This is a genomic window from Pseudoalteromonas sp. A757, from assembly GCF_004103285.1.
GTDB classification, from domain to species: Bacteria; Pseudomonadota; Gammaproteobacteria; order Enterobacterales; family Alteromonadaceae; genus Pseudoalteromonas; species Pseudoalteromonas galatheae.
The window spans coordinates 519044-576714 of record NZ_QNQN01000074.1; the positions used below are offsets into that span (position 1 = coordinate 519044).

The window sequence follows — 57671 nt, forward strand, 5'->3', positions numbered from 1 at the left end:
CGGGGTAACGATGGCTTAGGCATTTACCGTTTAGAGCTGCGTGATTATACAGGAACCCGTGAAACTTATGGCTTAAATGGCTCGCTGGAATATCAACTTGAAAGCGGCACGCTAAGCGCCAGCGCGCTATATGGCACACTGATTGACGATGAAATTCACTATAAGCACAGGCTGCGTTTTGATAAAGACCGTGCTGAGCTACAGCATATTCGCAACGAACTCATCACCGAAATGCAAGGCTTTGAAATTGCAGGTGAACATGACTTTGGCTTTGATAAAACGCTCTCTTGGCAACTAGCGACCTACGAAAATGAGTTCCGCTATGGCGACAAACCCAACAGTGAAGACAACAGCTACTTTGTCGCCCGTTTTGATCAAAAAAATGTGGGATATGTTGGACTTGAAGACCGCGATACCGGTAAAAATTATGCCTACAACCAAGTAGACGGCGGCAGCGATCCTTGGAACGCCATAAGTAATCACTTCCCCTCGGGCTTTACACTCGATCCAAGCAAAATGGGCTTGTCTTGGGTTGAGCTATACAAGGTCTACGTCAACGAAAAAGACAGACTGGTAGCCAATGCCGACTTTGACTGGCAATACAATAACCAGCTAGCCGTTAAATTTGGGGCAAAATACCGCGATAAAGTCCGTAAAGCTGACTTTGCCGATGAATTTTACGCGTGGGACAGCGAACAATATGGCGCAGCGCCAACGCTTGCAGACTTTGCCTTAAGCGATCAACCCGGTCGCAGCGATTACTTAAGCGAAGCCAAGTTTGATTATCGCACGCAGTTGTCGCAGGTGGCTTCCACCGATGCTCTTGCTCAGTTTTGGACGCTAAATCGCAATAAGTTCAAGCTAGATGCGGGTGAATCAGCACTCATCAGCAACGGTGGAGCACTGGGCAGAAACTTTGATGTTGAAGAAACCCACACTTCGCTCTACGGTATGGCAACTTACCAAGCTAACGACAACTGGGAAGTATTAGGCGGCTTACGCGTTACCCGCACCGATACCGAAGTGTCTGGTTACACTTATTTAGCCGACGAAGACAAAGTTGTTGATACCACCAACAGCAATGATTATTGGTCAATATTACCCGCACTACATGTTACCTATCGCGCCAATGACGATACCAATTATCGCCTTGCACTAACTCGCACCTTTGCCCGCCCTGACTTTGGCTCATTAACACCAGGGGCAACTTACCTTGAGCAAGACAATCAGCTTAACTCAGGAAATCCAGCGCTCGACCCTACGTACTCAAATAATCTCGACTTGATGGTGGAACATTATTTTGACCGCGTTGGTTTGGTCTCTGCGGGGGTATTCTACAAAGATATCCAAGACCCAATCTTCCAAGCCACCAGCGTTGGCAATTACAACAACAAGCAAGGCGTGACCATCATCCGTCCTGAAAACGGCAATAGCGCTTGGCTTGCGGGCATTGAGCTGGCATTTAACCGCGACCTTGGTTTTATTTCTGACAGTTTGAGCAACTTTGGGGTAATGACCAATGCAACCTTTATGGATTCTGAAATGCAAATTCCAGAGCGCACAGAAAAAGTGGCGATTCCACGTCAGGCCAATGAGCTTTACAACTTTACGCTGTATTACGACGACACCCGTTTTGCAGCTCGAATAGCGCTGAATCATAAAGGTGCTTATATCGAAGAGCACGGCGGCGATAGCCAATCGGATAGCTACTATGGCGCCAATACCAGCGTCGACTTTACAACGTCATACCAGCTTAACGAACAAACGTTAGTTTACCTAGAGCTAAGTAACCTCACCAATGAAGCATTGCAGTACTACCAAGGTGAGCAAGGTCGTCCATTACAGGTGGAATACTATGGTATCCGCGGCATGGTCGGCATTAACTACCAATTTTAGTACCAATTTACTTGATTAAGCCGATTGGTATACACCGGTTGACGGGCAATCCACAAAGGATTGCCCTCGAATTACCGAGGATCCTATGATGTTGCAGATCTCGCTATTTAACACCCGCCCGCGCTGGCTAAAAGACGCCCAAGGTATCGGCTTTGTGCTATTTGCCGCGACCAGTGCGTTTATGACTTACTTTTGTATGTACGCCTTTCGTAAGCCATTTTCGGTCAATACCTATGAAGCCTTTGATGACCCGAGCTGGGTTGTTAGCTTTAAAATTGCCCTGATCCTTTCGCAAGTGTTTGGCTACCTATGCGCGAAATTTATCGGCGTTAAAGTGATTGCTGAAATGCAGCATCATTATCGCGGCCGTGCGATTTTGGCCATGATTTTAGCCGCCGAGCTCGCACTGGTGCTATTTGCCATCACTCCTACGGGCTGGAATCTGGTTTGGCTGTTTGCCAATGGCCTCTCCCTTGGCATGATCTGGGGTTTGGTTTTTAGCTTTTTAGAAGGTCGCAAAACCACCGAAATCTTAGGTGCGGTACTCAGCGTTACTTTTATTTTAGCCTCAGGATTGGTCAGAACTGTGGGCAAATGGCTGGTGAGTGAACTCAATGTGCCTGAACTATGGATGCCAGCGGCAACTGGAGCGATTTTTCTGCCGCTGCTTGTACTTAGCGTTGCTTGTCTCAATAGCATTCCTGAACCGACACAAGAAGATGAACAATTACGACAAAAGCGCGCACCAATGGATGGCAAAGCACGGCTGGCGTTTTTTAAACAGTATTGGTTTGGAATAACCGTGCTGGTGCTTAGCTTTTTACTCTTTACCGGCTTTCGTGACTTTAGAGATAACTTCTCAGCCGAGATCTGGCAGGCCTTAGGGTATGGGCAAGAACCCGCGATTTTTGCTTATGCCGGGATCCGCATCGCCTTTATCGTACTCATTGCGCTTGCCGCATTGGTGTTAATTAAAAATAACCGTATCGCATTTTTTGCCAACCATGGCTTTGTCTTACTCGGGGCTTTACTGCTGGCTGGTAGTACGTATTTATACCAAGCCCAAAGTCTCGATCCTAAAACGTGGATGGTACTGCTGGGAGCTGGTCTTTATATCAGTTATATCCCCTATAACTGCTTTTTGTTTGACCGCATGATCTCAGCAGTTGGCTCGACTGCGAACGCCGGGTTTTTGATTTATCTGGCGGATTCGGCGGGCTACATCGGCTCAGTGGGCATTTTGCTCTATAAAACTTTTGCCACACCTGAGCTCAGTTGGCTGCACTTTTTTACCATGGCTTGCTATTGGGTGGCGTTTATCGCAAGCGCCCTCGTAGTGAGTTCAATTATTTATTTTGCCGTGAAATTAAAGCGACCACGTAAGGCGTCAACGCAACTACGCGCCACGGCACTTTCATCACATATTTCCTAGCTAGGAGTCTTAGCAACATGAAACACATTGAAGCATTAATTTTGGATTGGGCTGGTACTGTGGTCGACTATGGTTCGATTGCCCCCACCAGCATTTTTGTTGAAGCATTTAAGCAAGCATATCAATTTGATATTTCCTTGGCTGAAGCGCGCGGCCCGATGGGAATGGGCAAATGGGATCACATTAATACCTTGCTACAAATGGACAGCGTCCGCACCCGCTGGATAACGCAATTTGGTCAGCCACCGAGTACGGCAGATGTTGACCATATTTATCAAACCTTTATGCCACTTCAACAAGCAAAAGTCGCCGACCGAGCTGCCCCCATTCCGGGCGTGCTTGCGGTGATCAAACGTTTGCAACAACAAGGCGTTAAGATTGGTAGCTGTTCTGGGTATCCCAAGCCCGTGATGGACGTACTAGTGCCTGCCGCTGCCGACTATGGTTATCAGCCAGATTGTGTGGTTGCCAGTGATGAATGTGCAGCTGGCTCTCGCCCAGGCCCTTGGATGGCGTTAGAAAACGTACAACGACTTGGCATTAATCGCGTGTCTGGGTGCGTAAAAGTCGATGACTCCGCGCCGGGAATAAGCGAGGGATTAAATGCCGGCATGTGGACCGTTGGACTTGCTTTAACGGGTAATGCGGTGGGGCTTAGCGAAGAAGAATGGACTGCGCTCGGTCACGAAGAGCAAAGTGCATGCTCACTGAGCGCTTATCAGCAGCTTGGCGAAGCCGGTGCGCACTATGTGATTGATTCACTAGTCGACATCGAAATGGTTTTGGTGGATATTTCTGCTCGAATTGCACGTGGAGAGCGCCCGTAATGCTTTTTCAGCCTTTTTGGTTTGATGAAGCAATCACTCAAGCCGATATTGAAGCCGCAGCAAGCGCGCCACCCCACGGCGCGTTGGATACCCAAGTTTGTATCATAGGTGGCGGCTTTACTGGCCTTTGGACAGCCATAACACTGAAAAAGCAAAAACCTGAGCTGAATATCGCCATTATTGAAAAGGATCTCTGTGGACAAGGTGCTTCGGGTCGTAATGGCGGAGCTATGCTGACATGGTCGACTAAATTTGCCAGCTTAATTAAAGAGTTTGGTTTAGAACAAGCCTGCTTTTTAGTGCGTCAGTCTGAGCAGGCCGTTCATGACATTAAAGCCTTTACCAATAAACACGGGATTGAATGTGACTGCCGCGTTGATGGTACTTACTATACGGCTTCAAATCTCAGCCAACGTGATGCCTTTGGTCCCATTACCACCCTACTCGAGCAACACCAGCTTAATGCGTGGCAAACACTAACTAAAGCGCAGTTACAAGCAACCGGCTCTAATGCCAACCTTGCTGGAATTTACTCCCCCCATGCCGGTAGTGTTCAACCCGCCAAGCTTGTGCGTGGACTGATGAAGGTGGCAAAAATCCTTGGGGTCAAAGTATTTGAACACACCCGCTACCTAAAGCACCAAGGCCAAGACACGCTAACCATCACCACAGACAAAGGCGAGATCAGAGCCAATCAGCTAGTATTTGCCGTTAACGCTTGGCTGCCAAGCTTATTGCCGCAGTTTTCTCGGAGCGTAGTGTTGGTTTCGAGCGATATGGCGATCACCACACCAGCACCTGAAAAGCTTGCGGCAATGGGGCTGAACCACGGTGCTCCGGTGATTGATGCACGCATTTTTGTGAATTACTACCGCACCACCTCAAGCGGTCGATTAATGCTTGGCAAAGGCGGAAATTATTTTAGTTTCAATAACCAAGTGAGAGATACCTTTCACCGTGCTAGCCGTTATCAAACGATTCTTGAACGCTCATTTAGCCATTTCTTTGCACATCACCAACTCGAGATTGAAAGAACTTGGACCGGCCCCTCAGACCGAAGTGTCTCTGGCATGCCTTTCTTTGGTCATTTAAATGGTCAAGCTAATGTGTTTTATGGCAGCGGTTACTCAGGCAATGGCGTGGTGCAATCCTATTTAGGTGGACAAATCTTAGCGAGTCTACTGCTTAATCAACATAACGACTGGCGTCACTGCGCTTTGGTCAACCAAACGCTTAAACAGTTTCCCGTCGAGCCATTTCGCACCGCGGGGGCCTTAATGGTGAGAAATGCCATTCGCCGTAAAGAAAGCGCTGAGGATAACAACACGCCACCGCATAAACTCGATGTTTGGCTAAGCAAGCTTAGTGGCAGCGCAGCAAAATTAGATCCGAACGTAAAGCAGGAGTATATAAAGTGAATGCCATTACACAAATAAAACAGCTATTCGAGCAATATGGTCACGCGACCTATGACGAGGCATGTAGCCAAATTTACCATGCCGAGCAATGCGCCACCCTCGCGAAAGAAAATGGTTATGATCAAGCGACCCAAATCGCTGCATTTTTACATGATATTGGCCATTTTGTTGCCCAGTCTCAGCATAACCCAGACTTTACCCCACAAGGGTATAGCAATCATGGCGATTTAGGGGCGGATCACTTAACTCAGCTTGGCTTTGACCAAGCAGTGACAATGCTAGTGCGCAAACACGTAGATGCGAAACGCTATCTGGTCAGTATTGATGAGGAGTATTACCAAACGCTCTCTCCAGCCAGCCAATTAACACTAACAAGACAAGGCGGAAAGATGAGCAGCGAAGAACTTGCGGCATTCTCCAAGCTGCCTGAATTGGACGCCATTATCGCGCTGCGTCGTTTTGATGATTTAGGAAAAGATCCGAGTTTAGCCGTTTTGCCTAGTCGTTATTGGTTTAGCCAAATAGAAGCCTATTTGGCGAGTTAGACTAATCTGAGTTTACAAGTCTCAAATTATAAATATTTATCCTGTCATAAAACGATAGTAAGCTTGTCACAAAAGGTTTTATCGACTCAATTATGCTGCTTTATCAACGTATTCGAAACCATATCCAAGCGCTGCTAGCCGCTGGCAGCATGACGCCCGGTGCCAAGTTGCCTTCAGAGCGTGCGCTGCAAGAAACATTTAGCTCAACACGGATCACTGTCCGTGAAGCCCTAGCACGACTAGAAGCCGAAGGACTTATCTTTAGCCAAAAGCGTCGCGGCTGGTTTGTCACACCGGAAAAACTCAAATGGCATCCAGCTAAAAAAGTGAACTTTAACCACCTTGCCATTGAACAAGGCTTTACACCAACAACTCAAGTAGTGGCAATTAATGCCCCTTCCACAGAGCCTGAGTTTAGCCACTCTCATTTTAACGGCCAACCGGTGTATGAATTAACTCGAGTACGTGCGTTAGATGGTCGCGCAATGATGATGGAACAGATCTATTGTGCAGCCGAACGTTTTGCCGACTTACACAACCAACCGCTGGATGGCTCAATCACAGAAGTGATGTCGACTCACTACCAAGTTGACGTCAGCTTTGAACATTGTGTAATAAGCGTTACCGTACTACCCGATGATGTTGCCGACAAACTAGAAAAGAACAACGGCGCTCCTTGCTTAAAGGTACTGCGCGCCCGCTATGACGCCGAGCAAGCATTGGTGGATTACAATATTGAATATTGGCTCCATGACGCCATAGAAATGATTGTTGAAGGCGTGTAACCCCCGTCCCCGTAGATCGTGCTCTAGCACGACAACTTTTCCATTACCTGCGACTGTCCTATTTTAGAAATAGCGCTAAGTTTAAATTTGGTACTCCGACATTTGACAACTGCAAGGAACATCAAGATGGCTAATTTTAATGAGCGACTTAAAGGCCTAGATCTAAGTCGAATAACACAGTTACACTTTCGCCGCAATGATGTTTAAATGTGGGGGTTTGATTGATAAAGTCAGTTGCGAATAACCCTCAATAGAAGACAAAATTGGAAATACGGAATTAGCTAATGAAAAAAGTGCATGAATGGATCATGGCTCCTCACATGATAGAAACGTCCTATGCATACCTCTTATCGTCCAAATTGATGTGGCAACACAATATAACTGTTTCAATTGTTCACGCAGCACTATCGTTAGAAATATTGTTTAAAAGCTTTCATGCTGAAGTATCCGGTAATGAAGGGCAAATAAACGAAAAATATAAATTAAAAACTGATGGCATCCTAAAAGGTAAAGACAAACATGATTTATTGAGCCTCTATGATTCACTACCAACAGATATCAAGCTCTTGTTTGAAAGTGACTTTACTAGAGATGTGCTTACAAAATACCGCAAAGTTTTTGTGGATAGTAGATATGTTTATGAGAGGGATGCTATTTCTGGGGGGTCAGATGCACTGGCATCAATTGCTGATATGTTGATCAGGAAAACTGTTGAAATATATAGACAGCGTGGGTGCGATGATATATGGATAACTCAATACCCTAATGTTTAATTTATATTGGAATACGTATCATTGCTTACGCAGTGTTTATTACATACACCAGAGACTTTCCAGCTTCTGTTAGTACAGCGATGATCTGTGATTTGGTATAACGTGATTTTTCTTAGTTAGCCTCCGGCTTTAATGAGTGCTGAAGACGCCAATTATGCATGCCTTATTTTATGGAAAGGTGACACTAAAGGGGTGTAACCCCCTTAACCCATCGCCGCGTAAAGCGTCTCCTACCCTAACGGTTTACCAGTATATTGCTTCAGTAATAGCAATCGCCGCGTAAAGCGGCTCCCACCATAACGGTTTACCAGTATATTGCTTCAGTAATAGCAATCGCCGCGTAAAGCGCCTCCCACTCTAACGGTTTATCAATACTTTGCTTCAGCAATACCCATCGCCGCGTAAAGCGGCTCCTACTCTGACGGTTTACCAGTATTTTGCTTGTGCGATAGCTTCGAGTAGTCCGCTAATATCTGCGGCATACACTTCGCCAATATTACCAATTCGAAAGCAATCTGCATTTGATACTTTGCCGGGGTAAATCACATACCCTTTTTGCTTCAATGCTTCATAAAAGCGCTTAAACTCATAGCTTTCGTCACTTGGTGAATAAAAAGAAGTGATAATAGGTGAGTGCATGGCTTCTGGTAACAAGGCTTCAAAACCAAGAGCTTTCATGCCGCTAACGAGTTGTTTTTGATTTTCGCTGTAACGCTTAAATCGCGCAGAAACGCCTCCCTCTTGCGCCAATTCTTCCAGTGCCTTGGCAAAAGCTCTGACAACATGCGTTGGCGAGGTAAAACGCCATTTACCATGATGACTTTCCATGGTTTTCCACTGGGCGTGAAGATCCAGCGAGAGTGAACGTGCTTGTCCTTCAGAGGCAACCAGCAGCGCCGTTTTTGCGATCACAAAGCCAAAACCAGGAACACCTTGAATACACTTATTTGCTGAGCTAATGAGGATATCAATTTGCCACTCATGCATATCCATCTCAATGCCGCCAAAACTGCTCATGGCATCAAGGATCATTACTTTATTGTGATGTTTCGCAAGCTCCGCTACGCGCTTAGCCGGGTTCAGCATCCCCGTTGTAGTTTCGCAGTGTACCATTGCTACGTGGGTGATCTCAGGGTGTTGCTCAAGCGCTTGTGAGATCTGCTCAAGTTGCGGCAATTCGGTTTCAACAAAGTTGAGCGCTATCACATTAATATTTAGATAATTGGCTATCTCAATAATACGCGCACCATAAGCACCGTTATTGATAACCAGTAAAGTGCCAGACTTAGGAGTAAAAGTCCCAATAGCCGCCTCTACACTTGCTGTACCACTGCCCTGCATTAAGGTTGCGCTGTAGTCACTGCGATACTGCGGATCTGCAACCGCAATTTCACAAAGCTGCTTGCGAATAACTTGCACCACACCTTGGTTATATTCATCATCCCAAGTGCACCAGTCTTTCAACATGGCTTCTTTCACGGTGTGAGAGGTACTAAGTGGGCCTGGCGTCAGGAGTAAATAATCGTTGTTCATAACTTGCCTCTAAACTGGTCTATACCAGATTATTTAACCGAGTTTAGGTGACAACGGCATGACAGTTTTATGAAACTAAAATTGATGTAGTAATGAAGTTCAGTGAAACCTCGCCTTTACCCTAAATGGCAAAGGCGAAGAGAAGCAACAGAGGCTCTGGTTGTTATCCCGAGTTTAGGTTATTTAACCTGAACTCAGGATAAGAAGTTAGTTAATATTTATAACCGTTTGGATTATTGCTTTGCCAGCGCCATGTATCTTGCATCATGGCATCCAATCCACGCTCTGCATGCCAGCCTAATTCGGATTTGGCTTTTTCAGGCGCAGCATAACAGGCGGCAATATCACCATCGCGACGCGGCTTAATATCATAGGGTATAGCTTTGCCTGCAGCCTTTTCAAACGCGGTAACCATCTCAAGTACCGAGTAGCCATTGCCGGTACCTAAGTTATAGATATGTGTGCCTGCTGCTACTGCGATTTTCTCAAGCGCTTTTAAATGGCCAATAGCTAGATCAACCACATGAATGTAATCTCTCACGCCCGTACCGTCTTTGGTGTCATAGTCGTTACCAAATACGCCTAAACTCGCCAGCTTACCAACAGCAACCTGTGAGATGTAGGGCAATAAGTTATTGGGAATACCATTGGGGTCTTCACCAATTAGTCCCGACTCGTGTGCGCCCACTGGATTAAAGTAACGCAAAATAGCAAAGGCCCAGCGCGGGTCTGATTTAGCGACATCCTGTAATACCATTTCAACCATCAACTTTGACGTACCATAAGGATTGGTTGTGCCACCAACTGGGAAATCTTCACGAATAGGAAGGCTGGCAGGATCTCCATATACCGTCGCTGACGAGCTAAAAACAAGCTTAAATACATTAGCGTCACGCATTGCATCAAGGAGCGTTAACGTACCTTGGACGTTGTTTTGATAATACTCGATTGGCTTTTGAACCGACTCTCCTACGGCTTTTAAACCTGCAAAGTGGATCACTTCATCAATATCATATTGCGCAAATACACTATCAAGAAATGCCTTATCAAGAATATCACCTTGATGGAATGCAGCTTCCTTTCCTACTATCTCAGCGACTCTATTTAATGAAGTCTGCTGAGAATTGCTTAGATTATCTACGACCACTACCTTTTTGCCTTGCTGTAGCAGCTCTAATACAGTGTGAGAGCCAATATAGCCTGCGCCACCTGTTACGAGAATCGTCATATCTATTCCTACGGTTGTTATCTATGTATTGCGTTTAACATGCAATTTAATGTATCGCTATCAGTCTTCGCTGTGGCATACAAATGCCAGCTTGTTATCAAAAAAGCTCAAGCGAGAAATTGAAGTCTGACAGTAACTTCTTAAGTTTCTTAATAAGTGGACTTTTTTAGGCGCATTTAAATCTCGGTAATAAATTTTATTATCTAGTGCATACGCCACTTTATTATCATCCAACCAGGTATAATCTTGCACTTGACTGGGAAGAGCAAAAAATCGCTGAATATGATCGCTCTCTCTGTGGTAGGTTGCGAACCACATCAAGCCATTGACTTGATAAGTAAAAGCAAATACGTCACGCGCACGGTTGTAAGACAAAGTTCGACCAATATCTTCGGCAAGTATTTGTGGTAAATGACCGTTAATATCTGTGTATTGTAAGGTATGCGGAGCACTTTCAGTCGCACCTAAAATAAACATAATCAGATCTTGGTTGCTCCCCCAAGCATGATATCCAACAGGTTCAATATGCTCAAAAACACGACTTGGTTTTGTAGCCTGATCAAACGGATAAAACCACAGTTTTTGCTTACCGGATCCCTCAACCACAATCGTCGTTAACCCTTTCCCATTCGGGTGTAATGTGGGCGAATATTCGGAGACAGGGGATTGCGTGAGGTTGGTTGTGTTTTGGCTTTGAAAATCGTAAAAAAACAGATCCGTTTGACTATTGCCATCAGCGCTAACTTCCGCGGTGTAGTAAACCCCAGAATCAGTCACTAGCGGCTGATTAAAATACGCGGTGTTTTCGGTAATTGGTTTAGCACTAAAATGTTCACCTAATTCAGCTAGCCAAATTTGGCTTTTGGGCATGGCTGAATAAGCCGGTAAACAGGACGCGAAAGCGAATAGACAAACTGCGAGCTTCACACGCATTGAAATGGGCATGGACGTTCCTTTGATTTTTCATTGTAGTTATATCACCCCGCTATGATACCCAACACTCGCCCTCAAGCAAAGCTTGCCAAAAACTTTGCTTCGCGTAACATCGAATTAACGGATGATGAAAGCTAAGGCAGATTTATGTCAGACAAACACCCTATTATCGCCATTACTGGTAGTTCAGGCGCAGGCACTACAACAACGACAAGCGCGATAAAACACATATTCCGCAGTCTTAATACCAAAGCCGCCTATGTCGAAGGCGATAGCTTTCATCGCTACACTCGCCCTGAAATGGATAAATTGCGTCGCGAAGCGCTGCAAGAAGGTAAGCACATTAGCTACTTTGGTGAAGAAGCCAATGACTTCGGCGCATTAGAAAGTCTGTTCAAAAGCTATGGCGAAACCGGCAATGGCAAAGTCCGTCGCTACCTTCATACGTTTGACGATGCCGTACCATTTAATCAGCTACCGGGCACTTTTACTCCTTATCAAGAGCTAGAACAAAACACCGATATGCTGTTTTATGAGGGGCTGCACGGCGGTGTCGTGACCCCCGAATATGATGTGGCCAGCAATGTTGATTTATTGATTGGCATGGTGCCTATCATCAACCTTGAATGGATCCAAAAGCTCATTCGCGATACCAATGAGCGCGGCCACTCCAAAGAAGCGGTCATGACGTCAATTGTGCGCTCAATGGATGACTACATTAATCACATCACCCCGCAGTTTTCTCGCACGCACATTAACTTTCAACGCGTGCCCACCGTAGATACTTCTAACCCATTCAGTGCTAAAGACATACCATCATTAGACGAAAGCTTTGTGGTTATTCGCTTTCGTGGCATCGAAGATGTTAACTTCCCTTACTACTTACAAATGATTGAGGGCAGCTTTATGTCTCGTGTAAACACGTTAGTTGTGCCGGGCGGAAAAATGGGATTGGCAATGGAGTTGGTGCTGACTCCACTTATCAAAGAATTATTAATAAAGAAACGCGCCCTTGAGAATATGGCACCAGTCGATTTACCGATTTAACCCAGCTTATGTTTTGATAAGGAATAATAGCTTCCTTGCATCGCTCCATATCACACTTTACACTGACGCCTTTTAGGGCATCACGAGTAGTTGTTATATGGACGTGCTTACCATTTTAGTGGGGTCTAAAAACCCAGTAAAAATCAATGCTGCAAAAACCATCTTTGCGCAGTACTTTCCCAATGCAAAAATTGACTGTCAGGGTATCTCAGCGCCGAGTCTCGTTGCGGATCAGCCTTTAGGTGAACAAGCCACCCGCGAAGGCGCAGAGAATCGTGTTACTTACTTACAGCAACATCATCAAGCGGATTTTTATTGTGCCATGGAAGGAGGCGCTGCCAAATTTGAATATGGTGCAGCTACTTTTGCTTATGTCGTCATTGCGGATAACCGTCGTAGGAGTGTCGGCCGTAGTTGTAATTTGCCTCTTCCGGCGTCGGTGTACACACGTCTTGAACAAGGTGAAGAGCTAGGACATGTAATGGACGACCTGTTCAACACCACCAATATCAAGCAGCAAGGCGGTGCGATCGGTTTATTAACCAACCATCTTGCCACCAGAGAAAGTAGCTACACGCAAGCCTTATTACTCGCGATGGCACCCTTTAATCACCCAGAGATGTATTTATAATGCCGAACTATACACATATTTTATTTGATGCGGATGAAACCTTATTTAGCTTTAATGCCAAACTTGGATTACAAACGCTGTTTACTCAATATGACGTTGTGTTCACTGACGAGGACTACGAAGAATATAACAGCTTGAATGCGCCACTTTGGGTGCAGTATCAAAATGGTGAAATTGACGCAAAAACACTTCAGGTAACGCGTTTTAGCCGCTGGGCTGAAAAACTTAATGTTGCGCCTGAATCGCTCAATGCGGGATTCTTGGCAGCGATGGCAGAAATTTGCCAACCGCTACCGGGTGCAAAAGCATTACTCGACAGCCTGAAAGGCCAATGTACTTTGGCTATTATTACCAACGGATTTGCCGCGCTTCAGCAAAAAAGATTGGAACATACCGGCCTTGTGGATCGTTTTTCTGAAGTGGTGATCTCTGAGTTGGTGGGTAAAGCCAAGCCAGATCCGAGTATTTTTGCGCATACGTTAGCGCTGTTGGGGAATCCCGATAAATCCAAAGTATTAATGGTTGGCGACACGCCAGCGAGTGACATTTTAGGCGCAAACCGCTTTGGGATTGATAGCTGTTGGTTAAAGCATGATGGCAAAGTCTGCCCCGAGCATATCAAGCCAACCTATACCGTAGAGTCTCTTAGAGAGTTGCAAGCGATTTTAATGGGGTAATGCCCTGTACAATTGTGTGGGGGTAAGGCGACCTTTCGGGGTTTAAAAAGCTCGCCGTGAAAATCGGCTCCTACCAAAGAAAGCTCGCCGAGACAATCGACTCCTACCAAAGGTAAACCTGAGTAGGAGCAAGTTTACCTTGCGAGCTCTTAAAGCTGCTGAAGATGCGCCGCGAAAATCAGCTCCTACCAAAGGTAGACCTGAGTAAGAGCAAGTTTACCTTACGGACTTAAAAGCTCGCCGAATAAATCGGCTCCTACCAAACGTAGAGCTGAGTAGGAGCAAGTTTACCTTGCGGATTATTAAAAGCTCGCCGAGTAAATCGACTCCTACCAAAGAAAGCTCGCCGATTAAATTGGCTCCTGCCAAAAGTAGAGCTGAGTAGGAGCAAGTTTACCTTGCGATCTCTTAAAGCTTTTGAAGATGCGCCGTGAAAGCCGGCGCTTATTAAGTGATTAAAGTGCTGAGCGCTGTCTTAACACTTCAAATAGACATACACCGGTCGCAACCGATACATTTAAGCTAGACACGCTACCTACCATCGGGATCTTAACCAGTTCATCGCAATGCTCTCGAGTTAAACGGCGCATGCCATCACCTTCAGCGCCCATTACAATGGCCATAGGCCCAGTCAGGTTTGCATCAAAAACAGCTGTATCGGTTTCACCTGCCGTACCCACAACCCACACGCCGGCTTCTTTAATATCACGCAATGTGCGAGCAAGGTTGGTTACTTGGATAAGCGGAACCGTTTCTGCAGCGCCACACGCTACTTTTCTTGCAGTGCCATTCAGCTTTGCAGACTTATCCTTTGGTACGATCACACCATGTACACCTGCTGCATCAGCACTGCGCAGACATGCACCTAAGTTATGAGGATCCGTTACCCCATCAAGTACCAAGAAAAATGGTGTGGTTTCTCTTTGAATGATCTCATCAAGATCTTTTTCATTGTATGCGCGCGCCGCTTTAACATTGGCAATAATGCCCTGATGTTGCTCACCATTCGCTTTGTTATCAAGCGCTTTACGCTGCATAAACTGCACTGAAATACCAAACTTTCGGGCATCGTTTACGACTTGATTCAAACGCTTATCTTCACGTCCCTTTAGTGCATAAATTTCTAAAAAGCGCTCCGGCGCGTTATTCAAAATGGCTTCGATTGAATGAAAGCCAAAAATTAATTCGTTACTCACGTTAAAGCTCCCGCTTTATAATCTATTGCGCTTTTTTGCTGCGATTTCTTTCATTTTTACCTGGGCGTTTTGCTTTGCCCTTTGCCGCTTTGGCTTTTTTACTCGCCGATTTCTTCTTCGACTTCAGCGTGCCTGCCTTTTTCGCCTGTTTGAGCTCCCCTTTAGGGGTCGTTCTTTTGCGCTTTTTGGCTTTGTCATCGCCTTTATTATCTTTATCGCGACCAGACGTTTCACCGTCACGGCGCTTAGCTCCTGGGATTTTACCCGTTTTTAGCTGCTCACGAACACTACTTGCTGTGCTTTTCGGCGATTTTCGACGCCTTGAATAGCGATCTGAAAGACCTTCTTCAGCCAAAGCTAAGTTGATGCGGCGATCGTCCAAGCTAACTGAAGCAACCACAACGGTAAGTTTATCGCCGAGTCTAAACACCGTACGACTATGCTCGCCAATCAAACATTGCTTTGCACCATCAAAGTGGAAGTACTCATGCCCTAAATTGCTAACATGGATCATCCCGTCAATCTGCAGGTCGTCCAACCTCACAAATAATCCAAAGTTGGTGACCGATGAGATCACACCGGTAAATTCATCGCCAACATGATCTTGCATAAATTCACATTTAAGCCAATCAGCAACTTCACGAGTGGCGTCATCAGCGCGGCGCTCTGTCATTGAGCACTGCTCACCCAGTTGTTTCACTTCATCTTCATTGTAGATGTAAGCGCCATTCACTGGCTGTTGCTGTTGTTGCAAAATACCTTTGACAGCACGGTGTACCACCAGATCCGGATAGCGGCGAATTGGTGAGGTAAAGTGTGCATACGCTTTTAAGGCCAAACCAAAGTGGCCAATATTTTCTGGCTGATATACCGCTTGCTTCATTGAGCGCAGTAGCATGGTTTGGATCAATTCTTTTTCAGGGCGGTCACCCAGTGACTCGATCGCTTGCGTCAACTCCTCAGGCGAAGGGTCATTGGGCAGTTGGCTTTCGATACCCAAGTCTTGCAAGAATTGTCTAAATTGGCTCAACCTTTCAGGATCTGGCTCATCATGAACACGGTACAAGCTATGGGCTTCGTGTTTTTCCAATAATTTTGCTGCTGACACGTTCGCCAAGATCATACACTCTTCAATCAGCTTGTGAGCGTCGTTACGAACCACAGGCACAATAGAGTCAATCTTCCGATGGGCATTAAATACAAAGCGCGTTTCTAAAGTTTCAAACTCAATCGCGCCACGCTCCTGCCTTGCAGCCTTCAGCGCCATATACATGTTATGGAGCTCACTAAGATGAGGCACAAGAGGCTGATAATCGGCTCTGAGCTTTTCGTCACCTTGTAAAATCGCATGGACTTTGGTGTAAGTAAGACGAGCGTGAGAGTTCATCACGGCTTCGTAAAAACGGTAGCCAGACAAACGACCCGCTTCGGACACGGTCATTTCCGCAACCATACACAAGCGATCTACCTTAGGATTCAATGAGCATAAACCGTTCGATAGCACTTTAGGCAGCATTGGCACAACTTGCTCAGGGAAGTACACCGAGTTACCACGTTCAATCGCTTCTTTGTCAAGCGCAGTGCCTTTGCCTACATAATGAGACACATCCGCAATAGCAACCCATAAACGCCAACCACCTGACTTTTTACGCTCACAATACACGGCGTCATCAAAGTCACGGGCGTCTTCACCATCTATGGTCACTAACGGTAAATCACGCAGGTCAACGCGGCCTTGTTTGGCAGACTCTTCAACAAACTCACCAAGGTTTGCAACTTGTGCTTCTACCTCACTTGGCCACTCATGAGGAATGTCATGATTGCGAAGTGCCACCTCAATTTCCATACCCGGTGCCATATGATCGCCAAGCACCTCAAGTACTTTACCCATTGCATTCATTTGTTTGCTAGGGCTTTGAGTGATCTCTACCTGCACCATTTGATTATGACGAGCACCATTTTCTTGGCCAGGTACGATGATGATATCTTGAGTAATGCGAGGATCTTCTGGCACCACAACTGCCATGCCAAACTCAACAAAATAACGACCGACGACTGGCGCACGCTCTTTTTCAAGTACCCGTACAATGCGCGCTTCCACCTTACCACCTGAGCCTCGACTGCCAGCCTTCGCTAACACCCAATCGCCATGCAGCACACGCTCCATTTGATACTTAGTGATAAACCAATCTTTGGGTTCGCCTTCGACTTCTAAAAAGCCAAAGCCGTCACGATGTCCAACAACGCGGCCTTTGACTAGACCATCATCACTTGGAATGGTGTAACACTTAAATTTATTGAAGTGCAGTTGACCGTCTCGCTCCATTGCGCGCAAACGGCGTTTAAGCGCAATTTGACGTTCTTCGTCTTGCACTTTTAAATCGTTACACAATTGAGAGAAAGAAGGTGGTTTGGCCGCGCTTTTAATGTGTTCTAAGATAAATTCGCGACTAGGTACTGGATTGTCGTATTTTTGCTGTTCTCTATCGAGATAGGGATCCTGTTTTGGCATTACTGTCTTGTTAAATAAGCTATGCTGTTATTTTAACCCAAAATAGCCTAATGACCTAGGCCAAGATCGATGAATCTTTTTATGCAGATAGATTAACCACTGGATTTGATACTGACTCCAATGTTGAAATTTGAGCGTGAAGCTCTAATAAACGCTCAACCGAGCGTCTAGCAAGCAGCGCAAGTGCGTCCCAATCGACTTGCTCTTCAGAGTAACTCAGCTGTACTGTTGCTGCTTGAACAAGCTCTGCAAAATTCACCATGCCAAGCTCCAGCGCTTCGTTTTCAATGTAGGCTAGTTTATCAACGGCTAAATCAGTTACATTTAACTCTGTGAGTCCTTTAATTTGCGCAATCTCATATTCAAACCTGTCTGCTAAATACATTAACTTCGTTGCCAACACACCTGAGCTTTCCCGGTTCGCAAGGTCCATAAATCTTGACTGATCAATTAACGTTTTACATTCTAAACGCGATGTTGTTTTTACAGTCGCACATTCAAGTGATGCATATAAACGGCTCGGCAAGACCGGCTTAGTTAAGCAGTCCTGCATGCCAGCCCGGAGGCATCGTCTTTTCAATTCAGGATCGCCATCACCCGTTAACGCTACAACCTTTACGCTTGAGGTAAAACCAATTTCGTTGAATCCCTCTTTAAACCACTCAAGGCCATTACCATCAGGTAAGCGCATATCCAGCAGAACAATATCGAAATTATGTTCTAATAGCGCAACTTCGGCTTCTGCTAAGCACTTAGCAATAGAGAACTCACTCACCATATCGTTTAAATAGGTACTGATCACATCAATATTCATGGCGTTATCTTCAACAACAAGCACATTGAGCGCCAGCTTCTCTGTATTAAACTCTGTGCTCTGTAACGGTGAATCACTACACTGACAATCTAGCTCAAAGCTAAACACAGTGCCGGTACCAAGCTTGCTGTCGACGTTAAGTTCAGAATCTAGCCCTTGCAATAGCTGCTTGCATAATGCCAACCCAAACCCAGCACTTTGCGAGATGGATTGCTCATTGTTTAACGTCACAAAAGGTTCGAAGATCTTTTCCATTTGTCCTTCAGTCAGCCCTTTACCTGTATCTTTGATAGCAAAGCGAATTGTTTGCTTATCCTCATCACGACTTGTTCCTTCTAGGATCAGTGTAATGACACCTTTATCTGTATACTTAATCGCGTTCGAAAGCAGATTTCTGAGTACTAAAGACAGTGTATCTTGCTCAATAACATGTACATCTTGCGGATACAGACCTTTAACCTCCACCCTTAAGTTCAATCCTTTAGCCAACGCCAGCGGCTGTAAGAGGCGGATTAACTCTTGCGAGAGACTATAAAGCGAAACAGGTACGCGATTTTGCGCAGCATACTCCCCTTTTGCTTGCAGCAATACCTGATTAGCTAAATCTGACATCGACATCGCAGCATGGACGATAACATCGCATAATTCAGCATGACGATTTGGCTCTCGCGGTACTTTTTTCAGCGATTCAGCATGACCCACAATGGCATTTAGTGGTGTTCTTAATTCGTGACTTAATAACGTTAAAAATTGTCCCTTGACTTGTGCTGAGTGCTCAGCAGCAGTTTTTAATAGGTATAGTTCTTTTTCACGTCGACCACTACATAGTAAGCATAAAGAGAAACACAGCAGCAGTGGCATCGTACTAACAGTAACAGCAAAGAACTGGTTAACCCAATTTGCTGAAACAAGACTATCTGTCACTGAATAGCCACCAAGCATGACCACTCTAAAAGTAAATACCGCCAGTAAGCTCAAGCACGATAGGCCAAACGCCCAATGTGCCACATTAAATTCCTTCGATAATAATTTTTGGCCTTTATTTAATGCCCGTAGACAGTAAATCATCGCCATCGCCCAAACTAAATAGTTAATCGCAACGCGAGCTATAAAATTAAAATCTACGTACAAAAAGTAAGTAAAACTTGGAATGCCTAGTGTGGCTAGTATATACCAGGGCATATAACTGCTTTTCACACTAAAAAACGCGTCAACACCACGAGCCAGATAAAAAAGCCCAAATGCAATGGTAAGGTTTGGAATAAAAATAGAGACCGTAATGGGAAGTGAATATGCAGCTAATAAACCACAGCCAATTGCAGTGAGCACAATGAAAATAAGCCAATCTCGCGTACCGGGAAGAGCTTTATTAATACACCAATTCACTGCCATAAAGACTGAGCAAATCACAGTCGTTATTGCGGTAACTTGAATAAGCACTTTTGGATCCATCATCACACTCAAAATAATACATTATCATTACTTTTGGAATAGCGCAGTATATTACTGCGTCCGATCATTTTGAAGTACTAAGTAAATATAAGCTATTACAGTTGGTTACAGCCATCCTTTTTGCTTAGCAATCCTAGCTGCATCTACTCGATTTGTCGCATGTAATTTCGCGATGGCGTCGGATAAATAGTTCCTTACCGTACCCTCACTCAAAAATAGCCGCCCTGCAATTTCGGCTGTTTTCAACCCTTCGCTCGCCAAACGTAGCGCCTTACGCTCTTTATCAGTAAGTGGGTCTGCGTCTTCAAGCGCATATAAAGCAAGCTCAGGGTCGATGACCTTTTGTCCTTTCATTACCTTTTTCAGCGTTGATAGCAAGTACTCACTTGGGGCTTCTTTTAATACAAAGCCATTTACTCCTAAGGCGATCGCACGACGAATATAGCCCGCCTTAGAAAAGGTCGTCATGATAACCACTTTTGTGTCTGGCATTTTTTGTTGTAAGTGCTGAGCAAGCTCAAGACCAGTAACTTGTGGCATTTCAATATCCGTTAGCACGATATCAGGCGTTAACTTAGCTAATTCTGCTTTTGCAATTTCACCATTCTCAGCTTCACCTACCACTTCAATGTCTCTATCTAGATTTAGTAATGCTGCTATTGCTCCCCTAACTAATGCTTGATCTTCAACAATAAACACTCTGATCATACGTTATCCCCTATTACCGCCTTAAAATATCCGCCTTGTTCCGTGCTATACAATAACTGACCACCGCATTCTTTCAATCGGGTACGAATACCCACTAAGCCATTCCCTTCTTTTATGGACTTTATAGAGCCATTATCTTTAATTTCCACAAAGACATTACTATCAGTTTGCCTTAGTGTGAAACTAACCTTATCGGCGTCGCTGTGGCGAATAATATTAGTGCATACTTCTTTAGCAAAAAAGCACAAGCAGGCTTCGCTTACTTTATCTAAAGTGACCGCCTGCAATTCAAGCGTTACTGCAATGCCCTTATCTTTTAGCCTCGATGCCAAAATGTGCAGCTGAGCATCAAGCGCTAGCTGATGGTAGCCGGTGACCGCTTGGCGCACTTCGCTTAGTGCTTCTCTCGCTAAGTCTGCAACCTGCTGCGCTTCTGATTGCGCTTGCTCTAGTGCATTTGCAGCGGCAAATTTGCTCGCCAACTCTGCTTTCAACGCTATTGAGCTAAGCGAATGGCCGAGTAAATCATGTAGGTCGCGCGCAATACGCTCTCGCTCAGCGACGGCCCCCAAACGTTTAATTTCCTCTTCGCTTTGACGCTGTAACTCACGGTGAACCCGTTCTCGGTGAGACATCCAACCAAAAATAAAGAGTCCGCATGCCACACATAAGGCAGGCATCAAAAAGTAAACCGTTTGCTGTGTGGCAACATATTTGGCAGTCAGTAACACCAGAACGACAATGATAAACATCGCAATGACTTTATAGCGAGGGAGCAAATTAAAACCGCAAAAAAAAGCAATAAAGCCAAATAATGAACTCGTCCCGGTCGTCACCCAACTACCTGCAACACAAAGCCCTGCCATCAGCACTAAATTCATCACCAACGCATTGCCCGTTTTTGTAATACTCTGCCAATAGAGCAGGACAAAACTAAGGTACACAACAACTTGCAACGCAATATTAACTGCGCTCAATTGCGCCCAATTAAATATCAATGGGAAAAAATAAAAGGTTGAAAATATAAGGGGTCCGGCATTCCAAAATGAGCGCCGTTTCTCAACTAGGGTAAATTCTGTGGTTATGGACACAAGCTTCTCTGATTCACTCTTTTTATTATTATTTACGTTTAAGCGCAGAATGTTGAGTGACAAGTGTCAACAATCTTGTCATCTCAAAGCGATTAAATGATAGACTGCTAAAAAACAGTTCTAATATTCAATATGCGCCCACAACAATCCGCTTTGCTCTCGCTCCATAGTGCCGTTTTATTATTTGGTGGAACAGCATTATTTTCAAAATTAATTTCACTCTCAGCACTGGATATCACCGTTTACCGTACCGCCGTAGCCTTTGTTGTGCTGCTACTGTTACTCAAAATACAACGGCAACCGATAAAATTAATACACAAAAAAGATTATCTAACGGCTTTAGTTCTTGGTGTCATCGTTGGGCTCCATTGGGTGACTTACTTTGCAGGCATGCAAATGGCGGGTATTGCGGTTGGGATCATTGCCTTTTTCACCTACCCAGTGATCACCGTTTTTTTAGAGCCGCTCTTCACTCGCAGCCGCGTGCAAATAAAGGACTTTATCAGTGCGAGTGCAGTGTTATTTGGTATCTATCTGTTAGTACCAGAAGCGAACCTTGGCAACCAAGTTACCTTGGGGATTATTACGGGCGTATTCTCGGGCGCACTCTTTGCGCTGCGAAACTTGCTCCAAAAGCGCTTCTTTTCTCACTATAGCGGCCCACACACAATGCTTTACCAAACGCTTGTTGCATGCCTCATGCTGTTAGCATTTGTGGAAGTGCCAATTCAGCAAGTTTCCACAGAAAACCTCTGGTTAATCTTACTTGCAGGAGCAATATTTACGGCAATTCCACACGCCTTGTTTGCCTCCAGTCTACGTTATTTATCTGCCACCACTGCAGGATTAATTTCTTGTTTACAGCCATTGTATGGAACACTATTAGCTTATATTCTGTTACACGAGACGTTGACACTTACAACATTACTAGGCGGGTTGTTGGTAGTTAGTGCAGCCTGTTTTGAAACTTGGTCTATTACAAGGAAAAAAGCATGATTCAAGTCTTAGCGCATCGTGGAGCCAGTGGCAGCTATCCAGAAAATACACTTGCTGCAATAGAAGCAGCTCTGCATATTGGCGTTGATGGTATTGAGTTGGATGTGCAAAGTTGCGCGGATGATTACGCCATTATCCATGACACTTGGCTGGACAGAACGACCAATGGCGTGGGCAGAGTCAATGAGCAAACTCAAGCCTACTTGGCCACACTTGATGCCGGTAAAGGGCAGTCAATTCCAACGCTACAACAGGTGTTTGCCACCATAGGTAAGCAGACAGATATCAATTTAGAGCTAAAACACACTTTTGGCTTAGATAAGTTTGTGACCTATATAGAAGACCATATTCAACAGGGGATGATCACAAGAGAGCAGTTACTCATCTCTTCTTTTGACCATCACCAACTATTGTGGCTGAAGCAAAAGTTACCTTGGGTGAGAATTGGCGCGTTAACGGCTTCTATTCCAGTTCATTATGCTCAATTTGCCGAATCGCTCCATGCCTACAGCATCCATATGGACAAAAACTTTATTAATCATGAATATGTACTAGACGCAAAATCTCGCGGACTAAAGGTATTTGCTTATACGGTCGATAAACAACAAGACATAGATATGATGCTAGATTTCGGGGTGGATGGTATTTTCACCAACTTTCCATGCCAAACCAAAATGTATTTACAGGGCATTGGTGCTTACGCCACCCCAACTGAGTAACTGCTTGATCGCTTTAGCATTGTTATTCCATTTAGCTCATCTATACTGAGACAAATAAAGTGGCACAATGATGAGCCCAATATGAGTTTATATATGCGCATTTATAATTTTTTAGAAGAGACATTTTTCTTTACCTTAACTCGAAAGATTGTTGGTAACTTAGGTTTTTTATTTCTCTTTCAAGCAATTAGTTTATTTTGGCTGTATTCAGAGCTATCTCAGTCTGGCGCGAATATGGGAGCATTTTGGTTGATCACTATTGTGATCCTTGCCGCTTTTGCGTTTACCGTCTTTTATATGCGCTTTTTAATTGTGCGGCCAGTGCAGGCAATGAAAGACTCATTGGAACGTGTTAACCGCCAAGATGGTAACTTAGATGCAAAACTACCGCAGTTCACTTATGACGAGTTTAGAGACTTAAGCGAGCAGTATAACGCTTTTACTACCCACCTTAGTGCTCTGTTGGAAAAAACATACGAAAGCGCCGCTGCAGCAACACAAAGCAACCGCGATATCACCAGCTCAATGCAAAGTACAGCCAAATATGGACAACAACAGCTGAGCCAAGGTGACACAATTATTGCCGCTTCCGATCAGGTCAGCCACAGTTTACAAAGTATTGTGCACAATACCGATCAGGTTTATCAGGCCAATACCGAAAGCTTGCACTTTGTTCGCGGCTCATCTCAGTCGTTAACTAAGCTCGTTGCTGAAGTAAAACAAATTACCACACTACTTGGTAATTTCTCATCGACGGTTTCAGGCCTGAAAGAAAATAGCGAGAACATTCGCAACATTCTAAAAATGGTTGAAGAGTTTTCCGACCAAACCAATTTGCTGGCGCTCAATGCAGCAATTGAAGCAGCTCGAGCAGGTGAAGCGGGGCGTGGCTTTGCAGTGGTTGCCGATGAAGTTCGTGCGCTGTCGGTCAAGGTCAATGCTGCTACTCGCCAGATCAGCGATTTTATCAACCAAATGAACGTGCTGGTCGGTGAAACCAATCAAGAATCAGAACAGTTGATTTCTCACTCAAGTTCAGCTGAGAAAGCTATTAGCGATACCTCTAAAGGTTTTATTTCGATGAGTGATGACTTTGAGCGCAATCAAGCACAATTAGAAGAGATTGTTAGTGCGGTGCACCAACTGGAAGAAACACAAAAACATACTCACCAAGCAGTGCAACAAATTGTCGAACTGGGTCAGCAATCTAAATCACAAATTGATGGCGCGTTAGCTGAATGCCAAAGTGCTCAAAAGCTCACAGAAACTACTCAAAAAGAACTTACTCGCTTTGTTTCGCGGCGTTAAGCCCGCGAAACATCAAATGTGAGTACTTCGCTGATGCTAGCTTTATTTAACGCCAGCATGACTAGCCTATCTATTCCAAGTGCAACACCAGCACAGTCGGGGACGCCTGCGTCGAGTGCAGCCAGTAAACGCTCATCAGCTGGCACCGGATGCAATCCCATCTCAGCTCTGAGCCGATTATCTTGCTCAAAACGCGCCCTTTGCTCTACCGCATCCGTCAGTTCATTAAATCCGTTAGCCAACTCCATATTGCGATAATAGAGCTCAAAACGCCCAGCAACACGATTGTCTTTCGGGTTAAGTTTTGCCAGTGCAGCTTGCGATGCAGGAAAATGATAAACAAAACAAGGCTTTTGCTGACCTATTTTAGGCTCAATTTCCATGCAAAATAGCAACTGCAGTAAAGTATCTGGATTACTCTCGATGGCTGCAATATCACCATAACCGTATTTGTTGGCATGCGCTTTTAATTCCGCTAGCGACACGCTCAAAGGGTCAAACCCAAGGTATGTCTCAAAGGCTTGCTGGTAAGTCATCGAGTCACTAGCTGGACAATCCAATAACATCCGCATCAGCTCATCGATTTCCGCCATTAAGTCAAACTCGTCAAAGCCCGGACGATACCACTCTAACATCGTAAATTCTGGATTGTGATGACGCCCTGACTCTTCGTTACGAAAAGCTTTACATAATTGGAAAATCGCACCACTGCCGGCGGCAAGTAGTCTTTTCATCGCATACTCGGGTGACGTTTGTAAAAATAAAGGCAAGCCTTGGCTGTGGTTTGGGCCAACAAATCGAGTATGGAAAGTATCTAAGTGAGGATCAGTCACCGAGGTTTGAGAAAGACTTGGCGTATCGACTTCCATCACATCACGAGCAGCAAAAAAATGCCGTATCTTCGCTAAAATCGCAGCCCTTTGCCTAAGCGTCTCTATTGTTGCACTTGGCTGCCAATTGTTCACCGTCATTGTTTACTCCAAAAAAATCCCAGCAACATGCTGGGATTTATTAAACATCGTAAATTGCTTTACGCTATTATTTTACGCGGCTTACGTATTCGCCACTACGCGTATCAACTTTGATCACTTCACCAATTTGAACAAACAAAGGAACACGAACAACAGCACCTGTGCTTAGCGTTGCAGGCTTACCACCAGTACCCGCGGTGTCGCCTTTCAGGCCTGGATCGGTTTCTGTGATCTCAAGTTCAACAAAGTTAGGTGGTGTTACTGCGATTGGATTACCATTCCACAGTGTGATAGTACAAACGTCATTTTCAACCAACCATTTTACGCTATCGCCTACTGCTTTTTCATCAGCTGCGATCTGCTCAAATGTTTCGTTGTTCATGAAATGCCAGAACTCACCGTCAGTGTATAAATACGCTAGATCAGTATCCATTACGTCTGCGCCTTCCACTGAGTCACCAGACTTAAATGTTTTCTCTAGTACTTTACCTGAGATAAGTTTACGGATTTTAACGCGGTTAAACGCTTGTCCTTTACCAGGCTTGACCATTTCATTTTCTAAGATAGAACAAGGCTCGCCATCCATCATAATTTTTAGGCCGCCCTTGAACTCGTTGGTGCTATAATTCGCCATCGTATCCTCTAATCTACGTATATTCGAGTAATTAACCTGCTAATGATACAAATAAATGAAGTAAATTTGCAGACTAACTGGCAAAAAGAATTAGCAAATGTTGTCACTGACCCACAAGAGCTGCTCAACATCTTGGGGTTGCATGACCAATTTGATGCACGAGACTTTGCAGCTAAGCGCTTGTTTCCTATGCGAGTACCTCGCCCATTTATCGCTAAAATGCGCCACGGAGATCGTCATGATCCCTTGCTATTACAAGTGTTACCTGTACATCAGGAATATTTAACTGAAGCGGGATTTAGTAAAGATCCACTAGAAGAACAAGACGCACCTGTACCTGGTTTGTTACATAAGTACCGATCTAGGGTATTACTCATGCTCAAAACTGGTTGTGCGGTCAACTGCCGCTACTGTTTTCGACGCCACTTCCCCTATCAGGATAATCAGGTCAACAAACGGACCTTAGAGCCAGTATTTGAGTATTTGCGCGCTCATCCTGAAATCAATGAGGTGATCTTAAGCGGCGGTGATCCGCTGATGGCCAAAGATAACATGATAGCTTGGGTGCTAGAACAATTAGAGGCTATACCACAAATCAAACGTTTACGTATTCACAGCCGCTTACCGGTAGTGATCCCAGCGAGAGTAACCGAGGAATTGTGCCAACGTTTAGCACAGAGTCATTTAAAGGTGATTTTGGTAAACCACATTAATCATGCAAATGAAATCGATGATACTTTTAAAGCCGCAATGCAAAGGCTTAAACAAGCCAATGTGACCTTGCTAAACCAAGCTGTGTTACTTAAAGGAATTAATAACGATGTTGCAACCCAAGCCCAATTGAGTGAAGCACTATTCGATGCAGATATACTGCCTTATTATTTGCATTTACTCGATAAGGTAGAAGGCGCTAGTCATTTTGATGTAGAAGAACGTGAAGCCAAGGCGATAATGGCTGAACTTTTGGAAGTACTACCGGGATTCTTGGTGCCCAAATTAGTGCGAGAGATTGGCGGTCAGCCAAGTAAAACGCCGATTGACCTAGGTTTACTCGGTTAAGAGCGCAAAAAATCGGTGCTAATGACCCTAGCACCGATTGCGTTGCACATATCTATCGGACATGCCGAAGACAACGTGCCATCAGACATAAGCTTACGCGTATGTATTGATGTTGTTGCCTAGCGTTGCTGTCACTGATTTAGCTGGCGTTTGTGCTGCTGCACTGCTGCCCGCAGATTCAATTAAAGCAAGCGCGGCTTGTCCATCTGCTTTCTGTTGCTTTTTTGCCAAAACGGCGCTGTATACTTCACCGCTTTGACCAGCTCCAGACATCGCAGGTAGGTTACTTCCGGAAATATTCATAAGTGATTACCTAACTTTTTGATGGATCAGATTAGTTATCGACTAACGAAGTCAGACCTTTAGTATTATTTTTAAAAATATTTAGAATAAAAAGAGGTGAATAACTGGCCTGTATAACGAAACATTTAGTCCTCCATTGGAGCTACTGTAACTTCTAAGCCATCCAATTCGCTAGTCATAATAATTTGGCATGAAAGTCTCGAATTGGCTTGCTGTGCTTCCAATCCAGACAATAACTCTGACTCTTCTTGGTGCTTATCTACAAGTTTATCTAACCATTTCTTATCTACATAAACATGGCAAGTTGCACACGAACGTATGCCTCCGCACACTCCCTCAATTTCTTCAAAGTCATTCTCGTTTAAGACTTCCATCAAGATCTCACCCTCTCTCACAGAAATTGATGAATGTTGACCCTCTACATCTGTAACAATAACGTTAGGCATTTTCACCCTCTAACTTTTAGTTAATAAAAATACAGCACAACATTAGCGCTTAAATAGCAAAGGAGATAGGTGTAACTTTTTGCAGTTTTCATTTCCTAAATAGAATGGCAACATGAAAAAAAATTTTCCCAGAGATTATTGATGAATAAAGCAAATCGCTTTCTTATTATTGGTGCCGGACAAGCAGCCTCGCAACTAGCTTTGAGTTTGAGGAAAGAGGGCTGGCAAGGGGATATCACAATGCTTGCAGTGGAGGCTACTAGTCTATATCAAAAGCCTTTTCTATCTAAGAGTTATCTTACAGGGGAAAAATCCAGCGACGCTATCAGAATAAAGCCCCTTACTGCTTATCAAAAAAAAGGTATCGAAATCATTGATAATGCGCATGTAAGAAAGCTTGATAGACATAAAAAGCAAATTGAGCTGAGTAATGAACAACAGCTAGATTATGAAAAGTTAGCAATTTGTAGCGGCGCAACTCCTCGCCAGCTTACTATTCCAGGCAGCGACAAGCAGAATATTTTTTATCTTAATACGTTAACCGATGCTAATTTATTAAAGCAGTTTATAGCTCAACATCGACCTCAATCTGCTGTCGTGGTTGGAGGAGGATTTATCGGGTTAGAAGCAGCAAGCAGCCTGACCAAACTTGGTTTGAATGTAACCTTATTAGAACACGAAGAGCGAGTTCTCAATCGTGTTTGTTCCAAAAGCGTAGGCAAGTATTTAAGTGAAATACAAAAAGAAAATGGAGTTAAGATACTTACTCATAGTAAAGCTACTGAGTTTACCGGAGGCAAAAAAGTCGAAGGTGTGGTTACCGCTGCAGGACTGAAAGTAGATTGTGATCTTGTCCTAATTGGAATTGGAGTACAACCAAATACTCACATTGCAGAACAGGCAGAACTGAAAGTAGATAATGGTATTGCTACCGATGATAATGGCTTAACCAACGATCCCTGTATTTATGCTGCGGGAGATTGTGCTAGTCAATTTTCCACTGATATCGGCCAGTATATGCGTATAGAGTCAGTACAAAACGCGATATCAACTGCTAAAAGGATAGCAGCTCATGCTTGCAACCAACCAGAACCTAAATCTGAACTCCCTTGGTTTTGGTCAGATCAATTCGACACTAAGTTACAAATTGCTGGATTAGCTAGTAATTACACTCATACGATTGAGAGAGTTGAAAGCAATAAGCTATCACTATGGTACTTTTCTCACGAGAAACTTGTTGCAACCGAATGTATCAATCACCCCAGCGCTTTTATATTTGCTAAACAAGCCATAGTGAAAGGTCTAAGGCTTGAACAAGAGAAATTACAAAATAGTGAATATGCCCTAGCTGATACAGTCATAAAGCAATCTGAAAAAGAAATAGTTTAACGAGAAATAATTTATATGCGGCCTTCTATTTTGGTATTTGATTCAGGTGTTGGTGGGTTATCCATTGTTGCTGAACTAATGAAGCAAAATCCTTCACTTAATATAGATTATGTATTTGATCGTGACTACTTCCCTTACGGTAGTAAATCCGAAAGCGAACTAGTGCCACGTGTGATACAGATCCTCAGAGCTGCCATCGGTAAACGCCCCCCAGAAGCTATTGTTATTGCTTGCAATACCATTAGTACTATTGCTTTAACGCAACTACGCCAAGAATTCAAATTGCCAATTATCGGTGTTGTGCCTGCAATTAAGCCGGCCTCGACTATTAGTCTAAATAAATCATTTGTCGTGCTTGGTACCGAGCTCACTATCAATTCGAAGTACGTCAATACACTAATTGATAACTATGCGGCAAATTGTAATGTACAGCTATTTCCTTCCCAGCGATTAGTGATTGCAGCAGAAGAAAAAATAATGGGTAAGGCATCATATTTAAATGGGGTTGCAAAAGAGCTATCAGCAATCGCTCACACCATAAGCATTAATGATTGTGACGTAGTCGTCTTAGCCTGTACCCACTATCCTTTGCTACTTGAGGAAATTAGCACCATACTGCCAGCTCATATCAAGATTATTGACTCTGGAGAAGCTGTTGCCAACCGTGTCCAAGAGATATTGAGCAATATCTCCGAATTCACAAATAATACTTCTTTTCCTGGGGCATTGAGTATAAATGTGGTTGATTCGCTCCGTAGGCATGACATAGACCCACAGAGAATTGCTAATTTTTTATCGTGCCAAAGCTCCTTGAGTTATTTAGACATCATTGTCTAATTGTCTGCATTGATTCTTTTAAAGTGCTCTTGAAAGAAATCTAAAAAATAACGCAGTGATGTCGGGACATGATGTCGAGCAGGATACATGGCGTATAATGTTAAACTAGCCTTATTATACTCGGAAAGTATAGACACTACTTCACCGGATTCTAGTAGAGGTTTACAAACACTCTCTGGAATAAAACCTACACCTAATCCGTCCTTGATAAGCTCCATCATAAAGATAGTGCTATTAACTTTGAGCGAACCAGACACTGCCACTCCAGATCCCAGCGGCCAAACGCTTTTTTTTCTAAAGTAGCTGTAGATAAAACAGTTGTGCTTTTCAAGATCTTTGGGAACAGTAATCGGTGAGTGGGAATCTAGATATTCTCTAGATGCGACAACATGGTAGCGAAACTGAGTTAAACGCTTACCTATATAATTTGAATCAAATGCTGTACTTGCTGCACGTAACCCTATGTCAAATCCTTGCTCAATTAGGTCTACCGACTCATCACTTAAATATATATTTAACTCAATATGAGGATATAATTTCATAAATTCGCTAAATAACGGCGCTAAATCAGTCAGGCCAAGTGCCATCGGTACACTCACCTTGAGCTTCCCTGCAGGTCTATCTTGTAACAACTGAATATCGGATTGTGCTTCTTCCACTTCCTTCAAAATACTCTTGCATCGCTTTAAGTAGGCTTCGCCCAATGAGGTTAACCGTATGTGTCTAGTTGAACGATGGAAGAGCCGTACCCCTATATACTCTTCAAGTTTACTCAGCTCTTTACTCACTTTAGATTTTGATGTGTTGGCTTCATCTGCAACTGCTGTAAAGCTCCCTAATTCAGCTAGCCTGACAAAAATCTCCATTGCCCCCAACCTATCCATTGCAACCCCTTCCAACACTTCAATACAATTCGATAAATGTTAACAAAACAGAAAAAAGAAATAAACAATAAAAGAAGTATTTACATTGTTTCTTTTCTGTCAACAGCATGTTTGAAATTAGCATATTTATCCCCTCCTAATACTTCATTAATCTTAATACGCAGCCAAGAAAAAGAATTGGCTAAAACTAGATTCAGAGTTTTTACACTCTGAACCCCTTAAATTTAAAAGGAAATAAAATGTACACACTTTATTATATGACTGGCGCATGCTCTTTAGCTACACAGATAATACTTCGTGAAATAAATGCAGATTTTGAACTGGTAAACAAAGACTCTGTTGCAGATTTCAAAAAATTAAACCCTGTTGGTACTGTACCTGTGTTAGTTCAGGGTAACGAGACATATACTGAGGGTGCAGCAATAATATTACATCTATTAGAGAATCACTCTAATAAGCTATTACCAGAATCAGGACCACAAAGAAAGCAAGCTATTGAAAACTTATTATTTGCAAATGCCACTATGCATCCAGCTTACAGCAAGCTTTTTTTCATCGCCCAATCAATGACTGATAGCGATGCTAAGTTAGCAGCATTAGAAAGTGCAGCCCAAACTATCAATCACTTATGGTCCGTAGTTGAACAAAAGCTTGGTGACAATACATTCCTTGGTGGCGAAAATTATTCAGCCGCAGATATTTTACTGTCTGTATATCATACTTGGGGCCAATATTTCCCAGTTGATATTATTACTGGACCAAAAACTACTCAGCTAATTGATAAAGTTAGTAACTTAGAAAACTTTAAACTTTCTCAAGAAGCAGAGAAACAAGCTTAAAATTTACTATTAAAGGGTGTAACACACCCTTTCTAACTGTCGGGTGAAGAAATGAATTTAATAATAGAATATGTCCATGATATCGACTGTTCCTGGTGTCCAATTAACTATGCAAACTTAACAACCGCGTTAACTAAATTATCAGGTAAAGTGATTCCAAGAATAGAGTTTTTACCATATGAAGTTAAACCTAATTTCAGTGCTAAGGGTGAGCTAATAAGCACCAGATTAATGGCTGTAAATGGCTGGAGTGAACAGCAGCATGATGAGTATAGAAAAGGGCTTTTAGCAACCGCCAAAGCTGCTGGTGTCCCGATCGACTTCAGTAAAAGAACGCATTACTACAACACTTCAAAAGCACATAAATTAATGCACTTTGCAAGCCTTAACAACCTCCATATAGAAATGAATAAGCTTTTGATTAAAGGTTATTTTAATGAAGGCCTAGACCTATTTAATTCAGAGCAATTGGTGACTCTTGCTGAGCAGCTAAAGCTCGATAGCGAAGAAGCGAGAGCCGCAATCGATGCAGCATTTTCTCCACCAGAATTAATCGCCAAGTATAGCCGAGCTCAAGAAATATCAAGTCACGGAGTACCTGCAGTTTGCTTCAACAAAAAGTATTACTCACAAGGCTCAAAGACTGCTGAGTTCTATGAAGAAGTCATACTTAAAATAACAAGTCTAGCTGCTTAAGCCGACATTTTTATATGGAAGTAATTTACAATGAACATAAAAGATTTTTATCAACTAATAGAACGAATAAAAAAGTCTGAATCAGAACATTGTTTAAAAGGGTTATGCCAAGAGTTTTGTGAAATGAGTGGAATGGAATATTTTATCCTCACCACAATTGAGAACAAATCACTTTACTCATCCACTTTAAAAAGTGAATCAAATTTAGAAAAGGAATTGATCAAAAAAATACTCTCAGACAGAGAAAAAACGAATAATTTTCTATCTTCTCAGATGAACCGAAATATCCCTCAATCATGGAGCAAAAAAAAACACAAAAAAACAAGAACAAACAACATAATGGAACTTATTGAAATACTATCTAAAAATGGTTTGAATTCGGGAATAAATATCCCTTTAAAAACCCACGATAGCGATTTAGTATATTTCAATATGATTTCTAAAAAAGAGCACAATTTTGACTTCTTAGATTCAATTTTATTATATGCCCACACATTCGCCACTCACCTCATATCTACTCTCCTAAAAATAAAAGAAAACAACCACCCTGTAAAACAACTTTCTCAGAGAGAAAGTGACTGCTTATTCTGGGCATGCGAAGGAAAAACAGCATGGGAAATTTCTAAAATAATAGGACTATCTCAAAGGACTGTCACATTCCATCTAATGAACATTATTGAGAAACTACGAGCCAATAATCGTCAACATGCTGTCGCTTTAGCAATAATGAAAGGAATCGTAAAACCTAACTTTGAAAAAATACAGTCAAATATATAATTAAAAAATAATATAAAAATGGAACTTCTCACTATGAAAAAATCATCAATGATATTAGCTTACCTATTGGTGAGCATGTTGGCATTAGTAGCTAATGCCAATGAATTGCAACCCCCTCACAATCAACCTTGGAATTCACAAAAACCTTGGTTGATCCCTCAAGATACCAATACGGCACTTAACCAACCTGATCACTATGCTTGGCAACTATTTGTGGCCTTGAACTGGCCTGCGAATACAGATAAGTGTAAAGCAGATAAAAATTCGCAACTTGGAGAGCCAGGCTCAACGGTATGGGAAGTGTGGCAATCAAGAGAAGAAACTTTCTTAGACGGTGCTGCACGTCCACTTTCATGGAAAAAAGGCTGTCTAGCCGGTGGCTTCGATACACTCCCAACTGGTGACTATACTGTTTTTGCTGATGAAAGCATTCGCTTTAACCGTATCGCTTATCGTTACATACGTCAGCACAAACTTTATAGCCTTGATGAGCAAGAACGTCTAGCGCGAAGCGGCATAACAGATCTCAAGTTTCCTTTAGGGTCGGTAACGGCTAAAGCACACTGGGTAAGAATCGATGAAATTGATAAACCTCGCTATCACTGGAGAGAAGTCACCAGAGATGGTGTAACTCACCTTTATGGTATGTCGGGATTTCATATTGTTTCAAAAGATTCTCCAACTTGGTTTTGGGCAACTTTCGAGCATATTGATAATGAACGTCGGTGGCCACAAATCTACCCTGAAGCATTTTCTGGTTGGTTGACTCCCTCAGTTGATCATGCAGCTTGCTCCGAAACGTCACCATCCTGTAATGAATATCCACGGGGCTATGGCCTCTCAGGTACTAAATGGGAAAATTATCGCCTTCGCGGAACTCAAACTCAGTGGACTAATAACCGCGGTGTTCCAACCACACTGGCAAACTCACAATTAGAGAGTTTTATGGATCTGGAAACTAGCTCTTGCATCACCTGTCACGCCTTGGCGGTTAAAGGTGAACAAGGCCCATCTAAGCCAATTAGCTTTTTGTTGGAGCAAACCAATATTCATGGTAAGAAACTAGGCTACGTTGGGCCACCTCAAACTGAGCTTTTCCTTGATGGTAATGGCGAAACCATTCCATACTTGGGACTTGATTATGTTTGGGCATTAAGAAAAGCTAAACGTGAACAGCAGTAATCACCTCGGTAATTAATGACTAGCTACTAGGCCTGATGTGAACGATCCGGGCCTAGTTTTTCTGTAATTCCAGCCGATTTGGTATAGCTCGTTAATAGAGTTATGCAACCTCAGGATAGTCCATTGCAATTTGATCTCCCATAGCATCGCACAACCCTATGTATTTATGACAATTATTTTAAGCAAATGCGCTATTTTGTTACCTTTCCATAAAGTGAGGCATGCGTAATTGGAGTTTTCTGTAATCATTAAAGCTGTAGACTAACTATAAAAGACCATATTTCACCGAATCACAGATCTTCGCTGCGCTAAAAGACGTTGACTCCGGTATGGAAGTCGAAGCATGGGGATATGGAAGCTGCTAATGTTAAGAAATTAAAGTGCCTAAAAAACGTATGCTGAAGTCAACCGAGAAAGTAATGTGATTAAGGAGCATTTTGCAAAAATGTTGGTAACAGCAGACAAGCGTAGTTGCGTAAGTACTTTGTCCAAAGCAGTCCTGAGCATTGTAAAACAACACAAACTGGCTTCTAGAAGTATGGGCAGAATCAAATTTAAAAAATTATCCGTTTAACCATAAACGTATTTATTGAGCGAAATTGGAAAACTCCAATTTAGACGTATCATTAAATGGGAAGTGAACATAGGTAGCATCGAGGCGAAAAAACAGTTTAGCAGCGAAGCTAAGAGAAGTGGCTTGAAAAGGTGACTTTAGAACGACGCTACCCTTTGGTTAACCTATGAACAAAGTGGAATCCCACCCTTACAAAACTATATCGATAGACTTCTCTTACCAAACAATTCACGCAAAAAAATATCGGTCTAAAATTTATTTTCACTTAGTATGCTTGCTGGTTCAGAAGTCTTTGTAAGCAGTTAACCAAAGCGAATAAACCTCAGATTAAAATAAGGAATGGCCTCACTTATTATTTTTTAAGTTTGTCTCACCTTATCACCTTGCCTAGCAGACAGCTTTGGTGCTAGAAAAGAATAGTTACCCAAAACTATGGTGAGATAACAAAAAAGCCCACCATGTTTGATAGCAAAGTACTTTATTCAAAGTGTTGCTCACTAGTAAACATCGTGGACTGCTTAAGTCTTATTTCTATTTAAAAATTCAGTAAAAGCTTCCCAATATTGGCAGTTAACATCGTTGCCAAAACCACACTTAACAATCTTTTAATAAACATAGATCCTTTTGACATAGCCATGTGCCACCAATCCACCCACCTAAAGCGTTTGCTATCAACATAGGTACAGCAGCCTCCCAAAGCACCTTATCAGCAAAGACAAATACAAGTGTCGCTGCAATATTTGTCATTAAATTAATCGGCTTTGCAATTGCAGTCGCGGTAAGTAAATTATATTTTAAGCTTCTATTTACTGCCAAAGCCATGAAAGAGCCGGTACCAGGGCCCGCCACACCATCGTAAACACCAATTGTTGTCAGCCAAGCCAAAAAAGCCGGTTGGTTTCTACTCTCTGTAGAGCCAGGTTCTTCAGCTTTAACAATTCGACTAAATATCAGTGCAATTAAGATGCTAGCAATAATGAGCACTTCTAACAGCCACTCAGGTGTGACGATCGCAATTTTACTCCCTATTATCGAACCAAGAAAACAAGGAATTCCGGCAAGCAGAACATAACGCCATCTAATTAGGCGGTTGAGCGCATACTTAAGCACAACGAAAGAGGTACCTACCATTGATACCACTTTATTGGTCGCAAGCGCCGCCACTGGACTAACACCACACAATAACAGCGCCGGTACTTGGATAACTCCCCCACCACCCGCGATCGCGTCTATATACCCAGCAAATAGCGCAATGAAAAACAGAAGTAATATGATCGAAGGCTCTAGACTTTCAAAGAATTCCATTACTACCTACTCTCGTCAACAACCTCAGCTTTCGGTTTATTTACTGTGGTAACTTTAGGTCCTGTTAAAAAATTAGATTTAGCAATTACCATCACAAATACTCCAGCAACTATACCCCAAAATGCAGATCCCACTCCCATAAAGGAAATACCAGAAGCTGTTACAAGAAAAGTCACTAATGCTGCCTGACGATTATTTTCGTCCGCCACCGCAGAGTTTAATGCATTACCGATAGTCCCCAACAATGCCAAGCCCGCGATCGCTAGAATCAATGCCTCAGGAAATACACTAAAAGCCTGCACAATCGTCGCCCCAAAAATCCCAGTCAGAATGTAAAATACCCCTGCGGCTATTGCCGCTACATACCGCTTTTTAGGATTTGGGTGAGCTTCCTTACCGACACAAATAGCAGATGTTATCGTGGCAAGGTTAATTGCATAAGCTCCAAAAGGGGCTAATAGTGTTGTAGACACACCAGTCCATGCAATAAGTGGCGATACTGGCGTATCTTTATAATCTGAAGCTCTTAACACGGTCAGCCCAGGTAAATTCTGTGAGGCCATAGTCACAATAAATAACGGCACCGTAATACCAATAAACCCCTGCCAACTAAATACTGGTGTCACAAACTCGGGTTTGGTAACTGAAAAGTCCATGGGCTGAGGGCTAATTAAGCCTTGTTGATAAGCAATACTACACCCAACAACTAACGCTAAAATGACGGAATACCGAGCACTAAATTTCTGACTGATAATAAACACAAGAAACATCACAAGCACAAGTATCAGTTCTGATTGCATTGCAGCAAATGCATTAATACCAAAGTCTAACAATACACCTGAGAGCATTGCAGCTGCGAGAGATAGTGGAATCTTTTTCATCAACCGCTCAAATAGCCCACTAAAACCACTAATTGCGATCAAGAGTCCAGTAATAATAAAAGCGCCGATGGCTTCATTTAAACTGACTCCAGAGGCTCCAGTCACCAACATAGCAGCACCTGATGTTGACCATGCAGTGGTGATCGGTGTTTTATAACGTATCGACAGTGCGATACCCGATAGCCCCATACCTAGCCCCAGAGCTAATATCCATGAACTTATTTGTTGCTCAGAGGCACCCAAAGCTTGGGCAGCTTGAAATACGATTACAACTGAACTGGTAAAGCCAACTAACACAGTTACAAAACCAGCGTTAATTGCAGATAATGACATATCTTTAAATATATCAATCAGCGGATTAAGAACTTTATTTTTCATTTTCTAATTTACCATTATAAAAATGAAAAATGGGCACATACCCATTTTTCATTCAATTTTAGAACAAAGCTTAGCGACGTAAACCGTAATATTTAACAGTTGAAACTTTGCCTAATCACAACTATGAGACCAGCTTAGTTACTTGTTTTCCACCAGACCCCCAATTCTCAATTGCGACTTCATCAATCACCACTGTTGTATAACTTTCTGGCTTACCTAACACATCCCTTAAGACGCCAGCAACACCTTCAATTAAATCTGATTTTTGCTGCTTGGTTACACCCGACTCTGTAGGTGTTATTTTAATATTTACGTAAGGCATAAATTTATTCCTGATTTTGCTACATTTATCATGCTTTTATTGTTAACTCACAGATTAAGATTCGGCGTTCACGGTTGGGTAATCATGTTCATCCCACCAGGTTAAACCGCCGCTTAGCTCGACCACTTTGAAACCTAATTTAGCTAACTTCAGCGCACCATTAGTGGCTGCATTGCAACCTAATCCATCACAATAAGTTACGTATAATGTCGCGCTATCAAAATCACCTCGGTTGTCCTCAATAATTTGGCTATGAGGGTAATGGATAGCACCTTTAATGTGCTTTTTTGAATAGGCAACTTCACCTCTAACATCCAATACCACAACCTGTTTAGTTGATTTCATTGCCTCGTGAAGATCCCACGAGTCAATTTCAAACGCTAATTTATTTTCATAATAGTTAACCTGGTCCATAAGTTACGCTGCCTTCGATTGTTTTACTTTTAAAGCACTGTAAAAACCTTCACTGGCTTTAAGAAAGCGTTTATCTCTATCAGCATCAAAATAAGCACTCTCAGTTATTAGTTCATTATCAACATCACAAACTTCTAGATGAAACTTAGTCGGCCCCTCATAACCATAATAGTCTCGTGGTATTTCAATCATCTCAGCACGTTTTTGATCGTAACGAGAGTCTGCTGCGATGAAACGTAAACTAAAGGCATCTCGAGCCTCTAGTGGGCCTTCCTCAAGCGGTGCACTGCGATGTAATACATACTTGTCAAAAAGAATGACATCGCCTAACTCATAATCATCTTCAACCGAGAAATACTCTAATAATCGAGCGATACCACCAGAATTTAAAGGGTCATCACGCAGCGATACATAATCATCAAAATCAATACCACCTGACTTAATATGCTCATCCATACAGCGGAATACAGCGGGATCAATAAAGTCATACATAAATTCACCAGAAATAATGTCTCTTGGAACATAGCACATACCACCACGCTGTTTTTTGCTGTCTATTTTATGCAAAGGAGCCCATAAAGTCGTACCGTTATCCTCTGCTCGGTTGAACCCGAAACTCTGTGACTCAATGTGCCAAGTAAAACCTTTATTGACCGCACCTGGTTTGCTTTGCTTCAAACTAAAGCCAACACCTTGGGTATAAAATAAGTCCTCCTGGCACAGCGACAACATGATATCCCTAAAGCTTTCATCGCCAATAAGCTCAAAAATCGTCTCATCACCGTTACATAGATCATATCTCAACTTATCAAACCCTTTTTGATAATGATCTGTCGGAGTTTCAAATTCGTCGTTCACTCTAGCACGTAAAAATTCAATCATTTCTTCAGAAAAGAATTGCTTTAAAACAACAAATCCTGTTCTTTGATAGTGCTCTATATGTTCTTGTGTTAGTTGGAAGTTGGGGTTTAATTTTTGCATTTTATATTCCTTTTAATAATGGTTTAGTTAAACAATTCACGCGATTTCTTTTAATAAATCAGATGGATAATCCGGATATTGAAAAATACGTTTGCGAGTAAACTGACCATAATGCAATTGATTAGGGTCCGACTTACATATCGCTTTGCGTTCAATAAGATGAGCAACAAACTGTTCAATCCAAGCCAACGTTGGCGGCTCAAATTGACAATCAATCAGGGAAAGCTTTCTAAGCGTCTCACTATGGTCATAAACCACATTTCTGGGACTGCGAGAGCTCCATAACTTACCTAATGCTAAATCTGAATCTGCGGTACCATCAAACGCCTCAAAGAGCTCACCGAAACTTTTACAAGTAGAGCGATTAAATTTAAATCCTTGCTTAACTAACGCTTGATACAACGACTTGATAGGGAAGTAATGTGGTGTGTCAACATGGAATACTCCCGACTTTTGGCGCTGCTGCAAAGACAACTTGATCACACATGAAGCTACAACATCAACAGGGCTGAGGTTTACCTGTTCATCAATATGAGTAGGCAATACACCAAGCTTTGCGGTTGCATTTAAGAACTGAATAAGTCTGTTAGCTGATGAGTTCCGTTGAAACTTTCCAGTTAAAGAATTCCCTGAAACATTACCGGTGCGATAAATGAAAGCAGGGTAGCCATCAATTATATGACTATTAACAATTTCCTCGGCTTCATATTTTGTTTTTTCATAGCCATTTTGAAATTCTTGACCAATGTTAAGCGAACTTTCTCTAAATCGCGTTTGCTCTTTACAAACTCCACAAACAGCTAGGGTTGACATATAATGAAGATCTTTCAACTTACCGTGCCGAGTAAAGTCAATAATCTGCTTTAATGGTACGATGTTAGCTTGCTGAAACTGCTGTAACGAGCCTACTAGACGAGTATCAGCAGCGAGGTGATATACTGCATCCACACTACTTTGTAACGCCTTGTAGCTATTTTCATCCAAACCAAAATTTGGCATCACAAGGTCACTTTCGATTACTTTTACTCTGTCCTGATACCTTTCCCATTGTTCTGCCTCAAAGTACCAACACCAGTTGTCATACAAACGTTGGTAAGCGCTTTCAGTGGCTGTTGCACGAACCAAACAGACCACTTCAGCATCACTCAATCGCATCAGCTGCTCAAGACAGTGAATGCCGATGAATCCGGTTGCTCCGGTTAAAATGACTTCTTTATAATCTCGGGGTTGCTCAGTTACCAATGATTCACTTAACTTTTCAGGGCAATAGTGAATAGCACCAGTACTTGTTCCCGACGTAGTTATTGATGGTTTGACGGTACTGCTATCAACAAGCAATCCTGTTAATAAAGCACGATAATTGTCTAAAAATGATGATATTTGTCGTTGCTGCTGTTGATTAGCGTTACCTGGATATGAAATATCGACAACGTATTGACCCAACATTTTCTGGATTGATACCTTGATCTCATGAAAGCGTAGATTGCTTGCCCCTCGACATGTGCCAATATCGATAGTACATGGTGTCAGCTTTAGTCGGTCATCATGTGGAAAATCAGTGTCTCCCAAGAAGTTAAAACAAATTGGTGACTGGTACAGAGCATCTGCATGTTGATGATGGTGAATTTGCCAACTTCGATGAACACCCAAATCAGCAACTGCATCAAAACTTGCTTTAGTATTCCTTAAGGTTTGCTCAAATAGCTGCTTGTTTACTGAAACATTTAATGGGAAGGTCGAAGTATGCCAACCAACTGTTCTCGATATATCTAATTGTGGATCAAATGACACTCGACCATGACTTTCAATGTCGATGCAAACTTGCTCGGTATCTTGTAAGCGGCCACACGTTTGAAACAATGCCCCTAAAAATAATAAATGTAAGGGTACATGCTGAGCAGCGGCTATAGATTCTAATTCGTCAGAGTGCTGTTTAGAAAAGACTAGCCAGTCTGTCTTTGCTTCACTTTCCGTATGTATTACTTTATCAATCAGTGGCGTTGAATGTGCGCTTGATGCTAACTTAGTTTCGATATTTTCTCGTGTAACCACTTCACCTTGTATGTGGTCAACCCAATCCCAAAATCCGCTTTGCACAGCGCTATCAGCGATTGCAACTCCGTCTTTCAAGTCACAATATATTTGCGTTACTTCATTGGTAATAATGCGCCATGAAATAACATCAACACAGATATGGTGGGCTACCAGCAACAAGTAACTTATACCTTCACCTGTAGAGAATAAATGCGCCTTAAAAACTGCTCCAGACTCTAAATGAATAGCACTTTGGATTAGTTTAGCCTGCTCAGTAATTGCTTCTTCATCATCGAGACTTATCATCGAGTGGGAAAATACGCTGTCGATCGCCAGAGGTAATGTTTTTGCGCTGTAGCCACCGTTTTCGTTTTGACTAAAAGCGGTTTTCAATAACTCATGCTGTTCACATATTTTAGTTATTGCGGTTTTCAGAAGCTCAGGTTCTAAGTCAGCTTCAACCTTAAAAATTACTGACTGATTATAAAGATCCGGATTAGCTAAATTTTCTTTAAAGAAAAAGTCTTGTGCTGCCGCGAAAACATCGCTAGAGGTCTTCTTAGTTGCGTTTTTACTCTTTTCTTGACGCTCTCTATTGCTAATAACACTACTAATAATGCCATCAATAGTCGGCATGTTGTTGAAATCGAAAGCTGTTATGGCAAAGCCCTTATACTGCAAATCGGCAACTAACTGCACAGAGTCAAGTGAATTTCCTCCAAGCTCAAAGAAATTTTCATGAACACCACAGCGTTGTGGCGCAATATGCTTGTAAAAAATGGGACTAATAGATTGAAATAATTTAAGATTTTCGCCGCTATACTGATTTTTTTCTGCACCGTGGCTGTCAATATTAGATGTTAAGTCTTCAACTAACTTGGCTTTTAATAACGCCTGAATGGCTTTGTTATCTGTTTTACCATTTTCATTACGCGGCATCTTATCTAATACATAAAATCGCTGAGGTATGGTATGTGCAGGCATAGCTTCACTGAGCATTGCTTTTATATCGTCACATGGCTTCGCAGGTGTGCTTATAGCTGCTAGCAACCAATTTTTGTTTTCATGTTGTAAATAAGCAACAGATGCGGCAGAAACTGACAGCTGCTCTTTTAATGTATTCTCGATACTCTCAAGCTCAACTCGATAGCCATTGATTTTTACTTGGCGGTCAATTCGGCCAATAAAACTGGCCATTCCGCTTTCATCTAATGAGACGTAATCCCCTGTTTTATAACAACGTACAGTGCCAGTTTGTGTCTCAATATTTATAAATCGTGCACTTGTTTCTTCCACTCTATTGCGGTAACCCTGTGCTACCGATGGACCAGCAATTAATAACTCACCTCTCACATTACTGGACTTGAATTTTCCATCATCACATTTGACAAAAAAGCAGGTATCACCAAATGGAGAACCAATAGGGATGACATCATCAGAGAAGCTATTAATATGCTCTATACTAGTTAACTCGATTGCAGAAACCCCAACTGTTGCTTCGGTTGGTCCATAGTGATTGAACACCCGTTTTGCTATTTGATTCTCCAATACATCCCGTGCAGTGCGCTTTTGCAGTGGCTCACCACCAAAAATAATGTACTCAAGACTTGGTAATATCTCAGTTTGATTCGTGAAGCTCTGAATAACAGCAGACCAATGCGAAGGCGTGATTTTAATAAAATCAATATCTTGCTCACGAAGGTAGGTTATTAATTTTCGCGGATCTTTACGCGTATATTGATCTATCAAATGTAAGCAGCCACCGTGATAAAGTGACAAGAACAAAGAAGTATTTCCCAGATCAGCAGCTAATGTGCTCAAATGTCCAAAGTTCAGTGGTGCTTTTACTTCTGTTAGCGCCGAAATACTTTGACTATAGTGATGAATATTACCGTGACTGACTTTCACTCCTTTGGGCTTACCTGTTGAACCCGAAGTAAATAGTACATAGGCAATATCATTCGATGATAGCTCAGGCAAGTCAACATGTTTACCTGTCGCATTCAACAGCTGCTCAACTGTGTAAGCTTCAATGGTTTCGCTCAGTGAAGAAGCTTCAGCATGTGCGATAATCGTATAATCCGGCTGAATATCTGATAAATGTTTTAGTAATTCGGCAGTACTTTGAGTTTGTTCAACAACTGTATAAGCAGCTCCCGCTAGCATAGTTGCCAACATACTTACTATCGTATTTACGCCTCTATCTGAGCATATTGCGATAACATCGCCACGCTTGATACCTAAGCGAATCAAATTGTCAGCTACAACCTTCGATTGCTGGTACAGTTGAGCATAAGAAAGCTGTTCTTCACCTGCAACCACAGCCACCCTATCCTGATGTTTTAGCGCATTATTAAAAAAGGCTTTTACTATCATGGTAGTTACCTCTCCCCTAAAGAGATGTTAATACCTCAATGCTCGGTCTATTTGGCTTTTATGAATAAAATGGCATGAGGTATTTTATTTACACGACTTCAATTAAATATCCTTATAAAGAGCCGGCTAAGGCCCTTTATTTTTACTTTGCAATTACACAGGCTCAGTCGACCTGATGACCATGAGCAATAAATGCTTGCTTAGTTGGCTCGTGATCAAACATCCGCATTTTCTCAACAGCTTCAACAAGCTGTAGCGTTGTCTTTTGGATATAGCTATTCATTCTGGCCATATACTCTTCATGAGTGTCATCCAAAATTGTTTGCGTTTCTTGCTCTGAAAAGCCTGCCGCTAGTAGCACTTTGCGATCAAAGTCGCGCGTTTCATCACCCTTGAGATATTCGTCAATATATGCAGGGAGGAACTGTCCGATTTCAACTTTCACTTCTTCTGGAAGCTTAGGCCAGTAGTTCGTTGTAGCTGTCATGAAGAAGCTAGCGTGGCGACCTTCATCCGCAACGTGATCACTCATAACCTGGTTAAACGTTTCTGTAGTATTTTTTTCGTCACCAATAGCCAATAAATCTTTGGTTAGCGTATGCTCGGCTAATGTCACAGAAATGAGTTGAAAATGATTATGAATTTCGGGGCGTAAAACTTTATAGGCATTTCTAACTGCATCAAGGTTGCCGTTAGAGTGCGGAACTTCAAGCGGCTCTATCTTATTTTGCTCTTTCATCTGCATAATAAAGTCAAGTGCAACATAAGCGTGATAACCCTCATCAATTACTACAGCAAGTGCTTCTCGCTTGGTTACATCACTAAAGCCTTCAATTACGTTATTTACAATATTTAAAGAACAATCAATTACGAAACGGGTCTCTAGTAAACCAATGTCATACATGTACTGATAAGCTGATTGTGCAAGAATATAGCCTATAGTCTCTTCACCTTTACTAATGACTAATGGGTGGCTAACTAGTGGCTGCCTTGAAGGGGGGAAAATATATTCATCGCTATCAAAGCTAGGCACAATAATACGGTCTGTGGTGCGAACTGTAGCTTTGCGATACCAATGCTTGATATTGTTAGTCTCTTTCTTGATATTCTCGACGTTCGGTAAAATCTTCGTTGCTAAATTACTCATTTATAGCTCCTTTAAACTTAAGTTAATTCCAGTAAATTAAAAATGTTTCTGTAGTTGTTCAGCGATAGTTTCAGCAAGCGCTTTGGCAAAGCCTTTAATATCTTCTTCGCTATGAGCATCGGTAAGAAAAATCGGCTCTTCTAGACTAGGAGCCATTAGATACCCCTTTTCGCGCATGACTAAATGGGTGTTCTTGAATACGTCATATTCTTGCTGTTTAACATCTGAGTAACTTTTCATATCAGCTTCAGAACGGCGAAATGCGATGCCGGAGAGCGCGCCAAAGCGGGTAAAGTGAAAAGGAATATCGAATTTCGCGAAGTGCGTTTTTATTTCTGACTCAAGCAATTTACCTTTAGCATCCATTTTTTCGTAAAAGCCTGGTTGAGCCATAATATCTAGTGCAGCATTACCTGCACTCATAGTAATAGGGTTTCCTGCAAACGTACCTGACTGAAAAACTTTGTTGCCGATCTCAACCAGCTTCATAAACTTCTCTTTGCCACCGTAAGCACCAACAGGAGCACCACCACCAATGATCTTTCCAAAAGTAGTGAGATCAGGATCCACATCAAGTAACTCAGAAACGCCACCAAAGCGGAAACGGAACCCTGTAACCACCTCATCAAAGATAAAAAGTGAACCATAATCGTTACAAAGTTGACGGATATTTTGGTGAAAGCCTTGTTGCGGTTTAACAAAGCCCATATTTGTAGCGAAAGGCTCAACGATCACAGCTGCAATTTGATCTCCGTGTGTCTCAAAGATCTCTCTGAGTTGCTCGGAGTTGTTGTACTCGCACAATAGAACGTTATGCTCAGCGACCCCATTAGTAGTTCCTTTAGTTGCAACTCCCTCATTTCCTTCAGGTTGAGCTAGCAACGCATCCGCGTGACCATGGTAAGAACCAACAAACTTAAGAAATAGCTTTCGATTGGTGTAAGCTCTTGCAATTCGTAGTGCAGTCATGACAGCCTCACTACCACTTACTACAAAGCGCAGCTTATCGATAGCACTAGTACTATCAACGATCTTTTTAGCTAACTGCTGTTCGATTTCGGTAGATAAACCAACTACCAGCCCCTTATCAAGTTGTTCAGATACTGCACTTGATATCTCTGTACGTGAATGACCGAGATAAATAGCACCAAAGCCACTTAAAAAGTCGGTATATTCTCTACCATCAACATCAATTATCTTGCTCCCCTTAGCTGACTCCAAAATGATTGGACTACCGCCAACTAATGAGAAAGTTCTCATTGGTGAGCTCACGCCATTAGGTATTACCTCATTTGCAGCTGCAAATATTCTCTCTGAGTTTTTCATGATATTTCTCGACTAATGTTAAAAATTATTCATCTACCAGCAATCCGCTTTGAGAATAAAATTGCCGTAAATAAGCTTCTGCGGTGATTATTCGTGTGTAGTCGATTTTAAACAACTGCAAAAAGTTACACTTTACTTACCTTTAGTGATTTTTATTTAATAAAGGAGCAACTGACTTAATTTATTTAATAAAGAAACAACATTTCCAGATAGGAAAATAGTGAATATGACGAACCTTCCTCTCACAACAGCCACTGTTTTATTTAGTAGCCTTTGGTCAGTCTCAACATCTGCGGAAGCCGCTAACCACTTATATGGGCTGATTAACATTGCATTGGAACAAAGCACACCTAGCTCAGCTTTAGAGCACAAAATTAGTAGCAAAGCATCAAGGTTTGGCATCAAGGGTGAGCGACAACTAGAACATAAAGTTATCATTAATTACAAAATTGAATATGGTGTTAACTTGAATGGAGAAAGAACCAGCTTAAGAGAACATATTGTGTTGCTCAACACTGAACATGGAAATATAAAGTTGGGCTATAGCAACACCCCATTTAAGCTATCACAAGGCAAAGTAGATATATTCAACGATGTGGTCGATATGAAATTATTGCTACCCGGAGATAATGTCACTGAGCTTTTGCACTATCAATCGCCCACTTTTGACAATTGGCGGCTAAACATAGCTTACATAGCTAATGGTAACGATCAGTATGAAACCCATGCCACCTCAAGTAGTTTACAATACCAAAATGATAACCTTTATTTTGCTATCGCTTATGAAAATGGTGTGACAGAGCAAGAATTAATCAGGGTATCAACATCATATAATTACGATGCGTGGCAACTTGGCTACTTATACCAAGCACAGTTAAACAACAATCTTGGTAATCGAAAAAATTCGGGCCATTTAATTAGCGCAAGCTACAAGCTCAACTCAGCTCTATTTAAAGGACAGTATATAAGCTCTAGTTATACTAGCGGCAATAAAGGATTTTATGGAATATCAGGCGTGCCAATGCACAGTATCACCTTAGGGCTGGACTATAGCTTGCAGCAGCATACAACATGGTATAGCTATTTCGCTTATGGGCGCTCCGACGACACAAACCAAGTAAGTGATAATGATAAAAGAACAATTATAGGTATGGGGCTAAAAACGCTGTTTTAGTCTCTACTGACGAAAGAGTAATGTCATTACTTCAAAACATTACTCGAACAAAAGTTGAACCTCTAGCCCAGCTTTTACTATTTACACGCTAAGTCTTTGCCTTACATACAGCAGCATTTTAAGGCAAAACCTAGTATCATTGTGACAAATTTTCACAAGATTGTAATTGGTAGGAAAATCATGCAAGCCGTTATCGAAAAGCTTAATGAAAACCTCAAGATCGTATACCGGCAAGCGCTGGATGCGGATAAAAAACTCGATGAATTGCAGCAGCAAGGTCACGGTAAGTTTAAGGCGCTATTTACGGAAGATGCCGGGTTTACGTTTGAAGCAAAACGCTTTAAACCTTATGTATTGGATGTTGCAGCCGACGTTGAAGGTCTATCGAAAACTGAAGAAATTGACGAGCAAAAACTCGCATTGGTTGTTAAAAAGTTACAATCATTACTACAGTTGCTAGCTACTTTTAAGTAGCCAACTCCTTAGTTAAGCACGCAGCAGGGTCGCTGCGTGCAGACTTTTCAGTGCAAACATCAACTGTTCAGCCTGTTTTCTTCATTAAGTCATCCTCAAACCAGTCAGTTAAAAGACGCTTTTCATAATAAAAAGGTTCATCTAAGCCCACTTTGACTCTGTCCATAAATGACATATCTTTTAGTTTGACGCCGCTCTCTTCTGCGATGCTGTTACCTGATTTATCCGTGAGCTTATAGCTAATTTCAAAACGAGGGAAATGAATTGGCTTAATCACACGAATGTCTGTCATGCCATAATGTACATCACCAGCTAAATCAATCTCATCAAAGTGAATAGCTAATTTATGCCCTGCAAGTAGCTTCTCTGCTAGCTTTTCTAAATGTTTGGTAAGTTGTTTTTCCACTCGCTTATGGAACGAGCCACGCGTCTCATTTCCCGGTCTAACATCGCGATACTCTTTAAAGTCCTTCCAAGTTACAGCAACTTCACCAGCATTCACAAATAGAGGGGTCATTAATAAAGCAAGTATTGCAATTAGTGTTTTCATATTTGGATCTCCTTCAAGCTCTGTGTTTACCTTACTCCTCAAAGATATGAAGTAAAGCAAGATCACACCCTTTTACGCAGTGTGACATTTGACTACATTTACATAACCTACCTAAAACTATACACAAAAGTTAGTTAGCTAGCCGAATGAAGAAACTAAGTTCACTAATACTATTCCACTCTAGATCAATGCTTCTCAAAACAGTGTAGATTTTTGGAGCTATTAAAAACAAAGTTAAAGCACGCTTAAGGAATCACAACTGCTAGCGCTCAAGTTGCCACTCTGCCAGCTTTCAAGTTAGCTATAGTTAGTAAGACCGAGGTTAAGGTAAATCGTTCTCAACCGGATGTAATCAAAGTAATGTCTTTACGACTACAAGCAATCGAGTAGCTCTATCTCTACGCTCTTTGATCTCCCCATCAAGCCACAGCTATTTACCCTGCATGATGCTCCCACTCAATAGAAGAAAGTAAATATTTTACATTGATTATCAAATACTCTTTTCAATTACCACCTTATGATTTTCTTTATATAAATCAGTTACTTATCTTGACTTTAATTTATAAAACCATGAAAAGTAACAATATTTACCATCAATGTATTTATAGTGAACCTCAACTTTTCTAATCCAGCTGCCTACTTCCTTTAACATGGGGCAGTAAAAGAAAGTAATACAAAACTTTGCAGCGCACTTTTTCCACTCTAAAAAATAACACATGGGCGTTAAATCGATACCCCACTTTATCCCCCTAAATTGATGGCGCTTTAGCAAATTTCAGACACAAAAAAACCCTAACATCAATCTGTTAGGGTTTTCTAAAGCGTGTAGTGCTTAGGAGGTGATGTTTATTACATCATGCCGCCCATTCCACCCATTCCGCCCATGCCACCCATATCTGGAGCAGCAGGTTCTTCTTTCGGAATTTCAGCAACCATCGCTTCTGTAGTGATCATAAGACCTGCTACTGATGCTGCGAACTGTAGTGCAGAACGCGTTACTTTAGTTGGGTCTAGGATACCCATTTCAATCATGTCGCTGTATTCGCCAGTTGCAGCGTTGTAACCGTAGTTACCTTCGCCAGCTTTAACTGCGTTAACCACAACTGATGCTTCGTCACCTGCGTTTGAAACGATTTGACGAAGTGGTGCTTCCATCGCACGAAGTGCCACTTTAATACCGTGGTTTTGGTCTTCGTTGTCACCAGTTAGCGACTCAATCTTGCTCGCTACACGAACTAGTGCAACACCACCACCTGGTACTACACCTTCTTCAACCGCTGCGCGAGTTGCGTGTAGTGCATCTTCAACGCGGTCTTTCTTCTCTTTCATTTCAACTTCAGTTGCTGCGCCAACTTTGATTACTGCAACACCGCCTGCAAGTTTTGCCATGCGCTCTTGTAGCTTCTCTTTGTCGTAGTCAGAAGTCGCTTCTTCGATTTGTGCTTTGATCTGTGATACGCGACCATCGATTGCTTCTTGCTCGCCTGCACCGTCGATGATTGTTGTGTCATCTTTAGTGATAACCACGCGCTTAGCTGTACCTAGGTCTTCAACTGTTGCTTTTTCAAGCTCAAGGCCAATCTCCTCAGAGATAACTGTACCACCAGTTAAGATTGCGATGTCTTGTAGCATCGCTTTACGGCGGTCACCAAAGCCAGGCGCTTTAACCGCTGCAACTTTCACAATACCACGCATGTTGTTTACAACCAGAGTTGCTAGCGCTTCACCTTCAAGGTCTTCTGCAATAATTAGTAGCGGCTTGCTTGTTTTAGCAACTGCTTCTAATGTAGGTAGAAGTTCACGAATGTTTGAGATCTTCTTGTCTACTAGAAGGATGTGTGGATTATCTAGCTCAACTTGGCCTTTTTCAGCGTTGTTGATGAAATATGGTGATAGGTAGCCACGGTCAAACTGCATACCTTCAACTACATCTAGTTCGTTCTGTAGTGACTGACCTTCTTCCACAGTGATAACACCAGACTCACGACCTACTTTTTCCATTGCTTCAGCAATGATGTCACCGATCTCTTTATCAGAGTTAGCTGAAATAGTACCAACCTGTGCAATCGCTTTTGCGTCTGAACAAGGTACTGAAAGCGTTTTTAACTCTTCAACTGCGGCGATAACTGCTTTGTCGATACCACGCTTAAGGTCCATTGGGTTCATACCCGCAGCAACTGACTTAAGGCCTTCGTTCACGATAGCTTGAGCAAGAACAGTTGCAGTGGTAGTACCGTCACCCGCCGCGTCATTTGCTTTAGACGCAACTTCTTTAACCATTTGTGCGCCCATGTTCTCGAACTTATCTTCAAGCTCGATCTCTTTCGCAACAGATACGCCGTCTTTAGTGATAGTTGGTGCACCGAATGACTTTTCTAAAACAACGTTACGGCCTTTAGGACCTAGTGTTACTTTTACTGCGTCTGCTAGGACGTTTACGCCTTTTAGCATTTTTGTACGAGCGTCACCTGCAAAACGAACTTCTTTAGCTGCCATGTTATAAATTCCTCTTAAATTCTGTTGTCGATTAAACTAAAAAGTATTAATTATTCTACGATGCCTAAGATGTTATCTTCGCGCATGATCAGGTACTCTTGACCTTCGATCTTCTCAGTTTTTTCGATGTAAGAGCCGAACAACACTGTGTCGCCAGCTTTTACTTGTAGTGCTTTAGTTTCACCATTGTCCAACACGCGGCCGTTGCCTACTGCAACCACTTCACCACGTGAAGACTTTTCAGCTGCAGAACCAGTTAACACAATGCCGCCAGCTGACTTTGTTTCTTCTTCAAGACGCTTAACAATGACGCGATCATGTAAAGGACGAATGTTCATTTATATAGTTCTCCTAACAGTTTCTGAACAATGACAGAAATAATGCTTTTTTAAGGCGGTGTTACATCCACAGGTTGTGGTTAACACACGCAATTTTAATTGCTTTCATTTATGGGGATGGGCAAATTAAAACCCAAGAGAAAAAACCAAAAAAATTTAGTCTTTTCTTTCGTATTCACCTTCAATCGTTGTTGAAGAATTTCTACCCGATTGATTTTTAAATGGATCTCTAATTTCTTCCTGCTGATCCGGACGTTCGTCGCGTGATTGGTTAGCAAACGGTGACTGACCTGAGTGCATGCCTGTTTGCACTCTTACGGTGGCATGAGCTAAAAGCGACTGCGCCAGCTTTTTTCTAACGGCTGGGGTTAACAGTAAAAAGCCTAATACATCGGTCATGATCCCAGGCGTCATCAATAGCACACCTGCAATGATCACACACAAACCGGTAAATAAATCTTGTGCAGGCAATTGCCCACGAGACATCTGTTGCTGTACGTTGACATAAGCGCCAAGACCCTGCTGTTTAACCAGTCTTGCCCCTAAAATGGCGGTACCAATTACAAGCGCAATGGTAGCAAAACCGCCTATCACCTCGCTGATTTGGATCAGCAAAGCAATTTCAATAATCGGAATAGCGATAAATAAAATAAATAAGAATCTAAACATACTTTCTCCAAATCTACGAAAGATAAATATGGGTGCTAAGGTCTTAATTCAAGCGATACAAGTAAGACGCTTTAGAAAAGAGGAGCTATCCGCTAAGATGCCATTACTAACCCTAAAATGGAAATGACAATGGGCGTAAGATATAAACTCGTCTTATCTACATGCGATTCAGTTGCAGAAGCGCGTAAAATTGCGACGCAACTTGTAGAGCAAAAACTTGCAGCTTGTGTGAACCTAATCCCAGCAGTGGAATCTATTTATGTTTGGGAAGGTCAGGTTGAACATGCACAAGAGACCAAGCTGTTAATCAAGACAAAATCCGAAAAACTAGAGCAAGTGATGACCACTATTCGTGAACTACACAGTTATGATGTCCCAGAAATTCAAGTTGTGGACGTCACCAGTGGCAACTTAGCTTATTTCAAATGGATGGACGAGGTATTATTGTAATGCGACTCTTAGTAGTTCTTTTCTCATTGCTGATGTGGTTTCCCGCACAAGCAAACAATGCGGTGTTAGACAGCTTACTGGCTCCTAAACAACAGACTTTTTTACCAGTAACAGAAGCATTCAAGTTCGATTTTGACCAGCAAGGCAACACCTTGTTTGTAGGTTGGGACATCGCCGACGGCTATTACTTATATAAGAAGAATCTTCAAATTATCGCTAAACAAGCCGACATCCAAGTGCCGGAGCTTGAACCAGGAAAGATGATTGAAGATGAGTTTTTTGGTCGCACTGAAGTCTACTTCAATAACTTATCTGTTATCTCTAAGCTCAGTAATATCGAGCAAGGTGCAATCGTAAAAATACGCTATCAAGGCTGCGCCGAAGCTGGACTTTGCTATCCGCCAGAAATTGTAGAAGTGCCGTTAAGCACGATTGCGGGAGAAAAGCCAAAGGCCACGTCCACCAAAGCTCCTGAAACAAAAGCAGAAGCTCAAAGCGAAAGCACCTCTGTGGATAACGATAATTTGTCTTTCACTGAGCAGCTAATGCAACGCAGCTTACTTGCGAATATTTTGACGTTCTTTGGCCTGGGTATTGGCCTTGCGTTTACCCCTTGTGTATTCCCGATGTTCCCTATTTTGTCGAGCCTCATCGCTGGTCAACAAGGCCTTTCGACTAAAAAAGCCTTCTGTCTATCTTTTGTTTATGTGCAAGGTATGGCGGTCACTTACGCGGCGCTTGGGTTAGTCGTTGCGTATTTCGGTGGCCAAATTCAAGGCTACTTGCAGCATCCTGCGGTACTTATCAGCTTTAGTATATTGTTCGTCGCACTCGCGCTATCTATGTTTGGGGTTTACGAAATTCGTTTACCTAGCGGCATGATGGATAAACTCACTCAGCTCAGTAACAAGCAAAAAGGCGGCAATTACTGGGGCGTATTCATAATGGGTGTGCTATCTGGACTTATTGCATCGCCCTGCACCACAGCTCCACTTTCTGGTGCGCTATTATTTGTCGCGCAAAGTGGTGACTATGTGGTGGGCGCGGTAACACTATACGCACTTAGCTTGGGCATGGGCTTACCGCTATTACTGCTAGGTACCTCAGGTGGAAAATTATTGCCAAAAGCAGGAGGCTGGATGGATCAGGTCAAAACGCTATTTGGTTTTGTGATGCTCTTCGTACCGCTTATCCTTCTAGAGCGTATACTCGATGCGACAGTGATTATCTCACTGGCCGGTGGCCTCGCCGTAGCGACAGCACTCTACTTGCATTATTGGCAAAGCCAATTACAGGCAGGCAAAGGTAAAACCACATTGTGGGGTTTTGCGATCACTCTGTTTATTGTTGGCTTATATGCATTAAAAACAAGCCTGTTTCCAGCACCTGCAGCTATTGTAAGTACGACATCGACTCAAGCCGAGGTCGTTACGGGAGAGCAGAAGTTTAGGTTACTACCTGACTTAGCTGCACTCAAAGTCGCCGTTGCTGAGGCCAATGCCAAAGGCAAAGTGCCTATCGTTGATTTATACGCAGAGTGGTGTGTCGCGTGTAAAGAGTTTGAGAAATACACTTTCCCAAAACCTGAAGTACAAGCACAGTTCAAAGATTACGAGCTATTAAAGCTCGACTTGACCAAAGCCAATGACAACACTCAAGAGATCATGGAGGCATTTACGGTGTTTGGTTTACCGACTATTTTAATCTTTGATAGCCAAGGTAATGAGATGCCAACACACCGCATCACTGGCTTCTTAGACGCAAAAGACTTTGCTGCCCACCTAGAAAAGGCCAAGCAGGACGCAAAGTAACCATTTTAGGGGCAAACTTATTTGCCCCTCTACCCTTCTCATTAGACCAGTATTTTGCTGCTATTTACCTCGAACTCTCTATAATACTCCACGAAATGGAGAAATATTTGCTATTTGCTGGAATTCGGCTTAAGTTAACAAGCCATACAGTCTAAATTTTTGGCTAATGCTTTAGTTAAAGGAAGTTCGCGTAATATGTCTGCAAAATTAAAGATTTTATTAGTAAACGGCCCTAATTTAAATATGCTAGGTCGCCGTGAGCCGCACAAGTACGGCACGCAGACTCTCAACGAAATTGTTGACGCATTAACTGAATATGCAGAAGCACAGCAAGTCAGCTTGTCACACATTCAAAGTAATAGTGAAGCGCAGCTAATCGAGGCTATTCACGCTCAATATGAACAATGTGATGCGATTATCATTAATCCCGCCGCATTTACCCATACAAGCATTGCCCTTCGAGACGCTTTACTCAGTGTGGACATCCCTTTTTATGAAGTACACATCACCAATGTGTACGCCAGAGAGCCATTTCGTCACAAATCTTATTTTTCTGATGTGGCGGAAGGCGTGATATGTGGATTAGGCGCGTTGGGCTATCGCGCTGCATTTGATGCAGCGTTAGCGCAATTGCGAAAACAAAATAACTCAAATTAACTAACAGGCGGGTCATTGTATGGATATTCGCAAGATCAAAAAACTTATCGAGCTAGTAGAAGAATCAGGTATTGCAGAGCTAGAAATCACTGAGGGTGAAGAGTCAGTACGTATCAATCGCCACAGCAGCGCACCAGTTTATGCACAACCTCAACAATACATGGCAGCTCCAGCGGCACCTGCACCAGCAGCACCAGCGGCGGCTCCTGCAGCAGTAGAAGCAGCACCAGCAGAAAGCAGCGCACCAGCAGGTCACCAAGTTAAGTCTCCTATGGTTGGTACTTTCTACACAGCTTCTTCTCCAACAGCAGCGGCATACGTTGAAGTAGGTTCAAAGGTAAATGTTGGCGACACACTTTGTATCGTTGAAGCCATGAAGATGATGAACCAGATCGAATCAGATAAAGCTGGTGTAGTTAAAGCAATCCTAGTTGAAAACGGTGAGCCAGTAGAATTCGACCAACCGCTATTCATCATCGAATAATTACGCAGAAGGTCAACGTTATGTTAGATAAAGTAGTCATTGCAAACCGAGGTGAAATTGCACTTCGTGTATTGCGTGCCTGCAAGGAGCTAGGTATTAAGACGGTTGCTGTGCACTCAACAGCTGACCGTGACCTAAAACATGTTCTTCTTGCGGATGAAACCATTTGTATCGGAAAACCTGCGGCAAGCGAAAGCTACCTTGATATTCCTCGTATTATCGCGGCGGCAGAAGTCACAGACGCGGTTGCTATTCACCCAGGTTACGGTTTCCTTTCTGAAAATGCCGACTTTGCTGACCAAGTTGAGCAAAGTGGCTTTATCTTTATCGGTCCAAAAGGCGACACTATTCGTCTAATGGGTGATAAAGTTTCTGCTATTGAAGCAATGAGAAAAGCTGGTGTTCCTTGTGTTCCTGGTTCTGATGGCCCGTTAACAGAAGATAACGATCGCAACATGCAGATCGCCAAGCGTATTGGTTACCCTGTTATCATCAAAGCCGCAGGTGGCGGTGGTGGTCGTGGTATGCGCGTCGTTCGTAGCGAAAAAGAGCTTGTTGACTCGATTGCGTTGACGCAACAAGAAGCCAAGCAGTTCTTTGGTAATGGCATGGTTTACATGGAGAAATTCCTAGAAAATCCACGCCATATCGAAGTACAAGTACTCGCTGACGGCCAAGGCAATGCAATCCATTTAGGTGAGCGCGACTGTTCAATGCAGCGTCGTCACCAAAAAGTAGTGGAAGAAGCACCTGCACCAGGGATCACAGCTGAAATGCGTAAATACATTGGTGATCGCTGTACTCGTGCATGTATCGAAATCGGCTATCGCGGTGCAGGTACGTTTGAATTCTTATACGAAAACGGCGAGTTCTACTTCATTGAAATGAACACCCGTATTCAGGTTGAGCACCCAGTAACAGAAATGGTCACTGGCGTAGACTTAATCAAAGAGCAACTTAAGATTGCTGCTGGTCAACCGCTTTCTATCACACAAGAAGACGTGGTGATCCGTGGTCACGCAATCGAGTGCCGTATTAACGCAGAAGACCCAGAGAGCTTTATCCCTTCACCGGGTAAAATCACACGCTTCCACCCAGCAGGTGGCCTTGGGATCCGTTGGGACAGCCATATTTACGCTGATTACACAGTACCGCCACATTACGACTCAATGATCGGTAAGTTAATCACTTATGGTGAGAACCGTGATGTTGCAATCGCTCGTGCTAAAAACGCACTAAATGAGCTAGTAATTGACGGGATTAAAACCAATACCCCGCTTCACAAGAAGATCTTGTCAGACGAGAACTTCCAAAACGGTGGCACGAATATCCACTACCTAGAGAAAAAACTAGGCATGCACCAATAACCTAATTCGTTCTCCTAAAAGAGGCCGGCTAATTACCGGCTTCTTTTATCTCTGCCCTACTACCAACGAACGTTACTGCTTGCTCATCTTGTATTTACAGCAAAAATCCAACCCGAATTCTAAGTGACTCTATTTTTTTTACACTGTAAAACCAGACCAATACCTACCTCGCCATTTTAATGATCCGAACAGCTCAACACCCTAACCGCTACAACATTGGCTTAATATTGAGCGATCAATCCATTAGTCCCGACTTTTTCACGTTTTAATAGTGACAAGCCTGTTAAAAATTTTTATACTGCCTGCGCTTTCAGTGATTTACCTTTAAATTACTACAGCAGATGGCCCTATAGCTCAGTTGGGTAAACTTTCAAAGAAAGTTTACGTCGAGGAAGCGAAGGGATATTAGCGCAGCGACCTTGAGCGTTGAATCCGAGACCGGAACCACGCTTCATGGACGAATATAACGCGCAAAAACACAAAATGGCCCTATAGCTCAGTTGGTTAGAGCGCACGACTCATAATCGTTAGGTCCCTGGTTCGAGTCCAGGTGGGGCCACCATTTGCTAAACTTCCAGTTAATCCTTCATTTAAAATTATTTATATAGACACTTAGTATTGAATTAGGTACATAATTAGTTGTTTATGAAAATAATAAAGTAAATGTAAGGATCTATATGTTTCGCCTAATCTTACTCTCAATAACTCTACTATACCTATCTGGATGCGCCACTTATGAACTTAAAACGGCAAACCTGAATAGTAACGCCCCTCTACCTCAGCAACATGGCATGGTGTCTGTTGAAGTAATTAACAATGTAGATAGACTAGCTCCTTTACACAAAGGTTGGTCCGAGCTCATAGTGCTTAGGCTAGACAATCGTGATGCATTAAAACAGGCCGCTATCGAAGAGGCAAAAGCAAA

The 57671-nt window shown here is 42.6% G+C and carries 53 protein-coding genes and 1 tRNA gene (2 of these 54 running past the window's edge); 29 read left to right on the forward strand and 25 right to left on the reverse strand.

What is annotated here, in order from left to right:
- From DRB05_RS21855 to DRB05_RS21885, 7 genes are all read left to right on the forward strand, one after another.
- Positions 1-1896 carry the 3' portion of a TonB-dependent receptor gene (locus DRB05_RS21855; RefSeq protein ID WP_128728790.1) on the forward strand. Its footprint begins 900 nt before the window's first position, so only the last 1896 of its 2796 coding nucleotides appear in the window; its start codon lies off the left edge, out of view; the stop codon is at positions 1894-1896.
- 85 nt (positions 1897-1981) lie between these two features.
- Positions 1982-3328 carry a DUF5690 family protein gene (locus DRB05_RS21860; RefSeq protein ID WP_240036286.1) on the forward strand — a complete coding sequence of 449 codons (1347 nt, stop codon included), beginning with the start codon at positions 1982-1984 and terminating at the stop codon, positions 3326-3328.
- 17 nt (positions 3329-3345) lie between these two features.
- Positions 3346-4155 (forward strand): phosphonoacetaldehyde hydrolase, encoded by an 810-nt coding sequence (gene phnX / locus DRB05_RS21865; RefSeq protein ID WP_128728791.1) that lies wholly within the window; start codon positions 3346-3348, stop codon positions 4153-4155.
- Entirely contained in the window at positions 4155-5573 is a 1419-nt protein-coding gene (locus tag DRB05_RS21870; protein WP_128728792.1) for an FAD-dependent oxidoreductase, read from the forward strand. The genes phnX and DRB05_RS21870 overlap by 1 nt, the downstream gene beginning before the upstream one ends.
- Positions 5570-6118: an HD domain-containing protein gene (locus DRB05_RS21875; protein WP_128728793.1), complete on the forward strand. Its 549-nt coding sequence runs from the start codon at positions 5570-5572 to the stop codon at positions 6116-6118. The genes DRB05_RS21870 and DRB05_RS21875 overlap by 4 nt, the downstream gene beginning before the upstream one ends.
- Before the next feature lie 92 nt (positions 6119-6210).
- Entirely contained in the window at positions 6211-6903 is a 693-nt protein-coding gene (locus tag DRB05_RS21880) for a UTRA domain-containing protein (protein ID WP_128728794.1), read from the forward strand.
- Positions 6904-7187: 284 nt separating this feature from the next.
- Positions 7188-7676, forward strand: a complete 489-nt coding sequence (locus tag DRB05_RS21885) for a hypothetical protein (RefSeq protein WP_128728795.1) — start codon at positions 7188-7190, stop codon at positions 7674-7676.
- 426 nt (positions 7677-8102) lie between these two features.
- Here the strand turns inward: DRB05_RS21885 and phnW are convergent, their stop codons facing one another.
- From phnW to DRB05_RS21900, 3 genes are all read right to left on the reverse strand, one after another.
- Positions 8103-9209 (reverse strand): 2-aminoethylphosphonate--pyruvate transaminase, encoded by a 1107-nt coding sequence (gene phnW, locus DRB05_RS21890; RefSeq protein WP_128728796.1) that lies wholly within the window; start codon positions 9207-9209, stop codon positions 8103-8105.
- 211 nt (positions 9210-9420) lie between these two features.
- Positions 9421-10437, reverse strand: coding sequence for a UDP-glucose 4-epimerase GalE (gene galE / locus DRB05_RS21895; RefSeq protein WP_128728797.1), 1017 nt, complete (start codon positions 10435-10437; stop codon positions 9421-9423).
- A 60-nt stretch (positions 10438-10497) separates the two neighbouring features.
- Entirely contained in the window at positions 10498-11382 is an 885-nt protein-coding gene (locus DRB05_RS21900) for a hypothetical protein (protein ID WP_128728798.1), read from the reverse strand.
- A gap of 135 nt (positions 11383-11517) precedes the next feature.
- Between DRB05_RS21900 and DRB05_RS21905 the strand changes: the two genes are divergently transcribed.
- The 3 genes from DRB05_RS21905 (at position 11518) to yjjG (ending at position 13725) form a co-directional block, all read left to right on the forward strand.
- Entirely contained in the window at positions 11518-12417 is a 900-nt protein-coding gene (locus DRB05_RS21905; RefSeq protein ID WP_128728799.1) for a phosphoribulokinase, read from the forward strand.
- 97 nt (positions 12418-12514) lie between these two features.
- A complete protein-coding gene (gene yjjX, locus DRB05_RS21910) occupies positions 12515-13048 on the forward strand; it encodes an inosine/xanthosine triphosphatase (protein ID WP_128728800.1) in 534 nt (177 codons plus the stop codon).
- Entirely contained in the window at positions 13048-13725 is a 678-nt protein-coding gene (gene yjjG, locus DRB05_RS21915) for a pyrimidine 5'-nucleotidase (RefSeq protein WP_128728801.1), read from the forward strand. The genes yjjX and yjjG overlap by 1 nt, the downstream gene beginning before the upstream one ends.
- A gap of 455 nt (positions 13726-14180) precedes the next feature.
- On the opposite strand, the gene rlmB is transcribed toward yjjG, so the two are convergent.
- The 5 genes from rlmB to DRB05_RS21940 form a co-directional block, all read right to left on the reverse strand.
- A complete protein-coding gene (gene rlmB, locus DRB05_RS21920; protein WP_095729921.1) occupies positions 14181-14921 on the reverse strand; it encodes a 23S rRNA (guanosine(2251)-2'-O)-methyltransferase RlmB in 741 nt (246 codons plus the stop codon).
- 22 nt (positions 14922-14943) lie between these two features.
- Positions 14944-17433 (reverse strand): ribonuclease R, encoded by a 2490-nt coding sequence (gene rnr, locus DRB05_RS21925; protein WP_128728802.1) that lies wholly within the window; start codon positions 17431-17433, stop codon positions 14944-14946.
- Positions 17434-17512: 79 nt separating this feature from the next.
- Positions 17513-19702, reverse strand: a complete 2190-nt coding sequence (locus tag DRB05_RS21930) for an ATP-binding protein (protein WP_239965949.1) — start codon at positions 19700-19702, stop codon at positions 17513-17515.
- Between the two features lie 102 nt (positions 19703-19804).
- Positions 19805-20407 (reverse strand): response regulator transcription factor, encoded by a 603-nt coding sequence (locus tag DRB05_RS21935; protein ID WP_128728803.1) that lies wholly within the window; start codon positions 20405-20407, stop codon positions 19805-19807.
- A complete protein-coding gene (locus DRB05_RS21940) occupies positions 20404-21498 on the reverse strand; it encodes a sensor histidine kinase (protein WP_240036287.1) in 1095 nt (364 codons plus the stop codon). Before DRB05_RS21940 ends, DRB05_RS21935 begins: the two co-directional genes overlap by 4 nt.
- A 132-nt stretch (positions 21499-21630) precedes the next feature.
- Here DRB05_RS21940 and DRB05_RS21945 point away from each other — a divergent pair, with 132 nt between their 5' ends.
- The 3 genes from DRB05_RS21945 (at position 21631) to DRB05_RS21955 (ending at position 24521) form a co-directional block, all read left to right on the forward strand.
- Positions 21631-22494, forward strand: coding sequence for a DMT family transporter (locus tag DRB05_RS21945; protein ID WP_128728805.1), 864 nt, complete (start codon positions 21631-21633; stop codon positions 22492-22494).
- Complete coding sequence (locus DRB05_RS21950) at positions 22491-23213, forward strand: glycerophosphodiester phosphodiesterase family protein (protein ID WP_128728806.1); 723 nt, start codon at positions 22491-22493, stop codon at positions 23211-23213. The genes DRB05_RS21945 and DRB05_RS21950 overlap by 4 nt, the downstream gene beginning before the upstream one ends.
- A 93-nt stretch (positions 23214-23306) precedes the next feature.
- Positions 23307-24521 (forward strand): methyl-accepting chemotaxis protein, encoded by a 1215-nt coding sequence (locus DRB05_RS21955; protein WP_128728807.1) that lies wholly within the window; start codon positions 23307-23309, stop codon positions 24519-24521.
- Here DRB05_RS21955 and epmA read toward each other — a convergent pair.
- The gene (gene epmA, locus DRB05_RS21960) at positions 24518-25492 is read right to left on the reverse strand and encodes an elongation factor P--(R)-beta-lysine ligase (protein ID WP_128728808.1); all 975 of its coding nucleotides are present in this window, start codon (positions 25490-25492) and stop codon (positions 24518-24520) included. The genes DRB05_RS21955 and epmA overlap by 4 nt on opposite strands.
- A 67-nt stretch (positions 25493-25559) precedes the next feature.
- A complete protein-coding gene (gene efp / locus DRB05_RS21965) occupies positions 25560-26126 on the reverse strand; it encodes an elongation factor P (RefSeq protein WP_010605834.1) in 567 nt (188 codons plus the stop codon).
- A gap of 42 nt (positions 26127-26168) precedes the next feature.
- Between efp and epmB the strand changes: the two genes are divergently transcribed.
- Complete coding sequence (epmB, locus tag DRB05_RS21970) at positions 26169-27185, forward strand: EF-P beta-lysylation protein EpmB (protein WP_128728809.1); 1017 nt, start codon at positions 26169-26171, stop codon at positions 27183-27185.
- 93 nt (positions 27186-27278) lie between these two features.
- Here epmB and DRB05_RS21975 read toward each other — a convergent pair whose 3' ends face one another.
- Entirely contained in the window at positions 27279-27488 is a 210-nt protein-coding gene (locus tag DRB05_RS21975) for a hypothetical protein (RefSeq protein ID WP_010368721.1), read from the reverse strand.
- 125 nt (positions 27489-27613) lie between these two features.
- A complete protein-coding gene (locus DRB05_RS21980) occupies positions 27614-27934 on the reverse strand; it encodes a 2Fe-2S iron-sulfur cluster-binding protein (protein WP_128728810.1) in 321 nt (106 codons plus the stop codon).
- A gap of 141 nt (positions 27935-28075) precedes the next feature.
- Between DRB05_RS21980 and DRB05_RS21985 the strand changes: the two genes are divergently transcribed.
- Entirely contained in the window at positions 28076-29323 is a 1248-nt protein-coding gene (locus DRB05_RS21985) for an FAD-dependent oxidoreductase (RefSeq protein WP_128728811.1), read from the forward strand.
- Between the two features lie 15 nt (positions 29324-29338).
- Positions 29339-30160, forward strand: a complete 822-nt coding sequence (murI, locus tag DRB05_RS21990) for a glutamate racemase (protein ID WP_128728812.1) — start codon at positions 29339-29341, stop codon at positions 30158-30160.
- Here the strand turns inward: murI and DRB05_RS21995 are convergent.
- Complete coding sequence (locus DRB05_RS21995; RefSeq protein ID WP_128728813.1) at positions 30157-31044, reverse strand: LysR family transcriptional regulator; 888 nt, start codon at positions 31042-31044, stop codon at positions 30157-30159. The genes murI and DRB05_RS21995 overlap by 4 nt on opposite strands.
- Before the next feature lie 239 nt (positions 31045-31283).
- On the opposite strand from DRB05_RS21995, the gene DRB05_RS22000 reads away from it, so the two are divergent.
- The 4 genes from DRB05_RS22000 to DRB05_RS22015 are packed head-to-tail and all read left to right on the forward strand — an operon-like array spanning position 31284 to position 34538.
- Positions 31284-31883 (forward strand): glutathione S-transferase family protein, encoded by a 600-nt coding sequence (locus tag DRB05_RS22000; RefSeq protein ID WP_128728814.1) that lies wholly within the window; start codon positions 31284-31286, stop codon positions 31881-31883.
- 51 nt (positions 31884-31934) lie between these two features.
- On the forward strand, positions 31935-32579 hold the full coding sequence (locus DRB05_RS22005) for a DsbA family protein (RefSeq protein ID WP_128728815.1): 645 nt from the start codon (positions 31935-31937) through the stop codon (positions 32577-32579).
- A 30-nt stretch (positions 32580-32609) separates the two neighbouring features.
- Positions 32610-33356 carry a LuxR C-terminal-related transcriptional regulator gene (locus tag DRB05_RS22010; RefSeq protein ID WP_128728816.1) on the forward strand — a complete coding sequence of 249 codons (747 nt, stop codon included), beginning with the start codon at positions 32610-32612 and terminating at the stop codon, positions 33354-33356.
- A gap of 33 nt (positions 33357-33389) precedes the next feature.
- Entirely contained in the window at positions 33390-34538 is a 1149-nt protein-coding gene (locus tag DRB05_RS22015; protein WP_128728817.1) for a hypothetical protein, read from the forward strand.
- Between the two features lie 1168 nt (positions 34539-35706).
- Here the strand turns inward: DRB05_RS22015 and DRB05_RS22020 are convergent.
- The 8 genes from DRB05_RS22020 to DRB05_RS22055 form a co-directional block, all read right to left on the reverse strand.
- Positions 35707-36417, reverse strand: coding sequence for a TSUP family transporter (locus tag DRB05_RS22020; protein WP_128728818.1), 711 nt, complete (start codon positions 36415-36417; stop codon positions 35707-35709).
- A 2-nt stretch (positions 36418-36419) separates the two neighbouring features.
- Positions 36420-37676 carry a benzoate/H(+) symporter BenE family transporter gene (locus tag DRB05_RS22025; RefSeq protein ID WP_128728819.1) on the reverse strand — a complete coding sequence of 419 codons (1257 nt, stop codon included), beginning with the start codon at positions 37674-37676 and terminating at the stop codon, positions 36420-36422.
- 121 nt (positions 37677-37797) lie between these two features.
- Positions 37798-37998 carry a 4-oxalocrotonate tautomerase family protein gene (locus tag DRB05_RS22030; protein ID WP_128728820.1) on the reverse strand — a complete coding sequence of 67 codons (201 nt, stop codon included), beginning with the start codon at positions 37996-37998 and terminating at the stop codon, positions 37798-37800.
- A 54-nt stretch (positions 37999-38052) separates the two neighbouring features.
- The gene (locus DRB05_RS22035; RefSeq protein WP_128728821.1) at positions 38053-38412 is read right to left on the reverse strand and encodes a rhodanese-like domain-containing protein; all 360 of its coding nucleotides are present in this window, start codon (positions 38410-38412) and stop codon (positions 38053-38055) included.
- A 3-nt stretch (positions 38413-38415) separates the two neighbouring features.
- Complete coding sequence (locus DRB05_RS22040; protein WP_128728822.1) at positions 38416-39393, reverse strand: phytanoyl-CoA dioxygenase family protein; 978 nt, start codon at positions 39391-39393, stop codon at positions 38416-38418.
- Between the two features lie 36 nt (positions 39394-39429).
- Positions 39430-43803, reverse strand: coding sequence for an AMP-binding protein (locus tag DRB05_RS22045; RefSeq protein WP_128728823.1), 4374 nt, complete (start codon positions 43801-43803; stop codon positions 39430-39432).
- A gap of 163 nt (positions 43804-43966) precedes the next feature.
- The gene (locus DRB05_RS22050) at positions 43967-44950 is read right to left on the reverse strand and encodes a diiron oxygenase (protein WP_128728824.1); all 984 of its coding nucleotides are present in this window, start codon (positions 44948-44950) and stop codon (positions 43967-43969) included.
- Positions 44951-44986: 36 nt separating this feature from the next.
- Positions 44987-46276: a glutamate-1-semialdehyde 2,1-aminomutase gene (locus DRB05_RS22055; RefSeq protein ID WP_128728825.1), complete on the reverse strand. Its 1290-nt coding sequence runs from the start codon at positions 46274-46276 to the stop codon at positions 44987-44989.
- Positions 46277-46502: 226 nt separating this feature from the next.
- Between DRB05_RS22055 and DRB05_RS22060 the strand changes: the two genes are divergently transcribed.
- Positions 46503-47450: a porin gene (locus tag DRB05_RS22060; protein WP_128728826.1), complete on the forward strand. Its 948-nt coding sequence runs from the start codon at positions 46503-46505 to the stop codon at positions 47448-47450.
- A 180-nt stretch (positions 47451-47630) separates the two neighbouring features.
- Positions 47631-47924, forward strand: coding sequence for a prephenate dehydrogenase (locus tag DRB05_RS22065; protein WP_128728827.1), 294 nt, complete (start codon positions 47631-47633; stop codon positions 47922-47924).
- A 67-nt stretch (positions 47925-47991) separates the two neighbouring features.
- Here the strand turns inward: DRB05_RS22065 and DRB05_RS22070 are convergent, their stop codons facing one another.
- The 4 genes from DRB05_RS22070 to DRB05_RS22085 form a co-directional block, all read right to left on the reverse strand.
- The gene (locus DRB05_RS22070; RefSeq protein WP_128728828.1) at positions 47992-48474 is read right to left on the reverse strand and encodes a DUF3016 domain-containing protein; all 483 of its coding nucleotides are present in this window, start codon (positions 48472-48474) and stop codon (positions 47992-47994) included.
- An 849-nt stretch (positions 48475-49323) separates the two neighbouring features.
- Positions 49324-50970 carry a chaperonin GroEL gene (gene groL / locus DRB05_RS22075; RefSeq protein WP_128728829.1) on the reverse strand — a complete coding sequence of 549 codons (1647 nt, stop codon included), beginning with the start codon at positions 50968-50970 and terminating at the stop codon, positions 49324-49326.
- A gap of 50 nt (positions 50971-51020) precedes the next feature.
- Positions 51021-51308, reverse strand: a complete 288-nt coding sequence (locus DRB05_RS22080) for a co-chaperone GroES (protein ID WP_010368755.1) — start codon at positions 51306-51308, stop codon at positions 51021-51023.
- Positions 51309-51464: 156 nt separating this feature from the next.
- Positions 51465-51977 carry an FxsA family protein gene (locus DRB05_RS22085; protein ID WP_128728830.1) on the reverse strand — a complete coding sequence of 171 codons (513 nt, stop codon included), beginning with the start codon at positions 51975-51977 and terminating at the stop codon, positions 51465-51467.
- A gap of 129 nt (positions 51978-52106) precedes the next feature.
- On the opposite strand from DRB05_RS22085, the gene cutA reads away from it, so the two are divergent.
- The 7 genes from cutA to DRB05_RS22120 all read left to right on the forward strand — a co-directional run.
- Entirely contained in the window at positions 52107-52427 is a 321-nt protein-coding gene (cutA, locus tag DRB05_RS22090; RefSeq protein ID WP_128728831.1) for a divalent-cation tolerance protein CutA, read from the forward strand.
- Positions 52427-54238, forward strand: a complete 1812-nt coding sequence (locus DRB05_RS22095) for a protein-disulfide reductase DsbD (RefSeq protein ID WP_128728832.1) — start codon at positions 52427-52429, stop codon at positions 54236-54238. Before cutA ends, DRB05_RS22095 begins: the two co-directional genes overlap by 1 nt.
- A 195-nt stretch (positions 54239-54433) precedes the next feature.
- The gene (gene aroQ / locus DRB05_RS22100; protein ID WP_010368763.1) at positions 54434-54895 is read left to right on the forward strand and encodes a type II 3-dehydroquinate dehydratase; all 462 of its coding nucleotides are present in this window, start codon (positions 54434-54436) and stop codon (positions 54893-54895) included.
- 19 nt (positions 54896-54914) lie between these two features.
- Positions 54915-55379: an acetyl-CoA carboxylase biotin carboxyl carrier protein gene (gene accB, locus DRB05_RS22105; protein ID WP_017217207.1), complete on the forward strand. Its 465-nt coding sequence runs from the start codon at positions 54915-54917 to the stop codon at positions 55377-55379.
- Positions 55380-55399: 20 nt separating this feature from the next.
- A complete protein-coding gene (accC, locus tag DRB05_RS22110; protein WP_128728833.1) occupies positions 55400-56746 on the forward strand; it encodes an acetyl-CoA carboxylase biotin carboxylase subunit in 1347 nt (448 codons plus the stop codon).
- Between the two features lie 485 nt (positions 56747-57231).
- A tRNA-Ile gene (locus DRB05_RS22115) sits at positions 57232-57308 on the forward strand.
- Between the two features lie 115 nt (positions 57309-57423).
- Positions 57424-57671, forward strand: the 5' portion of a protein-coding gene (locus tag DRB05_RS22120; protein ID WP_128728834.1) for a hypothetical protein. It continues 1507 nt past the right edge of the window; the window shows 248 of its 1755 coding nt (coding positions 1-248); its start codon is at positions 57424-57426; the stop codon falls past the right edge of the window.

Bases quoted from the DNA above. Each gene is read 5' to 3' on its own strand.
- phnW (WP_128728796.1), bottom strand. From the start codon at position 9,209: ATGAACAACGATTATTTACTCCTGACGCCAGGCCCACTTAGTACCTCT.
- DRB05_RS22050 (WP_128728824.1), bottom strand. From the start codon at position 44,950: ATGAGTAATTTAGCAACGAAGATTTTACCGAACGTCGAGAATATCAAG.
- DRB05_RS22035 (WP_128728821.1), bottom strand. From the start codon at position 38,412: ATGGACCAGGTTAACTATTATGAAAATAAATTAGCGTTTGAAATTGAC.
- groL (WP_128728829.1), bottom strand. From the start codon at position 50,970: ATGGCAGCTAAAGAAGTTCGTTTTGCAGGTGACGCTCGTACAAAAATG.
- DRB05_RS22020 (WP_128728818.1), bottom strand. From the start codon at position 36,417: ATGGAATTCTTTGAAAGTCTAGAGCCTTCGATCATATTACTTCTGTTT.
- DRB05_RS22015 (WP_128728817.1), top strand. From the start codon at position 33,390: ATGAAAAAATCATCAATGATATTAGCTTACCTATTGGTGAGCATGTTG.
- DRB05_RS21935 (WP_128728803.1), bottom strand. From the start codon at position 20,407: ATGATCAGAGTGTTTATTGTTGAAGATCAAGCATTAGTTAGGGGAGCA.
- DRB05_RS22060 (WP_128728826.1), top strand. From the start codon at position 46,503: ATGACGAACCTTCCTCTCACAACAGCCACTGTTTTATTTAGTAGCCTT.
- DRB05_RS21950 (WP_128728806.1), top strand. From the start codon at position 22,491: ATGATTCAAGTCTTAGCGCATCGTGGAGCCAGTGGCAGCTATCCAGAA.
- DRB05_RS22005 (WP_128728815.1), top strand. From the start codon at position 31,935: ATGAATTTAATAATAGAATATGTCCATGATATCGACTGTTCCTGGTGT.
- murI (WP_128728812.1), top strand. From the start codon at position 29,339: ATGCGGCCTTCTATTTTGGTATTTGATTCAGGTGTTGGTGGGTTATCC.
- DRB05_RS21980 (WP_128728810.1), bottom strand. From the start codon at position 27,934: ATGCCTAACGTTATTGTTACAGATGTAGAGGGTCAACATTCATCAATT.
- DRB05_RS21905 (WP_128728799.1), top strand. From the start codon at position 11,518: ATGTCAGACAAACACCCTATTATCGCCATTACTGGTAGTTCAGGCGCA.
- DRB05_RS21880 (WP_128728794.1), top strand. From the start codon at position 6,211: ATGCTGCTTTATCAACGTATTCGAAACCATATCCAAGCGCTGCTAGCC.
- DRB05_RS22025 (WP_128728819.1), bottom strand. From the start codon at position 37,676: ATGAAAAATAAAGTTCTTAATCCGCTGATTGATATATTTAAAGATATG.
- yjjX (WP_128728800.1), top strand. From the start codon at position 12,515: ATGGACGTGCTTACCATTTTAGTGGGGTCTAAAAACCCAGTAAAAATC.
- accC (WP_128728833.1), top strand. From the start codon at position 55,400: ATGTTAGATAAAGTAGTCATTGCAAACCGAGGTGAAATTGCACTTCGT.
- DRB05_RS22010 (WP_128728816.1), top strand. From the start codon at position 32,610: ATGAACATAAAAGATTTTTATCAACTAATAGAACGAATAAAAAAGTCT.
- DRB05_RS21900 (WP_128728798.1), bottom strand. From the start codon at position 11,382: ATGCCCATTTCAATGCGTGTGAAGCTCGCAGTTTGTCTATTCGCTTTC.
- DRB05_RS22030 (WP_128728820.1), bottom strand. From the start codon at position 37,998: ATGCCTTACGTAAATATTAAAATAACACCTACAGAGTCGGGTGTAACC.
- DRB05_RS22040 (WP_128728822.1), bottom strand. From the start codon at position 39,393: ATGCAAAAATTAAACCCCAACTTCCAACTAACACAAGAACATATAGAG.
- DRB05_RS22080 (WP_010368755.1), bottom strand. From the start codon at position 51,308: ATGAACATTCGTCCTTTACATGATCGCGTCATTGTTAAGCGTCTTGAA.
- DRB05_RS22000 (WP_128728814.1), top strand. From the start codon at position 31,284: ATGTACACACTTTATTATATGACTGGCGCATGCTCTTTAGCTACACAG.
- DRB05_RS21975 (WP_010368721.1), bottom strand. From the start codon at position 27,488: ATGAATATTTCCGGAAGTAACCTACCTGCGATGTCTGGAGCTGGTCAA.
- yjjG (WP_128728801.1), top strand. From the start codon at position 13,048: ATGCCGAACTATACACATATTTTATTTGATGCGGATGAAACCTTATTT.
- DRB05_RS21870 (WP_128728792.1), top strand. From the start codon at position 4,155: ATGCTTTTTCAGCCTTTTTGGTTTGATGAAGCAATCACTCAAGCCGAT.
- DRB05_RS21955 (WP_128728807.1), top strand. From the start codon at position 23,307: ATGCGCATTTATAATTTTTTAGAAGAGACATTTTTCTTTACCTTAACT.
- DRB05_RS21995 (WP_128728813.1), bottom strand. From the start codon at position 31,044: ATGGATAGGTTGGGGGCAATGGAGATTTTTGTCAGGCTAGCTGAATTA.
- DRB05_RS21930 (WP_239965949.1), bottom strand. From the start codon at position 19,702: ATGATGGATCCAAAAGTGCTTATTCAAGTTACCGCAATAACGACTGTG.
- rnr (WP_128728802.1), bottom strand. From the start codon at position 17,433: ATGCCAAAACAGGATCCCTATCTCGATAGAGAACAGCAAAAATACGAC.
- DRB05_RS22070 (WP_128728828.1), bottom strand. From the start codon at position 48,474: ATGAAAACACTAATTGCAATACTTGCTTTATTAATGACCCCTCTATTT.
- epmA (WP_128728808.1), bottom strand. From the start codon at position 25,492: ATGACGGTGAACAATTGGCAGCCAAGTGCAACAATAGAGACGCTTAGG.
- DRB05_RS21945 (WP_128728805.1), top strand. From the start codon at position 21,631: ATGCGCCCACAACAATCCGCTTTGCTCTCGCTCCATAGTGCCGTTTTA.
- DRB05_RS22045 (WP_128728823.1), bottom strand. From the start codon at position 43,803: ATGATAGTAAAAGCCTTTTTTAATAATGCGCTAAAACATCAGGATAGG.
- DRB05_RS21885 (WP_128728795.1), top strand. From the start codon at position 7,188: ATGAAAAAAGTGCATGAATGGATCATGGCTCCTCACATGATAGAAACG.
- DRB05_RS21860 (WP_240036286.1), top strand. From the start codon at position 1,982: ATGATGTTGCAGATCTCGCTATTTAACACCCGCCCGCGCTGGCTAAAA.
- aroQ (WP_010368763.1), top strand. From the start codon at position 54,434: ATGTCTGCAAAATTAAAGATTTTATTAGTAAACGGCCCTAATTTAAAT.
- galE (WP_128728797.1), bottom strand. From the start codon at position 10,437: ATGACGATTCTCGTAACAGGTGGCGCAGGCTATATTGGCTCTCACACT.
- cutA (WP_128728831.1), top strand. From the start codon at position 52,107: ATGGGCGTAAGATATAAACTCGTCTTATCTACATGCGATTCAGTTGCA.
- phnX (WP_128728791.1), top strand. From the start codon at position 3,346: ATGAAACACATTGAAGCATTAATTTTGGATTGGGCTGGTACTGTGGTC.
- epmB (WP_128728809.1), top strand. From the start codon at position 26,169: ATGATACAAATAAATGAAGTAAATTTGCAGACTAACTGGCAAAAAGAA.
- efp (WP_010605834.1), bottom strand. From the start codon at position 26,126: ATGGCGAATTATAGCACCAACGAGTTCAAGGGCGGCCTAAAAATTATG.
- DRB05_RS22095 (WP_128728832.1), top strand. From the start codon at position 52,427: ATGCGACTCTTAGTAGTTCTTTTCTCATTGCTGATGTGGTTTCCCGCA.
- DRB05_RS22065 (WP_128728827.1), top strand. From the start codon at position 47,631: ATGCAAGCCGTTATCGAAAAGCTTAATGAAAACCTCAAGATCGTATAC.
- DRB05_RS22055 (WP_128728825.1), bottom strand. From the start codon at position 46,276: ATGAAAAACTCAGAGAGAATATTTGCAGCTGCAAATGAGGTAATACCT.
- accB (WP_017217207.1), top strand. From the start codon at position 54,915: ATGGATATTCGCAAGATCAAAAAACTTATCGAGCTAGTAGAAGAATCA.
- DRB05_RS21985 (WP_128728811.1), top strand. From the start codon at position 28,076: ATGAATAAAGCAAATCGCTTTCTTATTATTGGTGCCGGACAAGCAGCC.
- DRB05_RS22085 (WP_128728830.1), bottom strand. From the start codon at position 51,977: ATGTTTAGATTCTTATTTATTTTATTTATCGCTATTCCGATTATTGAA.